50 protein-coding genes, 1 pseudogene and 1 riboswitch (1 of these 52 running past the window's edge) are annotated in these 57,113 nt (G+C 71.4%); of the genes and pseudogenes, 22 read left to right on the top strand and 29 right to left on the bottom strand.

The window, feature by feature from the left end; genetic code table 11:
- Positions 1-53: 53 nt before the first annotated feature.
- Complete coding sequence (locus tag ACIP5W_RS23000) at positions 54-1,304, top strand: hypothetical protein (protein ID WP_401476562.1); 1,251 nt, start codon at positions 54-56, stop codon at positions 1,302-1,304.
- Positions 1,305-1,599: 295 nt separating this feature from the next.
- On the opposite strand, the gene ACIP5W_RS23005 is transcribed toward ACIP5W_RS23000, so the two are convergent.
- On the bottom strand, positions 1,600-2,412 hold the full coding sequence (locus ACIP5W_RS23005; RefSeq protein ID WP_401476565.1) for an alpha/beta fold hydrolase: 813 nt from the start codon (positions 2,410-2,412) through the stop codon (positions 1,600-1,602).
- Between the two features lie 112 nt (positions 2,413-2,524).
- Here ACIP5W_RS23005 and ACIP5W_RS23010 point away from each other — a divergent pair, with 112 nt between their 5' ends.
- From ACIP5W_RS23010 to ACIP5W_RS23030, 5 genes are all read left to right on the top strand, one after another.
- Complete coding sequence (locus tag ACIP5W_RS23010; protein ID WP_401476568.1) at positions 2,525-3,352, top strand: helix-turn-helix domain-containing protein; 828 nt, start codon at positions 2,525-2,527, stop codon at positions 3,350-3,352.
- A gap of 291 nt (positions 3,353-3,643) precedes the next feature.
- Positions 3,644-3,862 (top strand): hypothetical protein, encoded by a 219-nt coding sequence (locus ACIP5W_RS23015; protein WP_401476571.1) that lies wholly within the window; start codon positions 3,644-3,646, stop codon positions 3,860-3,862.
- A gap of 3 nt (positions 3,863-3,865) precedes the next feature.
- Positions 3,866-4,717 carry a sensor histidine kinase gene (locus tag ACIP5W_RS23020; protein WP_401476574.1) on the top strand — a complete coding sequence of 284 codons (852 nt, stop codon included), beginning with the start codon at positions 3,866-3,868 and terminating at the stop codon, positions 4,715-4,717.
- Positions 4,704-5,375 (top strand): response regulator, encoded by a 672-nt coding sequence (locus tag ACIP5W_RS23025; RefSeq protein WP_401476577.1) that lies wholly within the window; start codon positions 4,704-4,706, stop codon positions 5,373-5,375. Before ACIP5W_RS23020 ends, ACIP5W_RS23025 begins: the two co-directional genes overlap by 14 nt.
- Before the next feature lie 272 nt (positions 5,376-5,647).
- Positions 5,648-6,886, top strand: coding sequence for a serine hydrolase domain-containing protein (locus tag ACIP5W_RS23030; RefSeq protein ID WP_401476580.1), 1,239 nt, complete (start codon positions 5,648-5,650; stop codon positions 6,884-6,886).
- Between the two features lie 339 nt (positions 6,887-7,225).
- Here ACIP5W_RS23030 and ACIP5W_RS23035 read toward each other — a convergent pair whose 3' ends face one another.
- The 3 genes from ACIP5W_RS23035 to ACIP5W_RS23045 form a co-directional block, all read right to left on the bottom strand.
- Positions 7,226-7,780, bottom strand: coding sequence for a TetR/AcrR family transcriptional regulator (locus ACIP5W_RS23035; RefSeq protein ID WP_401476583.1), 555 nt, complete (start codon positions 7,778-7,780; stop codon positions 7,226-7,228).
- Between the two features lie 283 nt (positions 7,781-8,063).
- Positions 8,064-9,476 (bottom strand): amidase, encoded by a 1,413-nt coding sequence (locus ACIP5W_RS23040; RefSeq protein WP_401476586.1) that lies wholly within the window; start codon positions 9,474-9,476, stop codon positions 8,064-8,066.
- Positions 9,463-9,672, bottom strand: a complete 210-nt coding sequence (locus ACIP5W_RS23045) for a hypothetical protein (RefSeq protein WP_401476589.1) — start codon at positions 9,670-9,672, stop codon at positions 9,463-9,465. Before ACIP5W_RS23045 ends, ACIP5W_RS23040 begins: the two co-directional genes overlap by 14 nt.
- Positions 9,673-9,899: 227 nt before the next feature.
- Between ACIP5W_RS23045 and ACIP5W_RS23050 the strand changes: the two genes are divergently transcribed.
- A complete protein-coding gene (locus tag ACIP5W_RS23050) occupies positions 9,900-11,066 on the top strand; it encodes an MFS transporter (RefSeq protein WP_401476910.1) in 1,167 nt (388 codons plus the stop codon).
- A gap of 22 nt (positions 11,067-11,088) precedes the next feature.
- On the top strand, positions 11,089-11,988 hold the full coding sequence (locus ACIP5W_RS23055; RefSeq protein ID WP_401476592.1) for an MBL fold metallo-hydrolase: 900 nt from the start codon (positions 11,089-11,091) through the stop codon (positions 11,986-11,988).
- Between the two features lie 672 nt (positions 11,989-12,660).
- Here ACIP5W_RS23055 and ACIP5W_RS23060 read toward each other — a convergent pair.
- Positions 12,661-13,266, bottom strand: a complete 606-nt coding sequence (locus tag ACIP5W_RS23060; protein WP_401476595.1) for a helix-turn-helix transcriptional regulator — start codon at positions 13,264-13,266, stop codon at positions 12,661-12,663.
- Positions 13,267-13,362: 96 nt separating this feature from the next.
- Here ACIP5W_RS23060 and ACIP5W_RS23065 point away from each other — a divergent pair, with 96 nt between their 5' ends.
- The 3 genes and pseudogenes from ACIP5W_RS23065 to ACIP5W_RS23075 all read left to right on the top strand — a co-directional run.
- Positions 13,363-14,067, top strand: coding sequence for an ABC transporter ATP-binding protein (locus tag ACIP5W_RS23065; protein ID WP_401476598.1), 705 nt, complete (start codon positions 13,363-13,365; stop codon positions 14,065-14,067).
- On the top strand, positions 14,067-16,898 hold the full coding sequence (locus ACIP5W_RS23070; protein WP_401476913.1) for an FtsX-like permease family protein: 2,832 nt from the start codon (positions 14,067-14,069) through the stop codon (positions 16,896-16,898). Before ACIP5W_RS23065 ends, ACIP5W_RS23070 begins: the two co-directional genes overlap by 1 nt.
- 272 nt (positions 16,899-17,170) lie before the next feature.
- A pseudogene (locus ACIP5W_RS23075) lies at positions 17,171-17,419 on the top strand (hypothetical protein); the annotation flags it as partial.
- A 215-nt stretch (positions 17,420-17,634) separates the two neighbouring features.
- Here ACIP5W_RS23075 and ACIP5W_RS23080 read toward each other — a convergent pair.
- Positions 17,635-18,975 (bottom strand): class I SAM-dependent RNA methyltransferase, encoded by a 1,341-nt coding sequence (locus ACIP5W_RS23080; RefSeq protein ID WP_401476601.1) that lies wholly within the window; start codon positions 18,973-18,975, stop codon positions 17,635-17,637.
- A 92-nt stretch (positions 18,976-19,067) separates the two neighbouring features.
- On the bottom strand, positions 19,068-21,170 hold the full coding sequence (locus tag ACIP5W_RS23085) for an APC family permease (protein ID WP_401476603.1): 2,103 nt from the start codon (positions 21,168-21,170) through the stop codon (positions 19,068-19,070).
- A gap of 414 nt (positions 21,171-21,584) precedes the next feature.
- Between ACIP5W_RS23085 and ACIP5W_RS23090 the strand changes: the two genes are divergently transcribed.
- Both ACIP5W_RS23090 and ACIP5W_RS23095 read left to right on the top strand, forming a co-directional pair.
- On the top strand, positions 21,585-22,253 hold the full coding sequence (locus ACIP5W_RS23090) for a TrkA family potassium uptake protein (RefSeq protein ID WP_366062551.1): 669 nt from the start codon (positions 21,585-21,587) through the stop codon (positions 22,251-22,253).
- Positions 22,253-22,930 carry a potassium channel family protein gene (locus ACIP5W_RS23095; protein WP_401476606.1) on the top strand — a complete coding sequence of 226 codons (678 nt, stop codon included), beginning with the start codon at positions 22,253-22,255 and terminating at the stop codon, positions 22,928-22,930. Before ACIP5W_RS23090 ends, ACIP5W_RS23095 begins: the two co-directional genes overlap by 1 nt.
- Before the next feature lie 259 nt (positions 22,931-23,189).
- Here the strand turns inward: ACIP5W_RS23095 and ACIP5W_RS23100 are convergent, their stop codons facing one another.
- The 7 genes from ACIP5W_RS23100 to ACIP5W_RS23130 all read right to left on the bottom strand — a co-directional run bounded on the left by ACIP5W_RS23100 (position 23,190) and on the right by ACIP5W_RS23130 (position 31,301).
- A complete protein-coding gene (locus tag ACIP5W_RS23100; RefSeq protein WP_401476609.1) occupies positions 23,190-23,945 on the bottom strand; it encodes a DUF3159 domain-containing protein in 756 nt (251 codons plus the stop codon).
- Between the two features lie 3 nt (positions 23,946-23,948).
- Positions 23,949-24,347 (bottom strand): OB-fold nucleic acid binding domain-containing protein, encoded by a 399-nt coding sequence (locus ACIP5W_RS23105; protein ID WP_363090172.1) that lies wholly within the window; start codon positions 24,345-24,347, stop codon positions 23,949-23,951.
- A 108-nt stretch (positions 24,348-24,455) separates the two neighbouring features.
- Positions 24,456-27,776: a response regulator gene (locus tag ACIP5W_RS23110; protein WP_401476612.1), complete on the bottom strand. Its 3,321-nt coding sequence runs from the start codon at positions 27,774-27,776 to the stop codon at positions 24,456-24,458.
- 278 nt (positions 27,777-28,054) lie between these two features.
- Positions 28,055-29,254 carry an alginate lyase family protein gene (locus ACIP5W_RS23115; RefSeq protein WP_401476615.1) on the bottom strand — a complete coding sequence of 400 codons (1,200 nt, stop codon included), beginning with the start codon at positions 29,252-29,254 and terminating at the stop codon, positions 28,055-28,057.
- A 148-nt stretch (positions 29,255-29,402) separates the two neighbouring features.
- Positions 29,403-30,167 carry a DUF3710 domain-containing protein gene (locus ACIP5W_RS23120; protein ID WP_366062557.1) on the bottom strand — a complete coding sequence of 255 codons (765 nt, stop codon included), beginning with the start codon at positions 30,165-30,167 and terminating at the stop codon, positions 29,403-29,405.
- A 1-nt stretch (position 30,168) separates the two neighbouring features.
- Positions 30,169-30,720 (bottom strand): dUTP diphosphatase, encoded by a 552-nt coding sequence (gene dut / locus ACIP5W_RS23125; RefSeq protein WP_401476619.1) that lies wholly within the window; start codon positions 30,718-30,720, stop codon positions 30,169-30,171.
- Positions 30,717-31,301: a PaaI family thioesterase gene (locus ACIP5W_RS23130; protein WP_401476622.1), complete on the bottom strand. Its 585-nt coding sequence runs from the start codon at positions 31,299-31,301 to the stop codon at positions 30,717-30,719. Before ACIP5W_RS23130 ends, dut begins: the two co-directional genes overlap by 4 nt.
- Before the next feature lie 194 nt (positions 31,302-31,495).
- Here ACIP5W_RS23130 and ACIP5W_RS23135 point away from each other — a divergent pair, with 194 nt between their 5' ends.
- Positions 31,496-31,960 (top strand): DUF3093 domain-containing protein, encoded by a 465-nt coding sequence (locus ACIP5W_RS23135; protein WP_401476625.1) that lies wholly within the window; start codon positions 31,496-31,498, stop codon positions 31,958-31,960.
- 88 nt (positions 31,961-32,048) lie between these two features.
- Here the strand turns inward: ACIP5W_RS23135 and ACIP5W_RS23140 are convergent, their stop codons facing one another.
- From ACIP5W_RS23140 to ACIP5W_RS23155, 4 genes are all read right to left on the bottom strand, one after another.
- Positions 32,049-32,987 carry a hypothetical protein gene (locus ACIP5W_RS23140; protein ID WP_401476628.1) on the bottom strand — a complete coding sequence of 313 codons (939 nt, stop codon included), beginning with the start codon at positions 32,985-32,987 and terminating at the stop codon, positions 32,049-32,051.
- A 13-nt stretch (positions 32,988-33,000) separates the two neighbouring features.
- Entirely contained in the window at positions 33,001-33,297 is a 297-nt protein-coding gene (locus ACIP5W_RS23145) for a DUF4193 domain-containing protein (protein ID WP_003993510.1), read from the bottom strand.
- A 395-nt stretch (positions 33,298-33,692) separates the two neighbouring features.
- The gene (locus ACIP5W_RS23150) at positions 33,693-34,925 is read right to left on the bottom strand and encodes a sensor histidine kinase (protein WP_401476631.1); all 1,233 of its coding nucleotides are present in this window, start codon (positions 34,923-34,925) and stop codon (positions 33,693-33,695) included.
- 4 nt (positions 34,926-34,929) lie between these two features.
- A complete protein-coding gene (locus ACIP5W_RS23155; RefSeq protein ID WP_020125132.1) occupies positions 34,930-35,583 on the bottom strand; it encodes a response regulator transcription factor in 654 nt (217 codons plus the stop codon).
- Positions 35,584-35,998: 415 nt separating this feature from the next.
- On the opposite strand from ACIP5W_RS23155, the gene ACIP5W_RS23160 reads away from it, so the two are divergent.
- Positions 35,999-36,172, top strand: coding sequence for a hypothetical protein (locus tag ACIP5W_RS23160; RefSeq protein ID WP_366061247.1), 174 nt, complete (start codon positions 35,999-36,001; stop codon positions 36,170-36,172).
- 122 nt (positions 36,173-36,294) lie between these two features.
- Here the strand turns inward: ACIP5W_RS23160 and ACIP5W_RS23165 are convergent, their stop codons facing one another.
- Both ACIP5W_RS23165 and ACIP5W_RS23170 read right to left on the bottom strand, forming a co-directional pair.
- Positions 36,295-37,110, bottom strand: a complete 816-nt coding sequence (locus ACIP5W_RS23165; RefSeq protein WP_401476636.1) for an inositol monophosphatase family protein — start codon at positions 37,108-37,110, stop codon at positions 36,295-36,297.
- Positions 37,111-37,118: 8 nt separating this feature from the next.
- A complete protein-coding gene (locus ACIP5W_RS23170; protein ID WP_401476639.1) occupies positions 37,119-38,246 on the bottom strand; it encodes a ferrochelatase in 1,128 nt (375 codons plus the stop codon).
- A gap of 247 nt (positions 38,247-38,493) precedes the next feature.
- On the opposite strand from ACIP5W_RS23170, the gene ACIP5W_RS23175 reads away from it, so the two are divergent.
- The 3 genes from ACIP5W_RS23175 to sepH all read left to right on the top strand — a co-directional run bounded on the left by ACIP5W_RS23175 (position 38,494) and on the right by sepH (position 42,542).
- Positions 38,494-39,732 (top strand): MFS transporter, encoded by a 1,239-nt coding sequence (locus tag ACIP5W_RS23175; protein ID WP_401476642.1) that lies wholly within the window; start codon positions 38,494-38,496, stop codon positions 39,730-39,732.
- On the top strand, positions 39,692-41,011 hold the full coding sequence (locus ACIP5W_RS23180; RefSeq protein WP_401476645.1) for a D-arabinono-1,4-lactone oxidase: 1,320 nt from the start codon (positions 39,692-39,694) through the stop codon (positions 41,009-41,011). Before ACIP5W_RS23175 ends, ACIP5W_RS23180 begins: the two co-directional genes overlap by 41 nt.
- Before the next feature lie 499 nt (positions 41,012-41,510).
- A complete protein-coding gene (gene sepH, locus ACIP5W_RS23185) occupies positions 41,511-42,542 on the top strand; it encodes a septation protein SepH (protein ID WP_401476648.1) in 1,032 nt (343 codons plus the stop codon).
- A gap of 169 nt (positions 42,543-42,711) precedes the next feature.
- Here sepH and ACIP5W_RS23190 read toward each other — a convergent pair whose 3' ends face one another.
- A complete protein-coding gene (locus ACIP5W_RS23190; protein WP_401476651.1) occupies positions 42,712-43,563 on the bottom strand; it encodes a sulfurtransferase in 852 nt (283 codons plus the stop codon).
- A 291-nt stretch (positions 43,564-43,854) separates the two neighbouring features.
- Between ACIP5W_RS23190 and ACIP5W_RS23195 the strand changes: the two genes are divergently transcribed.
- Together ACIP5W_RS23195 and ACIP5W_RS23200 are read left to right on the top strand one after the other, a co-directional pair.
- A complete protein-coding gene (locus ACIP5W_RS23195) occupies positions 43,855-44,658 on the top strand; it encodes a VOC family protein (RefSeq protein WP_401476654.1) in 804 nt (267 codons plus the stop codon).
- Positions 44,659-44,787: 129 nt separating this feature from the next.
- Positions 44,788-45,606, top strand: coding sequence for an SAM-dependent methyltransferase (locus ACIP5W_RS23200; protein WP_401476657.1), 819 nt, complete (start codon positions 44,788-44,790; stop codon positions 45,604-45,606).
- Positions 45,607-45,650: 44 nt separating this feature from the next.
- Here ACIP5W_RS23200 and ACIP5W_RS23205 read toward each other — a convergent pair whose 3' ends face one another.
- Genes ACIP5W_RS23205 through ACIP5W_RS23220 form a run of 4 tightly spaced genes read right to left on the bottom strand, consistent with a single transcriptional unit; the run spans position 45,651 to position 51,213 of the window.
- Entirely contained in the window at positions 45,651-46,298 is a 648-nt protein-coding gene (locus tag ACIP5W_RS23205) for a thymidine kinase (RefSeq protein ID WP_401476660.1), read from the bottom strand.
- Positions 46,299-46,353: 55 nt separating this feature from the next.
- Positions 46,354-47,544: an alkaline phosphatase family protein gene (locus ACIP5W_RS23210; RefSeq protein WP_401476663.1), complete on the bottom strand. Its 1,191-nt coding sequence runs from the start codon at positions 47,542-47,544 to the stop codon at positions 46,354-46,356.
- The gene (locus ACIP5W_RS23215) at positions 47,544-48,131 is read right to left on the bottom strand and encodes a DUF5998 family protein (protein ID WP_366061236.1); all 588 of its coding nucleotides are present in this window, start codon (positions 48,129-48,131) and stop codon (positions 47,544-47,546) included. The genes ACIP5W_RS23210 and ACIP5W_RS23215 overlap by 1 nt, the downstream gene beginning before the upstream one ends.
- Positions 48,132-48,183: 52 nt before the next feature.
- The gene (locus ACIP5W_RS23220) at positions 48,184-51,213 is read right to left on the bottom strand and encodes a GNAT family N-acetyltransferase (RefSeq protein WP_401476667.1); all 3,030 of its coding nucleotides are present in this window, start codon (positions 51,211-51,213) and stop codon (positions 48,184-48,186) included.
- 177 nt (positions 51,214-51,390) lie between these two features.
- On the opposite strand from ACIP5W_RS23220, the gene ACIP5W_RS23225 reads away from it, so the two are divergent.
- Positions 51,391-51,672 carry an HPr family phosphocarrier protein gene (locus ACIP5W_RS23225; RefSeq protein WP_189262368.1) on the top strand — a complete coding sequence of 94 codons (282 nt, stop codon included), beginning with the start codon at positions 51,391-51,393 and terminating at the stop codon, positions 51,670-51,672.
- 256 nt (positions 51,673-51,928) lie between these two features.
- On the opposite strand, the gene ACIP5W_RS23230 is transcribed toward ACIP5W_RS23225, so the two are convergent.
- From ACIP5W_RS23230 to ACIP5W_RS23245, 4 genes are all read right to left on the bottom strand, one after another.
- A complete protein-coding gene (locus tag ACIP5W_RS23230) occupies positions 51,929-52,621 on the bottom strand; it encodes a GntR family transcriptional regulator (RefSeq protein WP_401476671.1) in 693 nt (230 codons plus the stop codon).
- Positions 52,622-52,809: 188 nt separating this feature from the next.
- Positions 52,810-53,565 carry a M23 family metallopeptidase gene (locus tag ACIP5W_RS23235; protein WP_401476674.1) on the bottom strand — a complete coding sequence of 252 codons (756 nt, stop codon included), beginning with the start codon at positions 53,563-53,565 and terminating at the stop codon, positions 52,810-52,812.
- Between the two features lie 13 nt (positions 53,566-53,578).
- A riboswitch (cyclic di-AMP (ydaO/yuaA leader) is annotated at positions 53,579-53,746 on the bottom strand.
- Between the two features lie 210 nt (positions 53,747-53,956).
- A complete protein-coding gene (locus ACIP5W_RS23240) occupies positions 53,957-55,345 on the bottom strand; it encodes a M16 family metallopeptidase (RefSeq protein WP_401476677.1) in 1,389 nt (462 codons plus the stop codon).
- Positions 55,342-56,694, bottom strand: a complete 1,353-nt coding sequence (locus ACIP5W_RS23245) for a M16 family metallopeptidase (protein ID WP_401476680.1) — start codon at positions 56,692-56,694, stop codon at positions 55,342-55,344. The genes ACIP5W_RS23240 and ACIP5W_RS23245 overlap by 4 nt, the downstream gene beginning before the upstream one ends.
- A gap of 358 nt (positions 56,695-57,052) precedes the next feature.
- Here ACIP5W_RS23245 and ACIP5W_RS23250 point away from each other — a divergent pair, with 358 nt between their 5' ends.
- Positions 57,053-57,113, top strand: the 5' portion of a protein-coding gene (locus ACIP5W_RS23250) for a DNA topoisomerase (ATP-hydrolyzing) subunit A (protein ID WP_401476683.1). 2,396 nt of this gene lie beyond the right edge of the window; the window shows 61 of its 2,457 coding nt (coding positions 1-61); it begins with the start codon at positions 57,053-57,055; the stop codon falls past the right edge of the window.

Here is a 57,113-nt window from a genome sequence, read left to right on the forward strand (position 1 = left end):
GAGCGACGCGCTGATCTCCACCAGGGCCTGCTCGAACTGGCCTGCAGCCTCATATGCCTCCGCCGCCTGCGAACCTCATTCTGAAACGATCAGTTAGGGGGACCCTCGCCGACGGGGACCCGGGAGCGTATCCGTACACGCGGGACGGCCGGTTCGTCCTCACCGGCGAGGTGGTCGTCGGTTCCCTGCACAGCGTGCCGCACGTCTGGGACATGAAGGGGGCGGACACCGTGCGCGGGCGGTCGCCGAAGCTGCGGTTCACCGTGCCCGGGCCGTGGCAGGCGCAGTACTTCCTGCCCGGCCGCGACCGGCCGGTGCTGCTCGCGCACCGCTGGACCGAGGACACCGACGAGCACGCCTTCCGGGTCTGGGACCTCGGCGGCGACGGGCCGCCGGTGGCGGGCGCCGAGATCCCGGTGCGCTCCGCGCCGAGCGTGCGCACCGCCGTCTCCGGGGACGGCCGGCTGCTGGTCGTCGGGAACTCATCGGATCCGACGGCCGCGATCTGGGACCTGAGCGACCCGCTCCGGCCGGTGCGGCGCGCGGTGATCCCGGTGACGGCCTCGGCCGAGCCCGAGAGCATGGTCTTCATGGGCCCGAGAGCGCTTGCGACCGTGGAGGGCGAGGGCCGCGGCCGGGGCCTCGACCTGCGCCTGTGGGACCTGAGCGACCCCGCGCGCCCGTTCCGCGTACCCGAGCCGCTGAAGGGCGCGGCGACCGCCCGGGCGGCCTACGTCCACTCCCTGCGGCTGCTGCTCACCGACGGCGACGCCCAGACCGCCAGGCTGTACGACCTGCGGGACATTCGGCACCCGAAGTCCGTGGGGACGCTGCCGGCCGCCTCGGGCGGCTACACCCCGGTCGGCGGCGGTCTGCTCGCGACGACCCTCCAGGACGGCACCGTACGGTTCTACGACATCCGCGACCCGCGCCACCCGGTGCTCCGGCACGCCCAGCGCCTCGACCGGGAGGTCACCGCCATCACGCCCGACCTCGAGGGCGGCCGCGTGCTCACCGCCGAGCCGTACCGCGTCTGGGACGTCGCCGCGGACGGCAGCTGGCGCATGCCGGCCTTCGCCACCCTTCAGGGCGTGCGGAGCGTGGACCTGCTGCCGGGGCGGACGCCGTTCATGACGGTGGTGGCGGACGCCCGGTCGAGCGACCGCGGCCCGGAGTACACGTACCTCCTCGACCGCGATCCGCAAAAGGTCTACGACCGCCTCTGCGCGACCCACCCGCTGGGCGTCGAGCCGGACCAGTGGAAGGCCCTTTTCCCACAGCTCGACTACCGACCCTCCTGCTGACGAGGCTCGCGCGAAACCGAGGGAGCGGAGGTGGGAACGTCGAGCGCACCCCCGAGGCGGCAGCAGAGTCGGAGCCGCTGATGGAGCAGGAGCCCCGTTCGAGCGGGAGCCGGCCGTGGTCGAGCGGGACACCTCCCGGGCGGCGACAGCGCGACAGGCCACTACTCCCGCGGGACCGCCGCCCCTACCCACGACCAGCTCAAACGCAGACTCTGCTGTGCGGTCGGCGGACAAGCAGATCGGTCGGGTGCGGTGCGACGCGGCAGGGCCTGTCCCGGCCCCGTGGAGGGGATGATCAGGGGCGCGGCCCGTCGTCGGGCCGCGGGGACGGTCGGACCGCCGGCTCGAATGCGGTGATGGCGTCGACGAGTTCGGCCGGGGCTTCCAGCGGGATCAGGTGACCGGTGCGGGGGACCACCACGAAGTCGGGGCGGGAGAGGTAGGGCACCAGGTTGTCGCGGAGCACGCCGACCGGCTCCACCTGGTCGTGTTCTCCGGCGACGACCAGAGCGGGCACGCCGACCATGCGCGTGTATTCGGTGATGTCCTGCGCGATGCCGTGCAGCGGCCACTCGGTCCGGGCGGCATCGGTGACGGTCCGCGAGTCGGCCACGATCTGCGCCTTGACCGAAGCGGGCAGCTCGGTCGCAGTGAGGACGTGATCCCGTGCCCCGGCCACGGACTCGGCGGAGTCGTAGGCGTGCGACAGGGCTTGCTGGTACTCGGGAGTGACCTGTGCGGCAGGCTTCGCCGGGCCGGAGCCGACGAGAACGATGCCGCGCAGCCCGGCGGGCCGGGTGGCCGCGACCAGCTGCGCGACCTTTCCGCCCATCGAATGCCCCACCAGGACGTACTCGGTGACCCCCGCATCCGCGAGCACTGCGAGCGTGTCGTCGGCGAGCTGACCGAGCGTGTAGGGACCGGGCAGAGCGCTCGACCGGCTCCACCCGCGGAAGTCGACCGTGAGCACGTCACGGCCCGCCAGGAGGTCGACGACGAGGTCCCAGGTACGGGCGGAACCGCCCCAATAGTGCAGGAACACCAGAGTCGGTCCGGTCCCCCGCCGATGGTCGTAAGTGGGCAGTGGCGTCTGCTGCGTCGTGTTCATGATGGCTCTTCCGGTCGATGCTCCAGGCGATTGCCCTGTGCATCCATTGAATCTTTCGCACCACGGACGGGGCATTGGCGTGACAGGTCATCCGATGGTGAAAACTGGACACGTGAGCGTGATCCGGCACATGACCTACCAGCCCGCGGAACGCCGCGCCGCCTCGGTCGAGACGATGACGTTCGGCCGCCTCCGCGAGCTGAACGACGGCGGCACGCAGCGCGCCGACTTCCACGTCCTTGCCGTCGTCGACGCCGGACCCGGCTCAGTCACCGTCGATTTCCGCCGACATCCGCTCCGAGACCGGTCCGCGGTGTGGATCCCACCCGGCGCCGTGCACCGGTGGGACGACATCGCCGACGTGGCAGGGCACCTCGTGCTGTTCGTGCCGACCGCGCCGGTCACCCACGCCACCCGAGAACTGGTCGCCTCCCCGGACCCGGCCGCGCACTGGAGCATCCCCGACGCCGACTGGCCCTTCGTCGACATGGCGCGCAGCCATCTCCTCCTCGAAGCATCCGCCCCACCCGGTGACTCCCGGACGGAGTTGCCCGACATCCTGCTCTCCGCGCTCATCACCCGGCTGCACCCACCGCACGCCGAAGCACGGCTCACCCCTTCGGTGTTCCGGTTGTTCCGCACCAGCGTCGAAGCGCATTTCCGGCAACACCATGACGCCGGCTACTACGCCCGTACGCTGGGATACGCGCCCCGCACCCTCTCACGAGCGGTGCAGCAGGCCACCGGCCGCACCGCGAAGGCGTACATCGTCGAACGGATCACCCTGGAAGCCAAACGGCTCCTCGCACACGACCGCCTCACCGCAGCCCGCTGCGCCGACCTGCTCGGCTTCCCCGACGCATCCGCCTTCTCGGTGTTCTTCCACAAGGCAACAGGCAAACGCCCGGGCGCATGGCAGGCGACGGTGACTGCCGAGTGAGGAGGCACCCACAAGAACCGTCCTCGGACAACTCGACCGCCCGAACACGACACGCCTCCGCCAACTGAGGCCGTGGCAAACGCGAGAGGGTCGATGAGCCGCCCCGACAGCCTCCCGCCGGCCTGCCGCCCCCACCCCCGCCGGGCTTACGAAAAGATCAGTAGTCTCGGACGGATGAGAGTGATGGACGGCAGGTGGCACGGGTGGGGCACCGATGCCGGGTTGCTCGTACTGATATTTGTGCCCGCGCTTCTGTCGCAGCCGTACGTGGATACCTCTGGACCGGCTTGGGTGTCGCTCACGGTGTACGAGGCCGTCGGCGTAGTGGTCCTGCTGTTGCGGCGGCGGCTGCCGGCCACCACCTTCGTCGTAGGTTTCGGAGCTCTTCTGGCGGCACTGGTGTGGGGTGCGGGCGAGGGGGCCAAGCTGTCACCGCTGGTCTTCCTGCCGCTGGCGGTGCTGCTCTACAACCTGGGCCATCACGGTGCGAGCTGGAGGCGGACGGTGTAGGCGGTGCTGGGCGTCGCCGTGCTGGGCGGGGCGGGTCTGTGGCTGAACCGGATGACGACCGATTCCAGTGACTTCCGGGGCGGTCTGGACGTCCTCGCTGCGCTGGCCCCGATGCCGCTGGCCTGGGCGATGGGGTTCGCCGCACGGACGCGGCAGGCGCTGCTGGCCGCGGCGGAGCAGCAGGCGGCCGATGCACGCCGGGCGCAGGCTCTGGAGGCAGCGCAGGCCGCGCAGCGGGAGCGGGCGCGGATCGCCGGTGAGATGCACGATGTGGTCGCGCACTCGCTGACCCTGCTTGTCGTTCACGCGGAGACCTTGCGGGCCCGCGGTGGCGAGTTGCCCGACTGGGCTCGTGCCCAGGTCGACGGGCTGGCGGCGGCAGGCCGGCAGAGCAGCGGTGAGCTGCGGGATCTCCTGCGAATGCTGCGCGACCCCGCGGACGCGGTCCTGCTCCGGCCGGCGCCGGACCTTGCTGAATTGGACGCGTTGCTGGACGGCCACCGTGCCATGGGCGGAACAGTCGAGCTGACGATGGACCTCACGCCGGAGGCTGTGCCGGGAGCTGTGCAGCTAACGGGTTATCGTCTCGTGCAGGAGGCACTGGTCAACGCCCGTCGGCACGCGCCCGGGGCGCCGGTCCGGGTGACTGTCGCGTCAGTCGCGGGACGGTTGCGGTGCGAGGTCGTGAACGGTCCCGCCGCGCGGCGTGGCGCGGCCGATGCGGGCATCGGACTTGGTCTGGTCAGCTTGGAGGAACGCGTGGGCGCGCTGGGCGGCGACCTCACCGCCGGTCCGACCGGCGACGGCGGCTTCCGCGTGGTGGCCACGATGTCGTTGGAGTGTGCGGGTGACTGAGCAGATCAGTGTGCTCGTCGTGGACGACGAACCAGTCATCCGCGCCGGGCTGAGCGCCATTCTGGACAGCCAGGCGGACATCAGCGTGGCGGGCACCGCGGGCGACGGGGAAAGTGCCGTCGAGGCGTGCGCACGGCTGCGGCCGGATGTACTGCTGATGGACATCCGTATGCCGCGCCGCGACGGTCTGTGGGCACTGGTCGAGCTTCAGCGCCGTGGACTGACCGGGTCGGGGCGCAGCCGGGTGCTCATGCTGACGACGTTCGACCTGGACGAGTACGTCGACGACGCGCTCGCCGCGGGGGCGTCCGGCTTTCTCCTGAAGAACAGTTCGTACGAGGAGCTGACCGGAGCCGTGCGCGCCGCGGCGGCCGGGCACAGCACACTGAGTCCCGCGGTGACCCACCGGATCATCGAGGGCCATCTCCGTGGCCGGCGGCGCCCCAGCGACCAGGAGCTGGCGCGGCTGAGGGCCCTTACCGAGCGCGAGGCCGACGTACTGCGTCTGATCCGCGACGGCCTGAGCAACGCCGAGATCGCCGACCGGCTCGTGGTGAGCCTGCACACGGTGAAGACGCACGTCAGCCGTGTGCTCACGAAGACCGGCTGTCAGAGCAGGGCGCAGGCTGCGGTGCTGGCCAGGAACTCCTGGTCCTGACCCGTTCCCCGGTGGGCGGGACGGCGAGGCGCCTCCACCGCGGGGTCATTCCTTGGAGTGACCCCGCATCGGCGGGAAGCCCTCCATCGAGCGATGTGCCACGGGCGCGCCGCTGGCTGAATGGTCGCTGTGCGCGGAGCCCTCGAACGCCTTCAACGGGGTGAACGCCGGATCCCTCCACGTACGGAGCAACTGCCACGCGCCGAAGGGGAACTGCCATGTCCGCACACACGCCGTCTCGCCGTCACCGGGTTCTTCGAGGGGCGCTGACCGTGGCGTTGGCCACCTGCCTGGGCGCGGTGCTCGTCAGCTGCTCGGACGAGGGGCAAGGCGGGACCGAACTCGCGGCCGGGCGGGGTACGGCGCATACGGCAGCCGCCGGGCGCCTGAGCGTCCTCGCGCAGAAGGCGGCCGACACCGGCTCCCTGGGCGTCATCGTCCGGATCGACCGCGGCGACGGGAAGCCCGTCGAGATCGCCCGCCAGGCCGCCTGGACGAAGGACGACCACCGCCTCGCCGTCGGCGACCGGTTCCGGGTCGGGTCCAACACCAAGACGCTCACCGCGACGCTCGTCCTGCAACAGGTCGCCGAGAAGAGCATCGGCCTCGACGACACGGTCGAGAAGTGGCTGCCCGGACTGGTCAAGGGCGGTGAGCACATCACGGTACGGATGCTGCTCAACCACACCAGCGGCCTGGGAGACTTCCTGCTGACGTCCGAGTTCCTGCCCTCGCTCACCGGTCAGGAGCAGCGCACGTGGAAGCCGGAGGAACTTCTCGCCATCACTCCCGAGCAGGACCCGCCGACCGAGCCGGGCGGGAAATACTCCTACAGCAACGCCAACTACGAAGCTCTCGGGCTGATCCTGGAGAAGGCCACCGGGAGCAGCCTGGCAGAGCTGGTCGAACAGAAGATCACCAAGCCGCTCGGCATGAAGGACTCGTTCCTGGCCACGGACGCCGCCTGGCCCGCCGGGAAACCCCACGCGACCGGCTACGAACCGGACGCCGAGCGCCTGAAGGCCCTCCTTTCCGGGACCGTGGACCTGCCCGAGGGTGTCGGATTCGCCGGGCCCGAACGCCCCGGGGACAACATCGACACCGCTGCCATCGACCCGAGCTGGTCGTGGGCGGCAGGCGGTATGGTCTCCACCGCGCAGGACTGGCAGCGCTTCCTCACCGCGCTCATGTCAGGCCGGTTGCTGCCCGAGGCCCAGATGAAGCAGATGCGCACCACTGTGGACGCCCCCGAGGAGGGCGGAGGTTACGGTCTGGGCCTGATGAAGGTGGACACGCCCTGCGGCACGGTCTGGGGTCACACCGGCGGCCTGCCCGGCTACTCCAGCGAGATCTACACCGACGCCACCGGCACCCGTGGCGTCGCGGTCTTCACCCTCACGAACTTCGGCATCAAGGAAAAGAAGGCCGCGACCGCGAACAAGGCCCTCGTCGACGCGGCCACCTGTCAGGTGCTGGGCGACCCGCAGCCCTCGAACAGGACGACCGCATGACAGGCACCGCACCCTGGCCGGGAACGGGCGGTGCGGCACCACGGGCAGCGTCAATGCGGTCACACGCCCCCGAGGAGCATCCGCTGCCCGCGCCCGGCGGCCGGCCGACACTTCCAGCGCGTGGCGAGCCGACCGCCGACAACTGACCGCGTCGGCCCCACGGACCAGAGGACCGTGGGCGCCGCCGGCGCGTCCGCCCCGTGCCGGACCCCGCAATCCTCGTGCCCGTCTCACGGGGCGCCGGGCGAAGTCGCCGAAGCGTCCGTCAAGACGTGCGCCGCGCGGGTGCTTTCCGAGACGACGGAGACAGCCGCCCGGTCACTGCTCGCCCTTCCCGCGTCAGCCGAAGACCTCCGTCACCAGCCGACGAGCGTACGCGGCGTCGAGCCCGGCCGGACGGAAGAGGATGCGATACATCATGGGGGCGACAATGCGGTCCATGGCGGTCTCGACGTCGGGACCGTGTTCCTCGCGGTCGGCGGCTCGGGCGAGTATGACGTTGATCTGTTCGGCCGCATAGGCCGAGCACTGGCCGGCGTTGTTGCCGTCCGGGTCGCCGAGCAGGGCGTCGCGGATGTAGGCGCGTCCCGAGGCGGACGTCATTTCGTCGAGGAACTGTTCGGCCCACGCCGTCAGGTCGGACCGCAGGTCGCCGTGGTCCTCCGGTGCGGTGTCGGGTCGCAGCCGCTCCACCGCAACATCCGAGAGCAGTTCCTGCAGGTTGCCCCAGCGTCGGTAGATGGTCGACGGGGTGACTCCGGCGCGCTGGGCGACCAAGGGGACGGTCAGAGCCTCGCGGCCCCTTTCCTCCAGGAGTTCCCGTACGGCGGTGTGTACCGACGCCTGGACGCGTGCGCTGCGCCCGCCGGGACGAACCCTTTGCCTGGTGCTCATCCCACCAGCCTAAAGCACAGTCCTTGCGTTTAGCGGTTCCCTGCACCCCGGGCAGCGCATGCCCTGCGGTGGCACCGTGGCCCTGTCGCTGCCGACCCTCCGCGCGTTCCGGCACCCGCAGGTGACACCGACACCGCCTCTGCGGCAAAGGGCGAGCGCCTGCCCGACGGTTGTGCCGGGGGGCCTCGCCGATCCCGTCGTGGCGGGCATCCGGTCCTGATCCCGCCGGAGCCGAGCGGTGTGTGGGCCGGGCCGCAAATTTCCGGCCCGGCCCACACCGCCCTCAGGTGACGGGTGCGAGCGATCGGGCGGACTGCGTCCGCTCGTACGCGTGGCCCACCAGCAGCAGCGTCCGCTCGGCGAAGGGCCGCCCGAGCAACTGCATGCCGATGGGCATGCCTGCCGTGTCCTGGCCGACCGGCACGGAGAGTGCGGGCACTCCTGTGATGTTGGCCGGGGAGGAGAGGCGCACATAGGCGTCGGAGACGCTCTCGACCGTCCCGTCGGGCCAGGTGACGGTCTCCTGGCCCGACGGGACCGCGGTCATCGGGACCGCGGGGGCGGCGATCACGTCGACTTCCTTCAGGAGGCCGGCCCATTCGTCGCGCATCAGCGTCCGGGCGCGCTGCGCCCGCAGGTAATCGCCCGCGCCCATCAGCTCACCGGCCTCCAGGAGGATCCGGACATCCGCCTGGTACAGCTCAGGGACGGTACGCAGGGTGCTTTCGTGGTACGCGGTGGCTTCCGGCACCATCAGGCCCCACTGGGTGGCCTGGATGTAGCGGGTCATCGGTATCTCGACCTCGATGAGCCGGGCGCCGAGCGCCTCCAGTTGTGCGATGGCGCGGCGGACGGCGGCCGCGACTTCCGCGTCGACGTGCTCGAAGTAGTAGTTGCGAGGCACGCCGACGCGCACTCCCGTCAGGTCCGGATCGGGGCACGGCCGGTAGTCGACGCTGGGGACGGCCACCGAGGCGGGGTCACGGGGATCGTGCCCGGCGATGGCGGTCAGGACCAGGGCCGTGTCGTCGACGGTGCGGGTGATCGGGCCGACGTGGTCGAGCGACCAGGACAGGGACGTGACGCCGTGACGGGGCACGAGTCCGTACGTCGGCTTGAGTCCGACCACCCCGTTCAGGGCGGCGGGCACCCGGATCGATCCGCCGGTGTCGGTGCCGAGGGCGAATGTCGCCGCGCCGGAGGCCACGGCGACGGCGGAGCCGCCGCTGGAGCCACCGGCGACCCTGCCGCGGTCCCAGGCGTTGTTGGTCTGCGGGGTGGTCAGCCCGTAGGCGAACTCGTGGGTGTGCGTCTTGCCGATCAGAATCGCGCCGGCCGCCCGCAGACTCGCGGCGACCGTGCTGTCGGAGGCCGCGCGATGACCGGCCCGGGTCCTGGAGCTTGCCGTGGTGGACACGCCGACGACATCGATCAGGTCCTTGAGTCCCACCGGGATCCCGTGCAGAGGACCTCGGATCCCGTGCAGAGGACCTCGGCAGGAACCCCGTGCGGCTTCGCGTTCGGCCTCACGGGCGGTCCGGCGGGCCTGATCAGCGAAAACCTCGACGTAGGCCGCAACGTGCGGCTCCACCTGCTCGATGCGGTGGAGGACCGAGTCGACCAGCTCGACGGGGGACAGCCGTCGCTCCCGGATCTCCTGCGCGGCGGCGGTGAGGGACAACTCATACGGCTGCATCGTGCTTCTCCTTTTCCGCACGGAAGGCACCGGCGGGCGGGGTGTCACCGAAGTTCAGCTCGCGCAGGGCCGCGACGACGGAGTGGATGTGGTCGGCGGTGGCCGCAACCACCAAGTGGCGGTCATCGGGCAGTGGAAGCCCGGCACGGGCGGCCCAGCGGGCGGCCTCGGGCGGTGTGAGTTCGGCGGAGGGCATGGATTCTCCCCTGGTCGGGTGGTCGGGCCTGGAGCGACGAGGCGCACCACTCCAAAAGCTAACGATTTGCTTTAGCTCGACTGCAGGACCTACCGTGCCTTAAGGCAAACACGTTGCTTTAAGGGAGGGGTTTCATGTCCGGCCCACTCGCGCACTGCCCTGCCGGGGGCAGCCGCGCCCACGGGAGAAGCCGTGCCGCCTCCTTCGCTCTGAACGCGTCCGTACTCGTGGCCCTCTTGGCGGCATCCAGTGCCCCGACACCGCTGTACCCCCTCTACCAGGAGCAGTGGGGCCTTTCACCGCTCGCCGTCACGGTGGTCTTCAGCGCCTACTCCCTGGCGCTGCTGTCGGCCCTTCTCACCACCGGAGCGCTCTCCGACCGCCTGGGACGGCGTCCCGTCCTGGCAGGCGCCCTGGGCGCGCAGGCCGTCGCCATGGTTCTCCTCGCCTCAGCGGAAGGCACAGGCTCCCTGACAGCGGCCCGTCTCCTACAAGGAGTGGCCACCGGTGTGGCCACCAGCGCCGCAGGCGCGGCTCTCCTCGACCTGGAAAACCCGCGGCATCCCGGTCGGTCCGCCCTGACCAACACCATCGCCCCGGTCGCCGGCATGGCTGCGGGCGTTCTCGTCTCCACCCTCCTCGTCCGCTTCGCCCCGGCCCCCACGGTCACCGTCTACACGCTGATGGCAGCACTGTTCGCCGCCCAGGCGATCGGCGTCGCCTTCACCACGGAGACAGTCAACCGCCGGGCAGACGCGCTCCGATCGCTGCGCCCGCGGCTCGGTGTACCACCCGCGGTGCGCCGCACCCTGCTGACCACCGGCACCGCAATCGTCGCAATCTGGGCACTGGGCGGCTTCTACTCCTCCCTCGGGCCGGCCCTCGTGCGCCTGGTGGCCCCCAACACCCCGCAGGCGGCCCTCGGCATGGTCTTCTTCACCCTCAGCGCCGCAGCCGCACTCACCATGTGGATCCTGCGCCGCACCACCCCCCTCACCACCGCGATCGGCGGATGCTTCTCCGTCCTGCCCGCCGCGGTCCTGACCCTGAGCGGTTTGCACGGCGCCGGACTGCCGGCCGTCTACGGCGGCGCGGCCCTGGCCGGAGCAGCCTTCGGCGCCGTCTCCCAAGGCGTGCTTCGCATGCTTCTCACCTCGCTCGACGAGCAGTACCGCGCCGCGACGCTGGCCGCCTACTACGTTCTGAGCCACCTCTCCATGAGCCTGCCCGCCATCGCCGCGGGGGCCGCGGCCCAGCACTACGGGCTCAGGACCACCTCGCACGCCTACGCCGTCATCGCCGCACTCCTCGCTGCGGCGGCCCTCACAGCGCTCGCCGTGTCACGAAGCCGGACAGGGCCCTGCAGCAGTCCGCGCAACCGGCCTCTCCGCTGAAGAGCAAAGGAAAAGACAGATCATGCAGACTCCCCCGGACACCCCCGTCCCCTCCTGGGCCGTGGGCGACATCACCGTCCACCGCATCGACGAAATACCGCTGCCGCCCGCGACCGGACCCTGGCTGCTGCCCGACGCCACTCCTCAGGTGGTGGCCGGCCAGGACTGGCTGCGCCCCCACTTCGCCGGCGACGACGGCATCCTCCACATCGACAGCCACAGTTTCGCGTTCGCCGTGGACGGGCTGCGCGTACTCGTCGACACCGGCATCGGCAACGGCAAGCAACGGGCCAACCCGGCCTGGCACGACCTGCGCACCGACTTCCCCGAGCGCCTGGCCGCCGCCGGCTTCCCGCCCGGCTCCGTCGACCTGGTGGTCCTCACCCACCTGCACGCCGACCACGTCGGCTGGAACACCCGGATGGCGCACGGCGAGTGGGTCCCCACGTTCCCCGAGGCGCGCTACCTCACCGCACGCGTCGAAAGGGAGTTCTGGGCCGCGTACGACATGGAGGAGGCACGCCGCCAGATGTTCCGCGACTCGGTGATCCCGGTCGAGCAGGCCGGTCTGCTCGACCTGGTCGACGTCCCGACCGAGGGTGTGCAGATCACTCCGGGCCTGCGCCTGGTCCCCACCCCCGGCCACACCCCCGGCCATGTCGCGGTCGAACTGAGCAGCCGGGGTGAAACGGCGCTGATCACCGGTGACTGCATTCACCACCCGGTCCAACTCGCCCACCCCGCCATCGGCGCCTGCGTGGACATCGACCCACAGCAGTCCGAGACCACCCGCGGTGAACTGCTCGCTTCCCTCGCCGGCACGGACACCCTCCTGCTCGGCACCCACTTCGCCCCGCCCACAGCCGGCCGTGTCGTCGCGCACGGGGGCGCCTACCGGCTGCGGCCCGTTCCGGCGACCTGACCTGCAAGCCCGGCCGGTCCGCCGGGGCCCGACAGGCTCGGCGACGCCGCGGACCGACACCCCCGGCCGCTTCATCAGCCTCGACCTGTGGGCTGTGCAGGCCAGACCGGAACGACGCGCGAGTGGTCGGCGTGATCGTCTTTGTGTGTCAGAGGCGGGTTTCCCAGATGGCGCCGATCGTGGGCGCAGTCCGGTCCTGGTCGGGTGATCGGCGTACGTGTATCTGCCCCGCCGACCACAGCGCGCCCGGCAGGTCCGGAGCAGCCTCACCGACCTGCCGTCAGAACGAGCGTCAAGACCACGCGCCACAGACGCGAGGCCGGGCCGTCCGAGCCGGGTCGGCCACCTCCGTATGACGGGTAGAACACCAGGTCAGCGGCGGCCGGGGAGGTTGCGGTGAGTCTCCGCATCGTGCACTTCAAAGAACAGGCCGAGCACACTCGGCCAGACCTGAGCAGCACAGTAAAATCGCAGGTCAAATGCCCTTTGCAGCAGGCTCCAGGATCGCCACGCACTCCACGTGATGCGTCATCGGGAAGATGCCGGCTTGAGCGGGTCTCGGAAAAGGCCAGGTCAGAGGCCATTCATCGGCTCGCTGTCCCGCCTGCGGGAGACCAGAGCGTCAAACGGGCGTCACGGTCGACAATCCATCCCCGCGCGTACGGCCCCCTCTCATCCCGCCCTGCCCCTCGGAGCCTCGTCGGCGTCGCCCCGTACCTGTGAGGGTGAGCGCTCCGGCGCCTGCGCGCTCTGTGCCGTGGCGAGCGGGCCCAGATGCTGTGCGGCGCTGTCCAGCAGTCCGAGGTCGGCCTTGGTGTGCGCGATGGCGGCGTCGATCAGGACGGCGACCAGCGGCTCGTCGGCGTGGGCGCGGCGCTGCTGCGCCAGGCCCGCGAGCTCGGACAGGTACGTCTGCCGCTGCGACTCGATCAGCGTGGCCAGGGCCTGCGGGCCCAGCGCGACAGCGCCGAGGAGCTTCAGGAACAGCTCGTCGCGGAAGCCGCCGACGCGCACCCAGGCGGTGGTCGCCCACGAGCGCAGCTCGGCCTCGCCCGCTTCGGTGAGTGTGTAGAGGTTCTTGTCGGGCCGGTCGGTCTGCGTGACCTGCGAGCGCGAGACATAGCCGTCACGGACCAGCCGTTCGAGGATCTGATAGAGGTGGCCGATGTTCAGGCCGCCCCACTGCGGGCCGACGGCCTCCTCGAACCGGGCCTTGAGTTCGTATCCGTGATTCGGTCGCCGGGTCAGCAGCGCGAGCACGGCGTGGTGGAGCGGCATACACGTCCCTTCTACATTGTGACAACATACCCCTGAATTGTCGCAATGCAGGGGCGGCGATGTACGTGCGCGATGTACGAGGACGAGGCTGCATACATGGCTGTGAGCGTGACATTGCGCGGGGTGAGCCGCCGGTATCCCGGCCTGACCGCTCTGGACGAGATCGACCTGGAGGTCGCGGCCGGTGAGGTGGTGATGCTGACCGGCCCGTCCGGCGCCGGCAAATCCACCGTCCTGCATGTGACGGGCGGCATGGACCAGCCCGACGAGGGGCACGTCGAGATCGACGGCACACAACTGACACCCCGGGACCTGGACCGTCACCGGCGGCGTGTCGGCTTCGTCTTCCAGCGCTTCCACCTGCTGCCCTCGCTGACCGCGCTGGACAATGTGCTCGCCCCGGTCCTGCCGCGCAGAGTGGACTTCGACCGGCATGCGCGCGGCATGGAGCTGCTCGAAGCCGTCGGCCTGGGCCGGCGGGCCGACGCCCTGCCCTCGCAGTTGTCGGGCGGCCAGCAGCAACGCGTCGCCGTCGCACGGGCGTTGATCAACCGACCGGGACTGTTACTGGCCGACGAGCCCACGGGCAACCTGGACAGCGTCATCGGGCGGGAGATCATCGACCTGCTGATGTCGCTGCGCGAGCGCTACGGGATGACGATGCTGATCGCCACGCACGACGCCGAGGTCGCCGCGGGCGGCGACCGGGTGGTGCGGCTGCAGGACGGCAGGATCACCTCGGACCAGCGGATCACCCCGTCCGGCGACGTGCTGCACCGGCTGGGGGGCCTGCGCCCGTGATGGCGATGATTCTCGACCAGCTACGGCGGCGGCGCGGGCGCGCGCTGGCCCTGGCCGCCGGAATCCTGGTGGCGGCGACCAGTTTCACCCTGCTGACCGCGACGGTGAGCACGAGCCAGGCGACCACCGTGGGCACGGTACGGAAGAACGCACGCTCCGCGTACGACGTCCTGGTACGCCCGCCCGACTCGCAGACGGACGTGGAGCGGCGGAGCGGTCTGGTCACGCCGAACTTCCTGTCCGGCACGTTCGGCGGCATCACCATCGACCAGTACCGGCGCATCCGCGGCATGGCCGGGGTCGACGTGGCCGCACCGGTCGCCAACATCGGCTATCTCATGGTGGCGAGCACCGTCACGGTGGACGTGTCCCGCTTCCTGGACGGGAAGGCGTCCCGGCAGATCCTGCGCATCAGCCCTACGCTCACCTCCGGACTGGGCAGCTACCGCACCTCGGACGAGTACGTCTACCTCACCCGCTCCCCCCTGACGTCGGGATCGGAGTCGGACGGCCTCTTCGAGTCCGACACCCTGGAGACGGGTACGGCCGACAAGAGCACCCAGCGGTACCGGATCAAGGGGAAGTACGACGTCTGCTTCTACTTCAACCGGGACAAGACCGAGCAGACCGAGTTCAACCTGGATCTGCCGTTGAAGCCGAACATCATCGCCGAGGACCTCAGGGACAGGTCACCGTTCGACCCGGACCTGAGTTCGCGGATGAACTGCCAGTCCGGCCAGGACAAGGCCACGATCGACGTTCCGGTCAGTTACCCCGTGCTGCTGGCCGCCATCGACCCGGTGGCCGAGAACCGGCTGGTGGGCCTGGGCGACACCATCGTCTCGGGCCGGATGCTCACCGAGCAGGACAAGCCGTGGAGGGTGTCGGGCGCCAAGAGCGTCCACGGACAGTACGACTCCTACATCCCGGCGCTGCTCAGCGACACCCCGCTGACCACCGGCACGCTCGACGCCACGGTCGAGCGGCTCGACGTCGGCGACCCGGCCGAGCTGCCCTCGAAACTGGGCAACCCGACAGCCGCCGGCTTCGTCCGAAACCTGCACGGCACCACGGTGGGCACGACCCGCGTCGACCTGAGCAAGGGCTACCGGAAGGCACTGACCGAGGACTCGTTCGACACCGGCAGCTACTGGACGGTCGGCCCGGTCACCTACCGCCGGACCTCCGACGGCGACCTCGCCGCGCAGCTGCAGCCCCCGCAGAAGCCCAGCCTGTGGATCACCAACTCGAACCGGCAGCCGTTTCCCAACGTCCCCGAGGAGAACCACCAGGGCACCCAGTACCGGAAGGTGACCAGTCACGCCGCCACGAACTGCATCGGACTGGGTAGGTGCGACGGCGTGGACTCCGGACGCCTGCCCAATCCCTTCGTCCACCTGGTCGGCCGCTATGACACCGGCAGACTGCCCGGCTTCTCACCACTGTCCGACACCCCGCTGGAGACCTACCAGACACCGCAGGTCACCGGTGCGGACAGCGCGACCCGAGCGAAGCTTCACGGCAAGCCCCTGCAGCCCGACCGCAACCTGGGCGGCTACGTCAGCCCGCCGCCCACCATGCTGACGACGATGGACTCCATCACCGCGCTCACCAAAAGCCGTCGGGTCCCGAGCCTCCAGGACAAGGCGCCGGTCAGCGCGATCAGGATCCGGGTGGCAGGAGTGACCGGCGTCGACACCGCCTCCCGGGCGCGGGTGAACGCGGTGGCCGGGAAGATTCGGGCCGTCTACCCCCGGCTCCAGGTCGATGTCACCGTCGGCAGCTCGCCCGCACCGCAGACGGTGGCACTGGGCGACTCGGCACAGGTGACGGAGCGTTGGGTCGCCAAGGGCGTGGCACTGCGCATTCTCCGGGCGGTGGACACCAAGAGCGCGGTGCTCTTCGTGCTGGTCCTCGTCGTGTGCGCACTCTTCCTAGGCCAGGCCGCGCTGGCCTCGGTGCGCTCACGTCGCACCGAGATCGGCACGCTGCGCTGCCTCGGCTGGAGCGGTGGCGAAGTGCTCCGCCTGGTCCTCGGCGAACTGGCGCTGATCGGCCTCGCCGCCGGAGCCGTGGGCACGGTGCTCGCGTACGTGCTGGGCCGGGTGCTGGGCCAGCCCGAAGCCGGCGCCAAGTCACTCCTCGTGCTCCCGGTGGCGCTCCTCCTGGCCACGGCGGCGGGTCTGATCCCCGCCTGGCTCGCCACCCGGCTGGGACCGATGGAAGCCGTCCGGCCCCCGGTGACGGCGGCCCGCCGCGCGCACCCGGTGCGTTCGGTGGCCGGACTGGCCATGCTCAACCTGCTGCGGGTGCGGGGCCGCACGCTGCTGGGTGCGACAGGGCTGGCGCTGGGAGTGGCCGCCTTCACCGTGCTGCTCGCCCTGACGCTGGCCTTCCGGGGCGAGGTGGCCGGGTCGCTGCTCGGCAGCGCCGTGGTGGCGCAGGCGCGCGAGGCCGACTACCTCAGCGTCGCCCTCTCCCTGCTCCTGGGTGCCGCCGGCGCCATCGACGTCCTGGTCATCTCGCAGCGCGAACGCGCCGCCGATCTCGCGGTGCTGCGGGCGACCGGCTGGACCAACCGCGACCTGGCGAAGCTGACCCTCTACGAGGGGATCGGACTGGCTCTGCTGGGCGGCCTGTCCGGTGCGGTGGCCGGTCTGGCCGGGGTGCTGACTCTCGGCCGGGGCGTGCTGCACGGTCACCTGTTCCCGGTCGCCGGCGCCGCGCTACTGGCCACGCTCGCGGCGACCGCCCTGGTGGTGGCGGCTCTGACGGTGCCGATCCGGAGGCTGTCCCGGATCGCCCCCGCCCACCTGCTCGCCGCCGACTGAGCCGAGCCGCCGCCACCGCAGGCGGCTTCGCACAGCGGAGGACCCCGGCCCGTGTTCACGGGCCGGGGTCCTCCGCTGTCGACGGACGTCCGCGGTCGTGCCCTCCCCTGTCAGCGACAGCCCTCGGTATCGGCTCACGTCGCCGGACATTCATCGGTGGATCCGTTGCCGAGGGGGGGCCGCCGGCCGACAGACGCCCACCCGCACGGCATTTCGGACCGGGGTGAACGAGCCGCCCGCGGGCTCGGACCTGTCGCCCGCTACGCGCCGGGTACGGCCGGGAGCCCATGGCCCCGACGCAGGCGCCGCACCGCGGGCACGAAGATCCGGTCGTCGGCGAACTGGTCCTGGACCGGGACACGCTCACCGCCGACACCGATCCCGACCAGTACCTGACCGTCTGGACCGCCGCCCCGGGCTCCCCCACCCACGAGCGGCTGCGCATCCTGGCTTCCGTACCGTACACACGCCTCCCTCCGGCGCCTTGGCGTGGAGACGATCGAATCAGGACGCACACATAACTTGACGCCTCATCAGATAGAGCGTCACATGAGCGTCACTGCTGCTCTGCGCGAACCCGGCGAAGCTCGGGGGCACCCCGTGCCGGCCATTCCGGCGATGAGCGAAACCCCAGGTCAGGGGCGTTCGCCGACGCGTGTCGTGCTCCACCTCCTGCACTTCGGGAAACAGATCGAGCACACCCGACCGCACCGGAGCAGACCAGGAAAACCGCAGCTCAGAGCCCCTTTACGGCAGGCTCCAGAATCGCCACGCACTCCACGTGATGCGTCATCGGAAACAGATCGAACGCCCGCAGGGTCCGCACCCGGTACCCCCCGTCCCGGAAGTACGCCAGGTCGCGTGCCAGCGCGGCCGGGTCGCAGGCCACGTAGGCGATCCTCCGTGCGCCCAGGGAGGAGAGGTGCTGGACCGTCCTGCGTCCGGCGCCCGCCCGCGGCGGGTCGAGGACCACGAGGTCGACCTCGCTGATGCCCGTCCGCGGGAGCACGCTCTCCACCTTGCCCTGCTCGATCCGCACCCGGTCGAAGCCGGCGAGGTTGTGGCGGGCGTCCTCGACGGCGCGCTTGCCGGACTCGATGCCGAGGACCGCGCCCTTGTCGCCGATGCGGTCGGCGAGGGCGCCCGCGAAGAGGCCGACGCCGCAGTACAGGTCGAGCGCCATGTCGCCCTTGCGTGGCAGCAGACCCTGCATGACCGCCTTGACGAGGGTGTCGGCGGCCTGCGGGTGGACCTGCCAGAAGCCGCCGCTGCCGACGCGGTGGGTCCGGCCGTCGGCACGCTCGCGCACGAACGCGCGGCCGTGGACGCGGTGGATGCCGCCGTCGTGCTCCTCGACGCGCATGACGGAGACGGGCCTGTCGAGCTCGACGAGGGGGAGGCGGGCGCCCGGCCGGGGTTCGAGGATCACCATGCGGTCCTGGGAGCCGGTCGCGGCGATGGCGTCGACGGACGCCATCCCGGACCAGTCGCGGTTCTCGATGCCCAGTTCGCTGATGCCGGGCGCCGCGATCATGCAGTGCTCGATGGGCTCGACCTCGTGGGAGCGGTGGCGCCGCAGTCCGGCGTTGCCGTCGGCGTCGACCGCGTACTGCACGCGCGTCCGCCACTGCGGCACCTGGCCGGCGGGCAGCTTGTCGCCCTCGGCCGGCATCACGGTGCCGTCCCAGCCGGCCTCCTCGGGCGTGAGGCCCGCGAGCCGCTTCAGCTGCTCGGCGATCACCTCGCCCTTGAGGCGGCGCTGGGCGCCCGGCTTGGCGTGCTGCCAGTCGCAGCCGCCGCAGCGGCCGGGTCCGGCGTACGGGCAGGGCGCCTCGACGCGGTCCTTGGACGCCTCCAGCACCCGCACCGCGTCCGCGCGCAGGAACCGGGCTCCCTCCTCGCCGTCGGTCACCCGGGCCACGACCCGCTCGCCGGGAAGCGTGTGCCGGACGAACAGCACCTGTCCCCCGTCGGTACGGGCGATGCAGTGCCCGCCGTGCGCGACGGGGCCGACCTCGACCTCGTACTCCTCGCCGACCAGCGACCTCGCCTGCGACTTCTTCGTTTCTGCCTGCATGGCGGGATGACTCCACTACGTCGAACGAGGTACGGCCGGACAACAGCCCACCAGTCTACGTGGCTGTCGTCCGGCCGCTCACCATGAGCAGGTCAGGCCTGCGGACCCGCGGAGCCCTCGCCCGGCGCGTCCGGGGAGCCGGTGGAACCCGTGCCCGACGGCTCCTTCGCGCGCCCCTCGTGGACCGGACCGCGCCGCACGGAACCGGGAGCGTTCCACTCCTGCCGCCTGCGGGCCCGCTTCTTGGCCACCTCGGAGGACTGGAGCTGGTAGGGCACCGAGGTCACCATCACGCCGGGCGTGAACAGCAGCCGGCCCTTGAGCCGGAGCGCGCTCTGGTTGTGCAGCAGCTGCTCGTACCAGTGACCGACCACGTACTCGGGGATGATCACCGACACGGCGTCCCGCGGCGACTCCCGGCGCAGGCTCTTGACGTACTCGATGACCGGCCGCGTGACCTCGCGGTAGGGCGAGTCCAGGACCTTCAGCGGTACGTCGATGCCGCGCCGTTCCCACTCCTCGCGCAGCGCCTTCGTCTCGGCCGGGTCGACGTTGACGGTGAGCGCCTCGAGGGTGTCGGAGCGCATCAGCTTGGCGTAGGCCAGGGCGCGCAGCGTCGGACGGTGGATCTTGGAGATGAGCAGCAGCGAGTGGACGCGCGAGGGGCGGACGCTGTCGTCGCTGGGTCCCTCGGGTGCGGCGAGTTCCTCGGAGACGCCGTCGTAGTGGCGGCGGATCACGGTCATCGTGCCGTAGAAGATCACCATGCCGAGCAGGGCGACCCAGGCACCGTGGGTGAACTTCGTGAGCAGGACGACCACCAGGACGAGGCCGGTGAAGAACGCGCCGAAGGTGTTGATCGCCCGGGAGCGGACCATGTGGCGGCGCTTGGCCGGGTCGGTCTCGGTCGCCAGGTGGCGGTTCCAGTGCCGGACCATGCCGGTCTGGCTGAGCGTGAAGGACACGAACACCCCGACGATGTACAGCTGGATCAGCCGCGTGGAGTCGGCGCCGTACAGGATGATCAGGAAGGTCGCCGCGCCCGCGAGGAGAACGATGCCGTTGGAGAACGCCAGGCGGTCGCCGCGGGTGTGCAGCTGACGGGGCAGGTAGCGGTCCTGGGCGAGGATCGAGCCGAGCACCGGGAAACCGTTGTAGGCGGTGTTGGCCGCCAGGAACAGCACCAGCGCGGTCGCCGCGGCGAGCACGACGAAGAGGAAGCTGCCCTTGCCGAAGACGGCCTCGGCGACCTGGGTGATCACCGGGTTCTGGACGTAGTCGGCACCGACCGCGACACCGTTGTTCAGCAGGTCGACGGCCGGGTTCTCGGCCATGCGGACGTCGGTGAACAGGGCCAGCACGATGATCCCGCAGAACATCGTGACGGCGAGCAGGCCCATCGCGGCCAGGGTGGTCGCGGCGTTCCTGGACTTGGGCTTGCGGAAGGCGGGCACGCCGTTGGAGATCGCCTCCACGCCGGTGAGCGCCGCACACCCGGAGGAGAACGCCCGCAGCATGAGGAAGAACAGGGCGAAGCCGGCGAGGCCCTGGTGCTCGGGCTTGATCGTGTAGTCGGCGGTGGGCGCGCGCATGGTGTCGCCCAGGACCAGTCCCCGGAACGCGCCCCACGCGATCATGATGAAGACGCCCGCGACGAACACGTACGTCGGAATGGCGAAGAGCTTGCCGGACTCCTTGACGCCGCGCAGGTTCATCAGCGTCAGCAGCACGACGACGGCGACCGCGCAGGCCACCTTGTGCTCGACGACGAACGGGATCGCGGAGCCGAGGTTCTCGATGCCCGAGGTGATGGACACGGCGACGGTCAGGACGTAGTCGACGAGCAGGGCGCTCGCGACGGTCAGTCCGGCCCTGGCGCCGAGGTTGGTGGTGGCCACCTCGTAGTCGCCGCCGCCGCTGGGGTAGGCGTGGACGTTCTGCCGGTAGGAGGCGACCACCGTGAACATCAGCACGACGACCGCGAGCGCGATCCAGGGGCTGAGGTGGTACGCCGACACGCCCGCGATGGACAGGACCAGCAGGACCTCCCCGGGCGCGTAGGCCACGGAGGACAGCGGGTCGGAAGCGAAGACGGGCAGGGCGATGCGCTTCGGCAGGAGCGTTTCTCCGAGCCGATCACTGCGCAGTGCGCGCCCGATCAGAATCCGTTTGGGCACGTCGGTCAGTTTGGACACAACTGAGCATCGTAGGCCTTCGAACAGGGGACCGCCCACCCTCCCCCCGGGGGCAGCCGGGTGATACCGCGCCCGGCCACTTCACGGACACCCTCCGTCTGCCTCACGGGTGAAATCGGCCACGGCGCGGCTGCGGATTCCGCGGCCGTACCGATCCCCGTGCCTATATGACAATTCCCGTCCCCTGCCGCCCTCTGGAGGTTCCATGCACACGACCGCGGAGCTGATCGGCGCCGCCGGCACCCTCGTCGGCCTCGGAATCCTCACCCTGCTCAGCCTGTGGAGCATCAGCCGTCGCTGACGCCGGGAACGGTGCACGGGGTGCCCCCCGCGGACCGCGCGTGTGTAGCTTGGTCGGCGGTCTGAGACCCTGTTACAGCCAAGTCAGCAACATTTGACCTCGGAAGGACGGTCGTGCACATCGTCATCATGGGCTGCGGCAGAGTGGGTTCCGCTCTCGCCCAGACCCTGGAGCAGCAGGGGCACACGGTCGCCGTGATCGACCATGACCCCACCGCCTTCCGACGTCTTGGCTCCTCGTTCGGCGGCCGCCGGGTCACCGGGGTCGGCTTCGACCAGGACACCCTGCGCGAAGCGGGCATCGAGGAGGCCGGGGCCTTCGCCGCCGTGTCCAGCGGCGACAACTCCAACATCATCGCGGCCCGCGTGGCCCGCGAGATGTTCGGCATCGAGAACGTCGCCGCCCGCATCTACGACCCCCGCCGCGCCGAGGTCTACCAGCGCCTGGGCATCCCGACGGTGGCCACGGTCCGCTGGACGGCCGACCAGATGCTGCGCCGGCTGCTTCCCTCGGGTTCCGAGCCGCTGTGGCGCGATCCCACCGGCGGCGTCCAGCTGGCCGAGGTGCACGCCTCCACCGCCTGGGTCGGACACAAGATCAGCAAGCTTCAGGAGGAGACGGGCGTGCGCGTGGCGTTCCTCACCCGCCTCGGCGAAGCGATTCTGCCCACCTCGCAGACGGTTCTGCAGGAGGGCGATCTGGTGCACGTGATGATGCGCACCGACGACGTGGAGAAGGTCGAAGCCGCGTTCGCCGAGGGCCCGAAGGAGGACGGTCACTGATGAGGGTCGCCATTGCCGGAGCCGGCGCAGTCGGCCGCTCGATCGCGGGCGAGCTGCTGGAGAACGGCCACGAGGTCCTGCTGGTCGACAAGGCGCCGACCGCCATCTCGGTCGAGCGCGTCCCGCAGGCGGAGTGGCTGCTGGCCGACGCCTGCGAGATCACCTCCCTCGACGAGGCGGCCCTCCAGCGCTGCAACGTCGTGATCGCCGCGACGGGCGACGACAAGGTCAACCTGGTCGTCTCCCTGCTCGCGAAGACGGAGTACGGCGTCCCGCGTGTCGTCGCCCGCGTGAACAACCCGAAGAACGAGTGGCTCTTCAACGAGTCCTGGGGCGTGGACGTCGCCGTCTCCACCCCGCGCCTGATGTCCGCCCTGGTGGAGGAGGCGGTCAGTGTCGGCGACCTGGTCCGCCTGCTCCGCTTCAGCCACGGCGACGCCAACCTCGTCGAACTGACCCTCCCCGAGGAGTCGGCCCTGGCCGGCACCCAGGTCGGCGACGTGGAGTGGCCCGAGGACACCTCCCTGGTCACGATCATCCGCGGCACCCGCGTCCTCACCCCGTCCCGCGAGGACTCCCTGGAAGCAGGCGACGAACTCCTGTTCGTGGCAGCCCAGGCCCGAGAGGAACAGTTGGAAGACCTGCTGTCGGTCCGCCGCGAGGACATCAACGGCTGACCCTCCCGTCCCGTCCGGGAGCAACGCCGGCCCTGCCGGGTCCTCGGGGAGGAGCTGGAGACCGCAACCGTTCCCCACCCGAGCGACCGCCGGTGAACAGCAGCCTTCGGAAACGGGGACGGAAGCGGAGGTCGGGGGGCAACCCTCGGAGACGGAGGCGGAGGTCCGGGGTCAGCCCTCGGAGACGGAGGCGGAGGTCCGGGGTCAGCAGCCTCAGGGAGGGGAAAGGGCGGCGGGGGCGAGAAGACCCCCGCCGGAACTACCCGTCCCGCCGGTGCCGCGGACCGGCCTCCGCCGACTCGTGCGACGTCCCGGCCGCTCTCGCCTCCGCCGCCTTCTCCTCCGCCTCCATCTCGGCGAAGACATCGATCGGCGCGGGCGCCTTCGCCAGGAAGACCCAGGTCAGCCAGACGGCCAGCAGGAACGGCGGGATCTTCAGCGCGATCAGCACCCAGCCCAGCTGCGTGGTGTCGGCCCACCAGTACAGCGGGAAGAGGATCGCGCACTTGGCGAGAAGAATCAGGCCCCAGGCGTAACTGGCCTTCGCATAAGCCTTCTTGCGGCCGGGATTGCGGGTACGCCAGGAGAGGTTCTCCTTGAACACCGGCCCGAGGATCAGCCCGAGCAGCGGCATCCCGCACAGGGTCGAGACGATGTACGCCAGCGACAGCCCCAGCGTGTAGAGCATGCCGGGCAGGTAGAAGTCCTTCGCGTTGCCCGTCATCATCGCGAACACGACACCGAAGGCGACGCCGAAGACACCGCTGAAGGCGTGCTTCACGGTGTCCTTCATGGCCAGGCGGACCACGACCAGGACCAACGACACCGCCAGCGCGGCGATCGCCGACATGTGCAGATCTTTGTTGATCGTGTAGATCGTGACGAACAGCAGGCCGGGCACCACCGTCTCGACCATGCCCCGCACCCCGCCGAACGCCTCGAACAGCGCGGCTTCCGTCACCGCCCGGGCGTCGTCCTGCTGAGTGTCTTCGGTCGGCTTGTCGAGCGACGTCACCGGCTACTCCCTACCAAGGGGTCTCAGTTCGTACTTGGGGTTGAACAGCACCCGGCGGCCCCGGCTCATCGAGATCCGGCCCGATGCTATGAGCTTGCGCCCCGGCTCTATACCCACGATGGAGCGTCTGCCCAGCCACACCACGTCCAGCGCGGCGGAGCCGTCGAACAGCTCGGCCTCCAGGGCCGGGACTCCGGCCCGCGGTCGCAGGGTGACCGTGCGCAAGGTACCAGTAACCGTGACTATCTGGCGGTCCTGGCAGTCTCCGATCCGCGTGCAGCCGGCGGTCTCGGCATCCTCCCGCAACTCCTCGGACTCCAGGTCCTCCTGCGAGGAGGAGAGCCGATCGAGCATGCGCCGGAACCGGCCCACCGGCTTCTCGGAACGAGGAACAGCACTCATATCTGAAGGGTACCGGGAGGCACCACCGGGCCCGTACCCGCGTTCCGGCGCCCGCCTACGCCCACGCACGCCCGCCCCCTCTCGCCCCGCCCCTGGACCTGCCGTGGCTCACTTCTCGAACCGGTATCCCATCCCCGGCTCCGTGATGAAGTGCCGGGGGTGCGACGGATCTGCCTCCAGCTTCCTGCGCAGCTGCGCCATGTAGACCCGCAGGTAGTTCGTCTCCGTCCCGTACGACGGGCCCCACACCTCCTGGAGCAGTTGCTTCTGGCTGACCAGGCGGCCGGTGTTGCGCACCAGCACCTCCAGCAGATGCCACTCGGTGGGCGTGAGCCGTACATCCTTGCCGTCCCGGTTGACCTTCTTGGCGCCCAGGTCGACCGTGAATCCGTCGGTCTCGACCAGGACCTGCGACTCTGCTCCGCCCGCGGGTTCGGCACGGCGGACGGCGGCCCGCAGCCGAGCCAGCAGCTCGTCCATGCCGAAGGGCTTGGTGACGTAGTCGTCGGCACCCGCGTCGAGTGCCTCGACCTTCTCGTCCGAGGAGTGCCGGGCGGACAGCACCAGGATCGGCACCCGGGTCCAGCCCCGCAGGCCCCTGATCACCTCGACTCCGTCCATGTCGGGCAGCCCCAGGTCGAGCACGATCACGTCCGGATGGCGGGCGGCGGCGAGCCGGAGGGCGGTGGTCCCGTCATGAGCCGCGTCGACCTCGTACTTGCGGGCCTTGAGGTTGATCACGAGGGCACGCACGATCTGGGGTTCGTCATCGATCACGAGCACCCTCGTGGGGCTCTGGGCGGTGCCCCCGGTCGAGCTCATGGCGCCTGCCTTTCGGTTGGTGCGGGACGGTCCGGGGAGGGGCCGGCGGTGAGGGGGGCGAGGTCCGGGGCCCGGACCGGCCGGGCCGGCCGGTCCGGGCCCCGGACCTCGGACCTCGGCCGCACGCACGGTGAGCACCATGGTCAGTCCCCCGCCCGGTGTGTCCTCGGCGTGGAGCGTCCCGCCCATCGCCTCGGCGAAGCCGCGCGCGACCGCGAGGCCCAGGCCCACCCCTGCCCCGCGCGGAGCGTCACCGTACCGCTGGAAGGGTTCGAAGATCCCTTCCTTGGCCTCGTCCGGGACACCCGGCCCACGGTCCACGACCCGGACCTCGACCCGGTCGGCGAGCGCGCTGGCGGCGACCAGCACGGGGACTCCGTCCGCGCTGTACTTCACCGCGTTCTCGACCAGGTTGGCGACCGACCGCTCCAGCAGCCCGGCGTCCACGGCGACCATCGGCAGCGTCTCCGGGACGTCCAGCGCCACGCTGTCCTCCGGAACACCGCCGAGCGCCATCGGCACCACTTCGTCCAGGTCGGTCTCCCGGATGATCGGCGTGACCGTGCCGGTCTGGAGGCGGGACATGTCCAGGAGGTTCCCGACCAGGTGGTCGAGCCGGTCGGCGCCGTCCTCGATGCCCTCGAGCAGCTCCGCCCGGTCCTCCTCGGACCAGGCCACGTCGTCGGATCTGAGACTGGACACCGCCGCCTTGATCCCGGCCAGCGGGGTGCGCAGGTCGTGGCTGACGGCGGCCAGCAGCGCCGTGCGGATCCGGTTTCCCTCGGCGAGCGTGCGGGCTCGGTCGGCCTCCTCCTGGAGGCGCCGCCGGTCCAGTACGACGACCGCCTGCGCGGCGAAGGCGGCCAGCACCCGCCGGTCCTCCGCGGGCAGCAGCCGTCCGGTGAGCGCCAGCGCCAGACGGTCCCCGACGGGCACGTCCACATCGGCGTCCTCGGGCCGCCCCACGGGCCGCCCCGCACCGGCCCGGCCCGCGCAGATCCAGGGCGCCGTGTCGTCCCCGCGTTCCAGCAGGGCCGCGGACTCCATGCCGAAGGTCTCCCGGACCCGTTCGAGCAGCGCCTCCAGACTGGTCTCGCCGCGCAGCACATTGCCCGCCAGATAGGAGAGGATCTCCGACTCCGCTCGCAGCCTGGCTGCCTGATGGGTGCGCCGGGCGGCCAGGTCGACCACCGACGCCACGGACACCGCGACCCCGACGAAGATCACGATGGCGACGATGTTCTTCGGGTCGGCGATGGTCCAGTGGTGCAGGGGCGGTGTGCAGAAGTAGTTCAGCAGCAGGGAGCCCAGGGCCGCCGAGGCCAGCGCCGGCAGCAGGCCACCGAGCAGCGCCGCCGCCACGGTCACCGTCAGGAACAGCAGCATGTCGTTGGCGAGGCCGAGGTGGACCGCACTGAGCAGCACCGTCATCAGCGGAGGACCGGCCAGCCCGACCGCCCAGCCCCAGATGATCCGGGCCCGCCCGAGCCGGGCACCCCGGGTCACCGGCAGCCCTCGCCCCTTGGCCGCCTCCTCGTGGGTGACGATGTGCACGTCGAGGTCGGGTCCCGACTCGCGGGCGACGGTGGCACCGACGCCGGGTCCGAGCACGTACTGCCAGGCCTTGCGGCGGGAGGAGCCGAGGACGATCTGGGTGGCGTTGGCGCCCCGGGCGAAGTCGAGCAGCGCGGCCGGGATGTCGTCGCCGACGACGTGGTGGAAGGTGCCGCCGAGGTCCTCCACGAGCGTGCGCTGGACCGCCAGCTCCTTGGGCGAGGCGGAGGTCAGGCCGTCGCTGCCGGCGATGTAGACGGCCAGCACCTCTCCTCCGGCGCCCTTCTCCGCGAGCCGGGCCGCGCGCCGGATCAGCGTCCGCCCCTCCGGACCGCCGGTCAGCCCGACCACGATCCGCTCCCGCGACCCCCAGATCGCCGACACCCGGTGCTCGCTGCGGTACTGCTTCAGGTACTCGTCGACCCGGTCGGCGACCCACAGCAGGGCCAGCTCGCGCAGGGCGGTGAGGTTGCCCGGCCGGAAGTAGTTCGACAGGGCCGCGTCGACCTTGTCCGGTGAGTAGATGTTGCCGTGCGCCATACGGCGGCGAAGGGCCTGTGGCGACATGTCGACCAGCTCGATCTGATCGGCGCGGCGCACGAACTCGTCCGGGACCGTCTCCTGCTGCCGCACCCCGGTGATCGACTCCACGACGTCGCCGAGGGACTCCAGGTGCTGGATGTTGACCGTGGAGATCACGTCGACGCCCGCGGCCAGCAGTTCCTCCACGTCCTGCCAGCGTTTGGTGTTGCGCGAACCCGGAACGTTGGTGTGGGCCAGCTCGTCCACCAGGGCGACCCGGGGGCTGCGGGCGAGCACCGCGTCCACGTCCATCTCGGAAAAGGCGCCGCCCCGGTACTCCAGCCGTCGGCGGGTGATCTCCTCCAGGCCGTGCAGCATCACCTCGGTGCGCGGCCGGCCGTGGTGCTCGACGAAGGCCACCACGCAGTCCGTGCCCCGCTCCACGCGGCGGTGGGCTTCGGACAGCATCGCGTAGGTCTTGCCCACGCCCGGTGCCGCGCCGAGGTAGATCCGAAGCTTCCCGCGTGCCATGGCCTCATTGTCTTCCGGTGTCTCCTGCGTGCACAGCGTCGACCTTACGACCAACGAAACGGACAAAGGGGGCGAGGAGGAGGGTGCGGGACCGCCTTGACGCAACCCTGACGCGGTGGACTCTCCGCAGGTCGACCCGGCCATACGTCCTCCCCTCGCTCCCTCTCCGTTCCCCCTCACCGCTACATCGGATGAGACCCCCCGATCGGTTCACGTCCGGCGGCCCCGGTTCCGCGCGCCGTGCGGAGGCCGTCCACCACGCCGTGCGGAGGCCGCCCTCACGCCGTGCTGTCCCCGTGCGTGAGCGTCTCCCAGGCCACGAAGAGGTTGTTGCTGCCCGCCGGCCGGTTCTGCAAGGTCAGCGTCCGGGTGTTCGTCATCGCGATGCCGAGCCGGTTGTGCAGCGCGTTGTAGCCGACCTCGGTGACCGGGCCGAGGCCCGGCTTCAGGGAGCCGCCGCACAGCCAGCTCGGCGCGGCCGTGCCGAGCTGGTATTTGGCGTGGAGGCCGAGGGCGTGCCGCAGCCGTTCGCCGACGTCGGTGCCGTACAGGTCCTGGCCCTGGATGCGGCTGGTCTCGGCGACGTGCGAGATCGCCGAGATGCCGTACCCGGTGTGGGTGAAGTCGCGGCAGGTCTCCTGGCTGAGGCCGTCGACGAAGGTGGTCTGGCCCTGCCAGTAGGCGATGATCTTCTCCCGGCTGTCGAGGTTCTGGCCCGGCACAGTCTTGGGCAGGGTGCCGTCGGAGGCGAGGTAGACGTAGGCGGCGGTGCGGGTGCGGAACCTCGCCATGGCCTTGTCGTAGGACGCCCTGTCCTCCAGGAAGACGGAGATGCCGACGGCGGCCTCCATCATCGACAGTTCCCAGTTGCCGTTGGAGTGGGAGCCGTTGACGACCTTGGGGAGGTAGACGTCGCGCAGCATGGCGGCGAAGCGGCCGGAGCCGGCCCAGGTTCCTGAGTACGTGTACTTGATGATCTCGGCCGCCTTGGGCCAGGACGAGCCCACCCAGCCGGTCTGGAGGGGTGCGTTGCTGTTGGTGTGGTCCCTGATCACCGCGGACCAGGCGTCCATCAGCTCGATCGCCTTCCTCGCGTGGCGCTCGTCCCGCGTGACGTACCAGGCGAGGGCCTGGGTGTAGGCGGCGATCGCGTCCTCGCGCTCGTCCGTACAGCCGTTGTCGGGGTTGGAGTACGAGCCGCACTCGACGATCGCGCGCGGCTCGGGGACCCGGTCCAGGTCGGCGTACCTGCTCGCGAGCATCTTGTCGTAGGCGCCCTTCCACGGCTGGGCGCCGGCGTCGACCTGCCGGCGGGCGAAGTCGAGCTGGGCCCGGGAGACGGTGACGCCGGGGTGGGCGAAGGCGGCGGGGGCCGCCTCGGCGCGGGTGACGGCGGGCGTGGCGAGGGTGCCCAGGAGGAGGGCGGTGACAGTCACGAGGAATGCGGGTCTACGCACAACGACTCCGTTCTCATGCATGAACGCAGAGTGCCCTTATGAACCAGGCGTTGAGCGGAGACCGTAGGTACGGACCAATGAGTCGTCAAGGGTGCGCGCGCACGGGACAGGGCCGCACCCCGGGAAGGATGCGGCCCTGTTCCGTACGACCGGTGACGCGGTGCGTCTGCTAGCGGACTTCCGTGATCTCGGGTCCCCGCTGCAGCTGGCCCATGCCCCCGGAGAAACGGGACCCCGCGTCCTCCTGCTGGACGCTCTCCGGAACCATCTGGGCGTCGTTGGGCAGCTTCAGGACGATCGGGTCGCGGGGCGCCATCGGGCCCTCGCCGCGGACCACGACCGTGTCCCGGAAGATCTGCTCCAGCAGACCGGCGGCCTGCGGCTGCACCGCGCCCTGGCCGGAGATCACGCCGCGCAGGAACCAGCGGGGACCGTCCACACCGACGAACCGCACGACGTGGAAACCGCTCGTGCCGTCCGGCAGCTGCACCGGCACCTGCGCCCGCAGCTCCCAGCCCAGCGGGCCTTCGACCTCGTCGATGATGCCGCCCTGCTGGGTGATGCCGGAGGCGATCTCCTCGCGCACCTCGCCCCAGATGCCCTCACGCTTGGGGGCGGCGAAGGCCTGGAGCTGGATGGCACTGTCGCGCAGGACGACGGTCGCCGCGACGATCGCGTCGCCCGCGACCTCCACCCGCAGCTCCATGCCGTCGACTCCGGGCACGAAGAGGCCGCCCAGGTCCACGCGGCCCTCGGCGGGGTCGCGCACCTCCGAGCTGTCCCAGGGACCGTCGGGCCTCGGCTCCGGCTCCAGCCTCACACGCTCGCGCCCGCCCTCAGCCTCGTCCGCCTCAGTGTCGACACTGTCGACGACCTGCTCGGCCTCGCCGGCCGCGTCCTCGGCGGCACCCTTCTTCTTGCGACGTCCGAACACGTCACTGTCCTTCCCGGTCGGATACGACCGAAGCGTATCGATTCCCACCCGTCGCGCCGCCCACGGCGGCCTGACCGTCTGTGCCACTTCCGCCGTCCACGGCGGCGTGGCCACCGGTGGACCCGAAGCCCCCCTCGGCCCGCGCCGAGTCGGGAAGTTCCGCGACCTCCTGGAAGCGGACCCTCTCGACCTGCTGGACAACCAGTTGGGCAATCCGGTCGAAGCGCTCGAACCGCACGGACTCGCGCGGGTCGAGATTCACCACGATCACCTTGATCTCCCCACGGTACCCGGCATCAACCGTCCCCGGGGCATTCACGAGAGCGACGCCGCATCGGGCGGCGAGCCCCGACCGGGGGTGCACGAAGGCCGCGTACCCCTCGGGCAGCGCGATGGACACCCCCGTGGACAGTACGGCCCGCTCCCCCGGCGCCAGTTCGCGGCTCTCGGTGGTCCGCAGGTCGGCCCCCGCGTCACCGGGATGCGCGTATGCCGGAAGCGGTACGTCGGGATCGACGCGCCGGATCAGCACGGGCACGGGTTCACGGGTCACGGGTTCACCTCGAAGGCGCGGCTGCGCCGGAGCTGGTCCGGATCGCTCATGGCGGCGTCGATCTCCTCCCGGCGGCCGTGCTGGACGAAGTGCTTGACCTGGACCTCGACGAAGAGCGCGTCGGCACGGACGGCGACGGGCCCTTCGGGGCCGCCGATACGGCCGGTGGCCGTGGAGTAGATCTTCCGTCCGGCCACGGCCGTCACCTCGGCCTCCAGGTACAACGTCGTACCGACGGGGACGGGCCGCACGAAGTCGGTCTCCAGCCGCCCGGTCACGGCGATCGTCCGCAGCAGCCAGTTCAACGAACCGAGCGTCTCGTCGAGGGCGGTGGCCAGCACCCCGCCGTGCGCCAGACCCGGTGCACCCTGATGAGCGGGCTGCACGGTGAACTCCGCGGTGACGGTCACTCCCTCACCGGCCCGCGCCTCCAGGTGCAGCCCGTGCGACTGCCCGCCGCCACATCCGAAACACTGTTCGTAGTGTGCGCCGAGAAGCTCGCCGGGCGCGGGCGCGTCGGGGTGCCGGACCGGCTTCACGGCATCGGCCGGAGGCTCAAGAGCTGCGGAAGTACCACTCACAGCCGCAGACCTTACCCGCCCTCCCGCCACCCACCACCACCCCGACCGACAGCACCACTCACCGACCCCCTCATCCCTGCCGCCACCCACCACCACCCCGACCGACAGCACCACTCACCGACCCCCTCGTCCCTCCCGTCGCACGCCGCCACCCTGGGCCGGGCACGGACCGGACACCGTGCCAAGCTTGGTTCATGCAGCTCTCCGCCACCCCGTACGACGAACGCCTCACCGCCCCCCGCTCCTGGTGGGCCATCTCGTTCCTGGTGGGCGTCGCCCTCGCCCTGATCCTGCTGCCGTTCGGCACCCTGCCGCTGCTCGGCGGCCTGGCCGGCGGCACCGCGGTCGCCGCCGTCGCGGCCAGTTCGTACGGCTCGCTCCGCATCCGCGTGGTGGGTGACTCCCTGATCGCGGGCGAGGCGAAGATCCCGGTCGCGGCGCTGGGCGAGGCGCAGGTGCTGGACGCGGAGGAAGCACGGGCCTGGCGCACGTACAAGGCGGACACCCGGGCGTTCCTGCTGCTGCGCGCCTACATCCCCACGGCCCTGCGCGTGGAGGTCACCGACCCGGCCGACCCGACGCCCTACCTGTACCTGTCGACCCGTGACCCGCAGCGGCTGGCCGAGGCACTGCGCGCGGCACGGCAACCGGCGGTTTAGGTGTGTCGACCTGTGAGGCCGCCGGGCCCGGCGGGCGGGAGGCCGCGGCGCGGGCAAAGGTTTCGCCTCCGCCGCGCAAAGACTTCGCTCAGGCGCCGAGCTCCCCGGGTCTGTCCACGAGCGGGAGCGGGTTCTCCGGCTGCTCCAGAGACGGCAGGTCGGGCAGCACGTCCCACGGCACCTGCATCCTGCGCAGGTCGGCCCGGACCTTGGCGGCCAGTTTCTTGGTGTCCCGGCGGTTCATGAGCGCGCCCACGGCGGCACCCACCAGGAAGGGCATGAGGTTCGGCAGGTTGCGGACCGTGCGTTTCATTACCTGCTGCCGCAGCTCGCGCCTCATGTGACCGCCGAGCGCCGAGTTGAACGAGCTGGGCTTGAGCACGTCCACACCGCGCTCGCCCGACCAGGAACGCAGATACGCGGTGCTGCGGTCCACGAGGTTCCCGGCGGGGCGCACCCCGTAGACCTCGTGCAGTTCGGCGATCAGCTTCAGCTCGATCGCCGCCACGCCGCTGATCTCCGCGGCGATCTCGGCCGGCATCGCCGGCGGTACGGGGAGCATGGCCGCCGCGCCGACACCGGCGCCCACGGTGGACGTGGCCTTCGCCGCGCCCGCCACGAGCTTGTCGGCGATCTGCTCCGGCCCGAGTCCGGGGAACTGCCGGCGCAGCGTCCGAAGATCCCGTACGGGGATCCGCGGGGCCATCTCGATGATCCGGTCGGCGAGATGGGCGATGCCCGCCCTGGCGCGGTCGCCGCCCCTGCGGGCGCCTTCCCTGGCCAGGTCCACCGCCTTGTGCCGGATCGCCGCAGCCCGTCGCCGGGCGACGGGCGCGGCGCCCTGGGCCGGCGCCGGGAGATCACCCCGGCCGCCCGCCGCATCGAGCGAGGCCGGTCCCGCAGGGAGAACTCCCTTGCCGGACGGGCCTCGCTCGTCGTCACGCACGCCGTGAGGGCCGCCGGACGGCCCCTTGTCCGCTCCCGACAGAGGGAAGCGGCGCTTCCGAGGAGGGGTCGAGCCAGTCACGGCCGACCCGCCCTCAGTCGCAGTCGCGGCAGATCGGCTGGCCGTTCTTCTCGCGGGCCAGCTGGCTGCGGTGGTGCACCAGGAAGCAGCTCATGCAAGTGAACTCGTCCTGCTGCTTGGGCAGTACCCGGACAGCCAGCTCCTCGTTGGAGAGGTCTGCACCGGGCAGTTCGAGGCCTTCCGCGGCCTCGAACTCGTCGACGTCGACCGCGGAGGCGGACTTGTCGTTCCGCCGGGCCTTCAGTTCTTCAAGGCTGTCGGAGTCAACGTCGTCGTCGGTCTTGCGTGGGGTGTCGTAATCGGTTGCCATTTCGCCTCTCCCCCTCTGGGTGTCTGCGGTGTCTCCAGCGCACGTAACGCGTGAGAGGCCGGACTTGTGCCCGCCTCGAGGCGGAGATTTTGCCTCACATCAAGGTCTGTTACTCAATCGACACCCAACCGGACTCCTCACGAGTGATCGGCTTGGATGGCGATCGGGACCGTACACGGTCCGAATGCCGCACCACAAAGGCGCCTCACCGTGTACTTCCCGTGATCAGGACCCCTGAAAACCCGGATTTTCCGGGCTTTCCGACAGCATCCATGATCACGGAGAGTAGATGACCGGAAAATCGTCCTTGTGATCGATCACACATGGGAAAGCCTGATCGGGGCCCAAAAAATTCCGCGCAAAGCGAACAAGCCCATGTGTGTCGCGGCCTGGTCTCACAGCGGCAGACTGACTCGCATCACGAGCCCTCCTCCCTCGCGCGGCTGGGCCGCGATATGGCCGCCGTGCGCCCGTGCCACGGAGCGCGCGATCGACAGGCCGAGCCCGACGCCCTTGTCGCTGCCCGTACGCTCCGTGCGCAGCCGCCGGAAGGGCTCGAAAAGATTGTCGATCTCGTAGGCGGGGACCACCGGGCCCGTGTTGGACACGACGAGCACCGCCTGGCCGTGCAGGACCTCGGTGGTCACCTCGACCCAGCCGTCTTCGGGGACGTTGTAGCGCACGGCGTTCTGCACCAGGTTAAGCGCGATCCGCTCCAGCAGTACGCCATTGCCCTGAACGACCGCGGAGTCCCGCTTCCCGCGGATCCGTACGCCCTTCGCCTCCGCCTCGCCGTGCACCTGGTCGATGGCCTGCCCGGCGACCTCGGCGAGGTCGACCGGTTTGCGCTCGACGATCTGGTTGTCGCTGCGGGCGAGCAGCAGCAGACCCTCCACGAGCTGCTCGCTGCGCTCGTTGGTGGCCAGCAGCGTCTTGCCGAGCTGCTGGAGTTCCACCGGCGCGTTCGGGTCGGAGAGGTGGACCTCGAGGAGCGTGCGGTTGATGGCGAGCGGCGTTCTCAGCTCGTGCGAGGCGTTGCCCACGAAACGCTGCTGGGCGGTGAAGGCCCGCTGCAGCCGCTCCAGCATGTCGTCGAAGGTGTCGGCCAGCTCCTTCAGCTCGTCGTCCGGCCCGTCCAGCTCGATACGGCGGGAGAGGTCCGAGCCCGCCACGGAGCGCGCGGTGCGCAGGATCCGGCCGAGCGGGGCCAGCACCCGGCCGGCCATGGCGTAGCCGAACGCGAAGGCGATCACCGCGAGTCCGAGGAGGGCCAGCAGCGAGCGGCTGAGCAGATCGTCCAGGGCGTGCTGGCGCTGCTGGTTGGCGCACTCGTTCATCGCGCGGTTGAGTTCGCTGGCGGTCGGCTGGTTGGGGAAGTTGCAGATGTCGCTGGCGACCTGGCCGGTGAGGATCTTGAAGGGCAGCTCGCTGCCCACGTTGAGCGCGTTCGCCGCCAGCAGGTAGATGATCGACAGCAGCAGGATGCCGGCGATCAGGAACATCCCGCCGTAGAGCAGCGTGAGCCGTATCCGGATGGTCGGGCGCAGCCAGGGGAAGGGCGCCTGCGGCCTCCTGGGGTCCCAGGTGGGCTTCGGGGGCGCCTGGGGATGCGCCGGAGTCGTGGCCATGGGATCAGATCCGGTAGCCGGAGCCGGGGACGGTGACGATCACCGGCGGTTCACCGAGCTTGCGACGCAGGGTCATGACGGTCACGCGCACGACGTTGGTGAAGGGGTCCGTGTTCTCGTCCCAGGCCTTCTCCAGGAGCTGCTCCGCGGAGACGACGGCGCCCTCGCTGCGCATCAGCACCTCCAGGACGGCGAACTCCTTGGGGGCGAGCTGCACCTCCTTGCCGTCCCGGAAGACCTCGCGGCGGTTCGGGTCGAGCTTGATGCCCGCGCGCTCCAGCACGGGCGGCAGCGGCAGGCTGGTGCGCCGGCCCAGGGCCCGCACGCGTGCGATCAGCTCGCTGAAGGCGAAGGGCTTCGGGAGGTAGTCGTCGGCGCCGATCTCCAGGCCCTCGACGCGATCGCTGACGTCACCGGAGGCCGTGAGCATGAGCACGCGGGTGGGCATGCCCAGCTCCACGATCTTCCGGCAGACGTCGTCGCCGTGCACGAGCGGGAGGTCACGGTCGAGGACGACCACGTCGTAGTCGTTGACGCCGATGCGCTCCAGGGCGGCCGCACCGTCGTACACGACGTCGACGGCCATGGCCTCCCGGCGCAGTCCGGTGGCCACCGCATCGGCGAGCAGCTGCTCGTCCTCGACGACGAGTACGCGCACGTCGCTTGTCCTTCCTGTGTCCACCCGCGTAGCGCGTTGTGGGCGCACGCGGGCAGGGGGTCCGGTGAGTGTGGGCTTCCATCCTGCCCTTTTCGGCCATAAGTCGGCGGTAAGGCGGGTGCGGGGCCATGAGGGGCAGGTGTGAAGCCCGGGAATGCCGGATTTTCTCGCCGGGTTCAGGTTTCTGCGGGAGGGAGCGGGGGGAGGACGGCTTTACACCCCGCGATCACGCTCTGCATGTGCCGCAGCACCATGCGGCACTCCGCGATCCGCTTTCCGCAGAGTGGGCGTGGGTGTCCGGCACCGTCGCCGCCCGGCCGGGCAGCGCTGGGCACCTACTGGAGACGTGATCGCCCCTTCCCAATCGGCACACCCCCGTGCCACAGACCCACGACCAAGGACGAGGGGGCGCAGCATGGACGCATTCACCGCAGGACTTCTGCAGCGCATAAGGGCGACCGAGTCCGACCTGACGCGGGCTCGAAGCGAGGGCGACGACTTCCTCGTGGAGGTCGAACAAGGCGAGCTCGACGACCTGCGCCGTCTCGCCGCCGAGCACGGTGTGCAGGTCGGCGCGACAAGCGTCTGAGCAGTTCGCACGCACGACGGAGGGGCCCCGGCGAATCCAGCGCCGGGGCCCCTTCGTGCGCCCGCGTCGGGCGTCCGGCCGGGAATGCGGCCGGACGGCCCCGCGGACGCGTCGTCGTGCGTTCAGTCGTGCCAGGCGCCGAAAGCCTCCAGGAGCCTCTGGAGAGGTTCGAAGACACCCGGCGTCGCGGCGATCGCCAACTCGCGCGAGGGGCGCTCTCCGGGGCGTCCACCGGTCAGGGCGCCCGCCTCCCGGGCGATCAGGTCGCCCGCCGCGAGGTCCCACGGGTGCAGACCGCGCTCGTAGTACCCGTCGAGCCGGCCGGCGGCCACGTCGCACAGGTCGACGGCCGCGGAGCCGCCGCGCCGGATGTCGCGCAGCAGCGGGATCAGCTGCCGGGCGACGTCGGCCTGGTGGGTGCGGACCTCGGTGACGTAGTTGAAGCCGGTGGAGACCAGCGCCTGTTCGAGCGGGGCCGGCGGCCGGCAGGCGATGCGGCGTTCGCCCTCCCAGGCTCCGGTCGCCCACGCGCCGCCTCCGCGCACCGCACGGTAGGTCTCGCCGCGCATCGGGATCGCCACGACGCCTGCGACGGTCTCGCCGTCCTGTTCGGCGGCGATGGAGACGGCCCAGGTGGGCAGGCCGTACAGGTAGTTCACGGTGCCGTCGAGGGGGTCGATCACCCAGCGGATGCCGCTGCTGCCCTCGCTGGAGGCACCCTCCTCGCCGAGGAAGCCGTCGTCGGAGCGGTGTCCGGAGATCAGGTCGGTGATCAGCTTCTCGGCCGCGATGTCCATCTCGGTGACGACGTCGATGGGGCTCGACTTGGTGGCGGCGACCGCGAGGTCGGCCGGCCGGCCGTCCCTCAGCAGCTCACCGGCCCGGCGGGCGGCCTCCTCCGCGAGTTCGAGCAGTTCCCGGTGCAGGGGGTCGGTCACGGCGCTCCTCACGCGTACGGGCTGTCGGCGCCCGCCGCGGCGGGCCTGGGGGCGCGGGACGGGCAGCAGCCGACGGGGCAGACGTCGTGGCTCGCCCCGAGGGCGCCCAGGGCGCACGGGGTGACGTCCCGGCCGCTCTCGGCCGCGGCGCGCTCCAGGACGAGGTCGCGGACGGCGGCGGCGAAGCGCGGATCGGCGCCGACGGTGGCCGAGCGGCGCACCGGCAGGCCCAGTTCCCCGGCCTTGGCCGTGGCCTCGGTGTCGAGGTCGTACAGGACCTCCATGTGGTCGGAGACGAAGCCGATGGGGGCCATCACGACGGCCGGTGCCCCGGCGGCGTGCCGCTCCTCCAGGTGGTCGCAGATGTCGGGCTCCAGCCATGGGATGTGGGGGGCGCCGGAGCGGGACTGGTAGACGAGCTGCCAGGGGTGGTCGACGCCGGTGCGCTCACGGACGGCGTCGGCGACGAGCCGGGCCACGTCCAGGTGCTGCGCGACGTACGCACCGCCGTCGCCGTGGCCCTCCTCGGGGCCGGAGGTGTCGGCGGCGGCCGTCGGGATGGAGTGGGTCGTGAAAGCGATGTGGGCGCCGTGGCGGACGTCCTGGGGGAGGTCGGCGAGGGACCGGACCACGCCGTCGACCATGGGCTCCACGAAGCCCGGGTGGTTGAAGTAGTGCCGCAGCTTGTCGATCTTCGGGAGCTCCAGGCCCTCGGCCTCCAGCGTGGCCAGCGCGTCGGCGAGGTTCTCGCGGTACTGGCGGCAGCCCGAGTACGAGGCGTAGGCGCTGGTGGCGAGGACGAGGAAGCGGCGGCGGCCGTCGGCGACCATCTCGCGCAGCGTGTCCGTGAGGTACGGGGCCCAGTTGCGGTTGCCCCAGTAGACCGGCAGGTCGAGTCCGTGGTCCGCGAAGTCCCGGCGCAGGGCGTCCAGCAGGGTGCGGTTCTGGTCGTTGATGGGGCTGACCCCGCCGAACAGGAAGTAGTGCCGGCCGACTTCCTTGAGGCGTTCCTTGGGGATGCCGCGCCCGCGTGTCACGTTCTCCAGGAACGGGACCACGTCGTCCGGGCCTTCAGGTCCGCCGAAGGAGAGCAGGAGCAGGGCGTCGTAGGGGGTGGCATCGAGCGCGTCTGGCATGTCTCGATCCTGCCATCCGCCGCCGGCGGCCCGGAGACTCCGGGTGCCGTGGCGGGCGGCTCCCCGGCGGAGGAACGCGCGCGGGGGTGCGTTAGGGTTACCTAACTCGTAAGCTGTATCAGCTGCATACGCGCCTTACCGGGCGGGCAGCGCACTCCCGCATGTCCTGCCGAGCCCCGCAGCACCACCTTTCCTCGCGCCGTGCCGAGCCGCCACGCACGCGTGACCGGACCCGACGGAGACCTCCGTGCCCAGCTCCTACCGCGCCCTGTTCGCCGCCCCAGGCTCGAGGGGTTTCTCCGCCGCGGGGTTCCTCGGCCGGATGCCGCTGTCGATGATGGGCATCGGCGTGGTCACGATGGTCTCCCAGCTCACCGGGCGCTACGGCCTCGCGGGCGCCCTCTCGGCGACCATCGCGCTGTCGGCGGCGGCGATCGGGCCGCAGATCTCGCGCCTGGTGGACCGGCACGGGCAGCGCAAGGTGCTGCGGCCCGCCACGCTGGTCGCGCTCGCCGCCGCGGCGGGGCTGCTGCTGGCGGCGCACTTCGCATGGCCGGACTGGGTGCTGTTCGCGTGCGCCGCCGCGATCGGTGCGGTGCCCTCTCTCGGCGCGATGATCCGGGCCCGCTGGGCGGCCCTGTACCGGGGCACCCCGCAGCTGCACACCGCGTACTCCTTCGAGTCCGTGGTGGACGAGGTCTGCTTCATCTTCGGCCCGATCATCTCCATCGGCCTGTCCACGGCCTGGTTCCCGGAGGCCGGCCCGCTGCTGGCGGCCTGCTTCCTCGCCGTCGGCGTCTTCTGGCTGACCGCGCAACGGGCCACCGAGCCCGAGCCCCACCCGCGCGAGCACAAGGGCGGCGGTACGGCGATGCGCTCGCCCGGCCTGCAGGTGCTGGTGGCGACGTTCGTGGCGACGGGGACGATCTTCGGGGCGGTCGACGTGGTCACCGTCGCGTTCGCCGACGAGCAGGGGCACAAGGCCGCCGCGAGCATCGTCCTGGCGCTGTACGCGGCCGGTTCCTGTGCGGCGGGCCTGGTCTTCGGTCTGCTGCATCCCCAGGGAGCCCCGGAGAGGCGCTGGTTGCTGGGCGTGTTCATGATGGGCGTGAGTATGATCCCCCTCCTACTGGTCGGGAACTTGCCGTTTCTGGCCGTGGCGCTCTTCGTCGCGGGCCTCGCCATCGCTCCCACGATGATCACGACGATGTCCCTCATCGAAGAGCACGTACCACGCGCGCAGCTGACCGAGGGCATGACCTGGGTGAGTACCGGGCTTGCGGTCGGGGTCGCGCTGGGCTCCTCGATCGCCGGCTGGGTCATCGACACGGCGGGCGCGCGGGCCGGGTACGGGGTTCCGGCGGTGTCCGGGGCCGTCGCGGTCGCGGTCGGTTTCCTCGGGTACCGTCGGCTCAGCAGGCCGGCGCCGGGTCGTGGAGGCACCGTTGAGCAGCACAGCGAGCGGGAAGAGCGGCACGTGGCGTAACTGGGGCGGCAATGTCGTCTGCCGTCCCGCGCGGGAGGTCACGCCCGCCTCCGTCGACGAGCTGGCCGCGGCCGTGCGCCGGGCGGCCGAGGACGGGCTGCCGGTCAAGGCGGTCGGCACGGGCCATTCCTTCACGTCGATCGCCGCGACGGACGGCGTGTTGATCCGCCCTCAGCTGTTGACCGGTATCCGCGACATCGATCGCGAAGCGATGACCGTCACGGTCGAGGCGGGCACCCCGCTCAAGAGACTCAACCTGGCGCTGGCGCGCGAGGGGCTGTCGCTCACCAACATGGGCGACATCATGGAGCAGACCGTCTCGGGGGCCACCGCTACGGGCACCCACGGCACGGGCCGCGAGTCGGCCTCCATCGCCGCGCAGATCAGGGGCCTGGAGCTGGTCACGGCCGACGGCTCGGTGCTGACCTGCTCGGAGAAGGAGAACCCGGACGTCTTCGCGGCGGCCCGCATCGGCCTCGGCGCCCTCGGCGTCGTCACCGCGATCACCTTCGCCGTGGAGCCGGTCTTCCTGCTCACCGCGCGCGAGGAACCGATGCCGTTCGACAAGGTCCTCACCGACTTCGACGAACTGTGGGCCGAGAACGAGCACTTCGAGTTCTACTGGTTCCCGCACACCGGCAACACCAACACCAAGCGCAACAACCGCAGCGCGGGCCCGCGCAGGCCGGTGGGGCGACTGACCGGCTGGTTCGAGGACGAGTTCCTCTCCAACGGCGTCTTCCAGGCGGCCCAGTGGGTGGGCCGGGCGGTGCCGGCCACCGTCCCGGCCATCGCCGAGGTGTCCAGCAGGGCGCTCTCCGCACGCAGCTACACGGACATCCCGTACAAGGTCTTCACGTCGCCGCGCCGGGTCCGGTTCGTGGAGATGGAGTACGCCGTGCCGCGCGAGGCGGTGACCGAGACGCTGCGCGAGCTGAGGGCCATGATCGAACGCTCTCCGCTGCGGATCAGCTTCCCCGTGGAGGTGCGCACCGCGCCGGCCGACGACATCACCCTGTCCACCGCCTCCGGCCGCGACAGCGCGTACATCGCCGTCCACATGGCCAAGGGCTCGCCGTACCGGGGGTACTTCACCGCCGCCGAGCGCATTTTCACCGCGCACGGAGGCCGGCCGCACTGGGGGAAGATCCACACGCGGGACGCGGAGTACTTCGCCGAGGTCTACCCGCGGTTCGGCGAGTTCACGGCGCTGCGGGATCGGCTGGATCCCGACCGGCGCTTCCAGAACGACTACCTGCGGAGGGTTCTGGGGCAGTAGCGGACCCGCCGGCACGCGGGGGGGCGGTGACCGTCGGTTCCGCCCCCGCGGTGCCCGCGACCCGAGGGGCGCTCAGGTCGTTCCGCCCCCTCGCTCGCCGCCTTCCCGACCTCCGGCGGCTGCGTGACGTACGCCACGCCCGAGATCGCAGAAAGCGCTTGCCGAACCAACAAGTCGCACTCCTTGCCAGAAGTTGGGCGGCGCGCCAATCCACGCACGTGGCCCGAATGGAGTACTGTTGCGAACCCTGGGTCCGGTCTCCCACCAGGATGTCCGGAGCCTTGACGGACAGCCAGGAGGGGGCCAGTTGCACAGGGTTACGGAGTTGATCACTTAGCGTGGCGAATTGATAACCGTGCCATAACGGCGATCAAGGGCCCGCGCGCGACACGCCGGGCAACTCGGCAAGGTTGTGGCAGGCTGCACCCGGGCAGGCCACACTCGACTAGCGGAAGCAGCGACGCACGTGACGTCGGCAGGCACCACCCGGGAGGTCCCCATGCCCGAACTGCGTGTCGTGGCCGTCTCGAATGACGGCACACGGCTGGTGCTGAAGGCTGCGGACAGCACGGAGTACACGCTTCCGATTGACGAGCGTCTGCGCGCCGCCGTCCGCGGCGACCGTCCCCGCCTCGGCCAGATCGAGATCGAGGTGGAGAGCCATCTCCGCCCCCGCGACATCCAGGCGCGTATACGTGCCGGTGCGACCGCGGAAGAAGTCGCGCAGATGGCGGGCATCCCCGTGGACCGCGTACGCCGCTTCGAGGGCCCCGTGCTGGCCGAGCGCGCGTTCATGGCCGAGCGCGCCCGCAAGACCCCGGTCCGCCGGCCCGGTGAGAACGCCGGACCGCAGCTCGGCGAGTCCGTGCAGGAGCGGCTGACGCTGCGCGGCGCCGACAAGGACACCGTCCAGTGGGACTCCTGGCGCCGCGACGACGGCACCTGGGAGGTCCTGCTCGTCTACCTGGTGGCGGGCGAACCGCACTCGGCGAGCTGGACGTACGACCCGCCGAGGCGGCTCGTCCAGGCCGTCGACGACGAGGCGCGCTCGCTGATCGGCGAGTCCGACGACCTCGCCGCGCCGGAGCCCAGCTTCCCGTTCGTCCCGCGCATCGCCCGGCTGCCCCGCGACCGCACGATGGACCGCGCTCTCGACCGGGCGAGCCTGCCCGCACAGCCCTCCGAGCCCGCCGAGGAGAGCACCGGCGAGCGCGAACGGGACTCCCTGACCAGCCTGTTGGAAGCGGTACCGAGTTTCCGGGGCGACATGGTCGTCCCGGAGATCCCCTCCGAGGAACCGGAGGAGCCCGCCGAGGAAGCGGACCTCGAGGAGCCTCCGGCGCCCGCCGCGTCCGCCGGTTCCGCCTACGCGGACGTCCTCATGCCCCGCTCCGTGGGCAGCCACCGCGATCGTCTCATCGGTTCCACGGACCGTCAGGCCGAGGCCGACGGCGTCCGCCCCGGCCGCCGCGCGGCGGTGCCCAGCTGGGACGAGATCGTGTTCGGCACCCGGCGCAAGAAGCAGGAGTAAGCAGGAGCAAGGGACCGGGCCGCCGTGCGGCGGCCCGGTGGTGGCCGGCACTTCGCCGGAGTGTGTTCTCACACGGGTTCATACGTACGGAGGGGGCGCACCTGTTCGGTGCGGACCCTCCTTCCTTGTCGCGCTTCCTCGTCGCGTTTCCTTGCCGCGTGCGACGGTCCTACCGGGGGTCAGGTCCGACGGCGACCGGGCGGGACGGGTCCGAGGACCACTCCGACCAGGAGCCGACGTACAGCGCAGCCGGAATCCCCGCGACCGCGAGCGCCAGCACCTCGTGGGCGCCGGAGACGCCGGAGCCGCAGTACACGCCCACCTCGCTGCCGTCGGTCGCCCCGAGCGACTTGAAGCGGTCCCTGAGGTCCTCGACGGGCAGGAAACGACCGTCCGGGCCGACGTTGTCCGTGGTCGGCGCCGAGACGGCGCCCGGAATGTGTCCGCCGACCCGGTCGATCGGCTCCACCTCGCCCCGGTACCGCTCGCCCGCGCGCGCGTCGAACAGCACGCCGGAGCGGGCCAGTGCCGCCGCCGCGTCCGCGTCGAGCAGTCCCGCGGCGGCCGGCCGCGGCTCGAAGTCGCCCCCTCCGGGCGCGGGGACGTCGACCGACAGCTCTCCCTGCCACGCCGTCAACCCGCCGTCGAGGACCCGCACGTCCGGGTGACCTGTCCAGCGCAGCAGCCACCACGCGCGGGCCGCCGCCCAGCCCTGTCCGCCGTCGTACACGACCACCGGCCGGGCGGCCGACACACCCGCTCGGCGCATGGCGGCGCCGAACTCCGCCAGGTCCGGCAGCGGATGGCGGCCGCCCGCGCCGGGCGCCCCGGCCAGCTCCCGGTCCAGGTCGACGTGGACGGCGCCCGGCACGTGCCCGGACGCGTAGGCGGCGCGGCCGTCGAACGGCGGCTCTCCGGCCGCCTTCGCCACGCTGAGCTGCCAGCGGACGTCCAGCACGACCGGCGGGTCCTCCCCCGTCAGGGCGGTCGCGAGTTCGGATGCGGAGATGATGGCGTTCATGGCCCCATCCTCGCGCACGGGGTGGCCCCGCCGTCCAGGTCCGGCTACTCTGCTCGGCCGGACGGGCCCGATCACCCGGCGTACGGGACCGGGCACATGCCGTACAGCCGATCGACGTCCTTCGGCAATCGCACGAAGACGGATGAGTAACCGCACACCGGGCGTCCTCCCGACACGCCCGCCGCACCACGGCGGCGCGCCCGGAGCGTTCGGCACCGTGGGTGGTGCGAACATCGGCCCCGGGGTGCGGAAGCGACGCGGCCACCGCGAGTGGCCGAGGAGAGAGTGACGATGCCCGAGGCACCTGGGCCGGCCGGCCTGAACGGCGAAGCACACACTCGGTACGCACCCGGCACACCCTGCTGGGTGAGCCTGATGGTGCACGGGTTGACGGCCACGCAGGAGTTCTACGGCGAGCTGTTCGGTTGGACGTTCCAACCCGGACCGCATCAGCCCGGCCCGTGCGTACGTGCCCTGCTCGACGGTCGTGAGGTGGCCGGCGTCGGCCAACTCCCCCCGGACCGCCACCTCCCCGTGGCCTGGACGCCCTACCTCGCCTCCGACGACGTGGACACCACCGCCGAAACGGTACGCCTGAGCGGCGGCACGATCGGGGTCGGCCCGCTGGGCGCAGCCGACGCCGGACGCCTGGCCATCGGCTCCGACCCGGTCGGCGCGGTCTTCGGTATCTGGCAGGCGACGGCCCGCCTCGGCACCGGCGTCACGGGCGTGCACGGCACCCCCGCCTGGAACGAGTTGCTGACCCTCGAATCGGCGAGCGTCGTCAAGTTCTACGAGACGGTGTTCGGCTACCGCCGGGAAGCCGCGGTGGCCGACGACTTCGACTACGTCACCCTGAACGTCGCGGAACGTCCGGTCGCCGGCGTCCACGGCCTGGGCAACGCCCTGCCCCGGGACCGCGGACCGCACTGGATGACGTACTTCCAGGTGGACGACGTGGAGGAGGCGGTCGCGCGGGCCGTCGGCCTCGGCGGCCGGCTCCTCGCGCCGGCCCGGGACAGCACGCACGGGCGCGTGGCGACGGTCGACGATCCGGAGGGGGCCCGCTTCGCGCTGGTCCAGGAGCCTCACTGAGGCCGGCGCGCTGCCCGGCCGGGGCCAACGCTGCTGCCCGGCAATCAGCCTGACGAGCCGTGAGATCCGCCGGGCCGCCGCTCGCGAAACGGTGGTCGGCGGCCGGGGCCGCGGGAGAAGATGGCCGGTATGACGGTTGAAGGCTTACCGATCGACCCCACCAGGCCGAGCATCGCCCGTGTCTACGACTACCTGCTCGGCGGCAAGGACAACTACGCCGTGGACCGACAGGTCGGCGACGTGTTCAAGCGTGATCTCCCCGGTTCGCTGGCGATCGCCTTCGCCAACCGCGCGGCTCTGACCCGGGCGGTCCGGGAGATCGCGACGACCACCGGCGTACGGCAGTTCATCGATCTCGGGAGTGGTCTTCCGACCGCGGACAACGTCCACCAGGTCGCGCAGCGGCATGCCCCGGAGTCCCGGGTCGTGTACGTCGACATCGACCCCCAGGTACTGGTCCACGGGCGCGCCCTGCTGGAGGAGAACGACCGGACACGGGTGGTCCCGGCCGACGTACGCGACCCCGAGGCGATACGCACGCACCCGGAGACCGTGGGGCTGATCGACTTCGGCCGGCCCGTCGCCGTGATGTTCAGCGCCATCCTCCACCACGTCAACGACGAGGAGGACCCGGCCGGGATCGTCCGCTACTGGCGCGACCAGGTGCCCTCCGGCAGCTACTTCTTCGTCAGCCACTTCCGTTCCGGCAACAACCCGGAGACGGCGGAGGCCGAGCGGGTCCTCCAGGAGACGTTCGGCCGCGGCCGGTGGCGCACCGACAAGGAGATCGCATCCCTCCTGGACGGCCTGGAGATCCTCGCCCCCGGCATAGTGCCCGCGTCGCACTGGCGGCCCGAGGTGGTGGACAGCCCGTGGAGCGGCGACGGCGAACGGGAACTCACCGTCTGGGAGCGCCTCATCGCCGCCGGACTGGCCCGTAAGCCATAGGGAGGTGCCCGCCCGTCCGCCTGGTGGCGGCCGCGGGTGCGCGGTCAGCCGGAGTTGACCGGCAGCACGTCCGGGGACAGGACCGCCGCGCGGGCCGACGCGGCCGTCATGCGGCGGCGGTGATGGCGCCGGCACAGGACCTCGTAGCCGACGGTGTCCGCCTGGTCCACGTCGCCGATCACGACCTGCGCGCCCTCGACGACCATCACTCCGCCGACCGTGCGGGCGTTGTGCGTGGCGCGGGCGCCGCACCAGCACAGGGCCTCGACCTGGAGGACCTCCACGCGGTCGGCCAGCTCGACGAGCCGCTGGGAGCCGGGGAACAGCTTGGAGCGGAAGTCGGTGGTGATGCCGAAGGCGTAGACGTCGATCTCCAGGTCGTCGACGACGCGCGCGAGCTGGTCGATCTGCTCCTCCGCGAGGAACTGCGCCTCGTCCGCGATCACATAGTCGGCGCGGCCGCCCTGCGAGAGGTGGTCGACGAGGTGTCCGTACAGGTCCTGGCCGTCCTCGACCTCCACCGCGTCGGTGACCAGGCCGAGGCGGGAGGACAGTTTGCCCTCACCCGCACGGTCGTCACGGGTGAAGATGATGCCCTGGAGCCCGCGCGCGGAGCGGTTGTGCTCTATCTGGAGAGCCAGCGTGGACTTCCCGCAGTCCATGGTTCCGGAGAAGAACACCAGCTCGGGCATGGGGAGTCGAGCACCTTTCGGTGGGATGTCGGTGGCGTGGTCGGGGCGACGGGCGTCAGGAGCGTACTTCGAGCAGCGGGACGAACTGCTCGGCCGGGGTCATGGAGCCGTGGTTGCCGACCATGGCCGACTCCTTCGGTTCGCGCTCCGAGGCGATGAGCAGGACGTCGTCCCGGGCGGCCGCGACCACGTCGCCGAGGCGGGCGTACACCCGCTCGTCGATGTGCGGGCCGAACCATCCTGCGGCGATCGCCTCGTCCCTCGAGGCCACCCAGAACTGCTCGCCGAGCACCTCGCGCCAGCAGGTCAGGACGTCGTCCTCGGCGCCCGGCACGGCGTACACGTGGCGGGCGCGGCCCTCGCCGCCCAGCAGGGCGACCCCGGCGCGCAGCTCCCAGTCCGCGTCGAAGTCGATGCGGTGGTCCTCGTCGAAGGGCACGTCGACCATGCCGTGGTCCGCGGTGACGTAGAGCGCGCTGCGCGGTGGGAGCTGCTCGGCGAGGCGCTGCACGAGCCGGTCGACGTACATGAGCTGGCCGCGCCAGGTGTCGGACGCGACACCGTAGCGGTGACCGGCGCCGTCGAGTTCGGCGTAGTACGTGTAGACCAGGGAGCGGTCGCCGGCCGCGAGCTGCTCGGCCGCGAAGTCCATGCGCTCCTCGCCGGTGAGGCGCCCGTGGAACGTGCCGCCGCTGAGGGCGACCTTGGTGAGCGGGGTGCTCTGGAAGTGGGGCGAGGACACCTGTGCGGCGTGCACGCCGGCCGCGTCGGCCAGCTGGAAGACCGTGGGGTACGGCTGCCAGGCGTGCGGCGGGGTCCACGGCTGCCAGCGGAGCTGGTTCATCAGCTCGCCGGTGGCGGGGTCGCGGACGGTGTAGCCGGGCAGGCCGTGCGCGCCCGGCGGGAGGCCGGTGCCGACGGAGGCGAGCGACGTCGCGGTGGTCGCCGGGTAGCCGGCGGTGAGCGGGCGCCCGGTGCCGCCCCGCGAGCCGGCGAGGAGGCTGTGCAGGTAGGGTGCCTCGTCACGGTGGGCCTTGAGCTGCTCCCAGCCGAGGCCGTCGATCAGGAAGACGCAGTTGCGGTCGGCCGGCGTGAGTTCCGTGATGGCCGCGGTCGTGCCCGGGACGCCCATGCCGGCGGCCAGCGTGGGCAGCAGGTCGGCGAGGGAGCCGGAGCCGTACTGGGGGACGGGTGCGGAGGAGACGGCGAGGGGTTCCGGGTCGTCCCAGACTGCGGGCTGGGCCATTACGCGGTCTGGTCCGCGGTCGCCTCGGAGAGGGACTGTGCGAAGGCGAGGGTCTGGCGCACCGTCTCCGGGCCGTCCCCGGCCTCGCTGACGCGCAGGCTGAGGTCGTCCGCCGTCGAGCTTCCGGTGTAGCCGTGATCGGCGTCGCAGTTCGGGTCGCCGCAGGCGGCGGGCTCGAGGTCGATGCGGGAGACCGCGCCCCAGCCGATCGTCAGCACGACCTCGCGCGGCAGGCTGCCCGGCGTGTACGACTCCGGGTTGGCGACCACACGGCTCAGCACGACCGACGAGATCCGGCCGAGCTTCACGGACTCGGTGGACGTGGTGGCGTACGGCGTCGGGGAGGTGGAGTCGGCGGCCTGCTCGTCGGTGTGGCTGACGATGAAGCGGTTGCCGGTGAGGACCAGCACGGTCACGTGCCGGCGGACTTCGTTCTGGTCGAACGTGGTTTCCTGGTGGACCAGGTACGACCGGATGGGCTCGCCGCCCACGGCGGCCTCCACCGCCTCGGCCACGAGGGCCGGGTAGTAGCCGCTGCGCTCGATCGCCGCACGCAGCCCCTGGGTCGTCGTACTGGTCTTGGCCATGTCCTCCATCCTACGGGGACCCACTGACTGCGAGGGACCGGTCACGGCCGTCTCAGTAGACGGGGAGCGTCCGCGGGCCGAGGTCGTCGCGGGCGGGCGGGGGCGCGAGGCGGACGGAGGCGCCGAGAACGCTCAGGCCGTGCGGGGCCACGACGACCGGCTCCAGCGTCACCGCGACGACCTCCGGGTGGTCGTCGACCAGGCGGGACACCCTCAGCAGCAGCTCCTCCAGGGCGGGGGTGTCGACGGGCGTCGAACCGCGCCAGCCGAACAGCAGGGGTGCCGTCCGGATCGACCGGACCAGGGAGGTGGCGTCCCGGTCGGTGACCGGGATCAGGCGGTGCGCCATGTCGCCGAGCAGCTGCGAGGCGGCGCCGGCGAGTCCGAACGACAGGACGGCTCCGGCCGCCGGGTCGATGACCGCCCGGACGACGGTGTCCACCCCGCGCGGGGCCATCGACTGGACCACCGGGCGCAGCTGCTGCGGGTCCCCGAACAGCTCGGTCAGCTCGGCGTACGCCCTCCGGAGCTGCTCTTCGCCGGCGAGGTCGAGGCGGACGCCGCCCAGGTCGGCGCGGTGGCGCAGGTGGGGTGCGGTGGCTTTGAGGGCGACGGGGTAGCCGAGGGCGTCGGCGGCCTGTGCGGCCTCGTCGGGGGTGGGTGCGGGGATGGCCCGGCGGACCGGGATGCCGTACCGGCCGAGCAGCTCGCAGGTCTCGTCGGTGCCTGGGGTGAGGCCCTGTCCGCGCGCGAGGAGCCTGCCGATCAGCGCGGCGGCGCCCTTCTCGTCGATGTCCTCGTGCTCGGGCACCTTGCCGGGTTCGGCGGCCTCGCGTCGCCACTGCGCGTACTTCACGGCCTCGGCGAGGGCGCGGACCGCGCGTTCCGCGGCGGGGTAGGCGGGGATGAGGTGGGCGCCCTCGGGGGCCTGGGAGCGCTCGGCGGGTTCGCCGGGCACGGCGGCGGGAGCGGGGGGTGTGCCGGTCGGCGTCGCCGACACGGCCGCCGCCGCGCCGGGGCGGGTCGTCCCGGTCGTCCCGGTTCCCGACGCCCCGGTCGTCGTCGTCGCGGTCGCCACCGAGCCGGGGCCGGTAGCCCCGGCCGGTGTCGTCCCCGCCTCGGTCGGCCCGGTCTCCGTCGGCCCGGTCTCCGTCGGCCCGGCCTTCGTCGGCCCGGTCTCGGCCGCTGCCGGGACCGGGGTCGCCGTACGCGTGCGTGGGGCGGTGCTCGTCGCGGCGGACAGGGCCTCCGCGAGGCCGCCCAGTTCCACGTGCACCACGAGCACCGGCTTGGCGGGACCGGCGGCCGCGGCCGAGCGCAGCGCCTGCGCCAGTTCCGCGTCGTCGGGGGACGCCTCGCCGATGGCGGGGATCGCGGTCACCACGACCGCGTCGCACGTCTCGTCGGCCAGAGCGTGCGCCAGCGCGGTGTGGAACTCCTCCGCCGACGCCTGTGTGGTGAGGTCCAGCGGCGGCTGCGGGCGCAGGCCCTCGGAGAGGCACGCGTCGTACGTGAGCAGCCCCAGGGACTCCGAGTTGCCGAGGATGGCCACGCGCGGGCCCCGTGGCAGCGGCTGGCGTGCCAGCAGCAGGCCCGCGTCGACCAGTTCGGTGATGGTGTCGACGCGGATCACCCCGGCCTGGCGGAGCAGGGCGGAGACCGTGGCGCGGGGCAGCCGCGTGGCCCGTACGGCGTGGCCCTGGGGGGCCGAGCCTGCGCCCTGGACCACCACCAGCGGCTTGGCCGCGGCCGTGCGCCGCGCGAGCCGGGTGAACTTGCGCGGGTTGCCGATGGACTCCAGGTACATGAGAGCGACGTCGGTGTCGGGATCGTCGTACCAGTACTGGAGGACGTCGTTGCCGGACACGTCCGCGCGGTTGCCGGAGGAGACGAACGTCGACACGCCGGTGATCCCGGTGACGCCTCCGCCGCGCCGGTGCAGCCGGGAGAGCAGGGCCACGCCGATGGCGCCGGACTGGGCGAACAGACCGATCCGGCCGGGGCGCGGCATCTGCGGGGCCAGTGACGCGTTCAGCCGTACCTGCGGGGAGGTATTGATGATCCCGAAGGCGTTGGGACCGATGATCCGCATCCCGTACGCGCGCGCGTGCCGGACCAGTTCGCGCTGGCGCTCCAGCCCGTCGGGGCCGCTCTCGGCGTACCCGGCGGCCAGGACGACGAGTCCCTGCACGCCGTGCGCGCCGCACTCGGCGACGACTTCGGGCACGTGGTCGGCCGGTACGGCCACGACCGCGAGGTCGACGTGCCCGTCGATGTCGCGGACCGAGCGGTGGGCGGGCACGCCGTCGAGTTCCTCGATGTCCTCGGGGAAGGCCTTGTTCACGGCGTACAGGTCGCCGGTGAAGCCGGCCTCCCGGAGGTTGCCGAGGACGCTGCGGCCGACGCCGCCGGGGGTGCGGCCGGTGCCGATGACGGCGACCGAGCCGGGCACCAGCAACCGCCGTACGGAGCGGGCCTCGGCGCGCTGTTCCCGCGCGCGCTGCACCGCGAGGGAGCGCTCGGTGGGTTCGAGGCCGAACTCCAGGTGCACGACGCCGTCCTCGAAGCTGCGCTTCTGGGTGTAGCCGGCGTCCGTGAACACCTTGATCATCTTGGTGTTGGCCGGGAGCACCTCGGCGGCGAACCGCCGGATGCCGCGCTCGCGCGCGACGGCCGCGATGTGCTCGAGGAGGGCGGAGGCGACGCCGCGGCCCTGGTGGGCGTCCTGCACGAGGAAGGCGACCTCGGCCTCGTCGGCCGGCGCCGAGGCGGCCGCCCCGTCGGCACCAATGCGGTCGTAGCGTACGGTGGCGATGAACTCGCCGCCGACCGTGGCCGCGAGTCCCACCCGGTCCACAAAGTCGTGGTGCGTGAAGCGGTGGACGTCCTTGGCGGACAGGCGCGGGTAGGGCGCGAAGAAGCGGTAGTACTTCGACTCGTCCGACACCTGCTCGTAGAAGCTGACCAGGCGCTCGGCGTCATCGACGGTGATGGGGCGGATGCGCGCGGTGCCGCCGTCGCGCAGCACCACGTCGGCTTCCCAGTGGGCGGGGTACTCGTGGCGGTCCGACGCGCTCTGCATGGGGCCCAGAGTACGGCTCGCGTACGACAACGGCGCGAGGCAGTCTGTGGAGGACGGATGTCGGATCGAGGCCGCGATCCGACGACCACGCCGGGAGGGGGCCGCACGGCCCTCTCCCCCACGCTTCACGTGTGGAACACTGGTCTAGACAACCTGAACACCGAAGGGCAGCATCACATGGCTGAGCGCCGCGTCAACGTCGGCTGGGCCGAGGGCCTTCACGCCCGCCCCGCTTCCATCTTCGTCCGGGCCGCCACGGCCGCAGGCATCCCGGTGACGATCGCCAAGGCCGACGGCAACCCCGTCAACGCGGCCTCCATGCTGGCCGTTCTCGGCCTGGGCGCCCAGGGCGGCGAGGAGATCGTCCTCGCCTCCGAGGCCGAGGGTGCGGACGCAGCCCTCGACCGCCTGGCCAAGCTGGTCGCCGAGGGTCTCGAGGAGCTTCCCGAGACCGTCTGAGCCGGCTGCCACACGCAGCAGGCAGGAGCCGCGCCGCCCGGTCCGGGCGGCGCGGCTCCGCTGCTTCCGGAGCCGGGCGGGCCCGGCGAAAATCTCCGGCCGCGCGTCACGGATATTCCGCGGGCCCGCGGAGGGCACGCGAAGAACATACGACGGGCACGCGAAGGGCGCACCACCGTAAATGCGGAGGCACGCCGGAAAAAGGCAGCGGAAATACCTCTCCGCCGAATTACCTTCTTTGTATACGGCCCTCGTGTTAATGCCGGAGGCCGGACATGTTGACGACGTGTTGCGAAGTCCTCACACGGTCCTGGCGGTCACCGCCCGGAAAGCGCAGCCGGTGCGCGGAGGTCGCGCGCTCGGCGTGCAGCGCCGTCACCGCCCGCGCGCGTTCTCCGTCGCCGCGTGCCACCGCGTCCACGATCGCGCCGTGTTCCGCCCAGGACTCCACCGGGGTGGCCGACGCGTCCACCGTGTACATCCAGGAGATCTTGTGGCGCAGCTGGGTGAGCGTCGAGGTGAGGGTGTGACTGCCGGAGGCCTGTGCGAGGGTCTCGTGGAACCAGCCCCCCAGGGAGCGCAGATCCTCGCTGTTGCCGCGCCTGGCGCGCTCCTGGCCCAGCCGGACGAGGCCGCGCAGCACCTTGAGGTGGGCCTCGGTGCGCCGCTGGGCGGCGCGGGCGGCGCCGAGCGGCTCCAGGAGCATGCGCATGTCCAGCAGGTCGGCGGCCTCCTGCTCGGTCGGTTCGGCGACGCACGCGCCCGCGTGCCGCCGCGTCACGACGAATCCCTCCGCCTCCAGCGTGCGCAGCGCTTCCCGGACGGGGACGCGCGAGACGCCGTAGCGGCGCGCGAGGAGTTCCTCGGTGAGGCGGCTGCCGCGCTCGTAGACACCCGCGACGATGTCGTCCCGGATGGCCGTGCACACCGAGTGTGCCGGAATACGCATGACCGACCTCCGCCTTAATCCCCGTGAAACGTCGACGATTGACGTGTGTTCCGTGACTCTATTGCAATCAGCGGGAATTTCCGATGGCGGGCCGGAATCCAGGGATATTTTTTGGACAGTAAGGTCCCGGAAACGACGAAAGCCCCGGCCGTGCGGGCCGGGGCCGTACGATCTGTCGCCGTACGTCGTCAGATGTTCACGCCGTGCTTGCGGAGGTAGGCGACCGGATCGATGTCCGAGCCGTACTCCACGCCGGTGCGGGCCTCGAAGTGCAGATGCGGGCCGGTGACGTTGCCGGTGGCGCCGGACAGGGCGATGCGCTGCCCCGGGGCCACCTTCTGGCCCACCGAGACGCTGATGGACGACAGGTGGCCGTACTGGGTGTACGTGCCGTCGTTCATCCGGATCACGACCTGGTTGCCGTAGGCGCCGCCCCAGCCGGCCTCGACGACGGTGCCGAGGCCCACCGCGTGCACGGGGGTGCCGCTGGCGGCGTGGAAGTCGATGCCGGTGTGGCTGCCGGAGGACCACAGCGAGCCGCCGGACCGGTAGCCGGTGGAGACGTAGGAGCCGCTGATCGGTGAGACGAAGGTGCTCAGGCGCTCGCGCTCGGCCGCGCGGGCGGCGCGGACCCGGGCCTCGCGCTCCGCCTCGACCTTCGCCGCGGCCTGGGCGGCGGCCTCCTTGCGCGCGGCTTCCGCCACGGCGGCCTGCTTCTGCGCGGCGGCCTGGTCGTCGATCCGCTCGGCGACCGTGTCACCGATGGTGACGACCGGAATGAGGCCGGTCTGCTCGACGGCCTTCTCCGCGGCGAGGGCGGGGCCGGAGGCGACGGTGCCAATGACGCCGGTGGTGGTGAGCGCCGCGATGCCCGCGGCGCGGGCGGTGGTGCGCTTCATCCTGCTGGGACGACGGTGCTTCCCGGTGGCGCAAGTGGACGCCATGAAGTTGAGCGGTCCTTTCCTTCCCTCTCGCCTACCGGGTTAGCTGACGGGTTCGGAGCAGGAAGGTCTCCTACGGACCCCCTCGCGGCTCGCGCGGGCGTCCGATTCACCCCAGGGACTGTCTGGTTGGGTCCCCGGCTCCCCTGGCTCGCGCCGTGCGGGGACTCGGCGATGACTGTCCGGTGCCGCGGACGCGGCGCACTGCCTGACGAACAGCCCGGTTGAAACTAGACGCGACGGCCGTCGATCCCCAAACGGAACGCGGCTTTTGTAGCGCATGCCACAGGGCAGACAGGCAGCCTTTCCCTCAATTCGGGCATCAGGGAGCCCTGGTGACACATCAGTCCACCAGGGCTCCTGCGCGCGGCCTCACGGCCGCCGGTCCGCGTTCCTACTCCGCGGAGACGACCTTCACCTCACCGATACCGAGGGCCTCGACCGGCGCCTTGATCGCCGCCGCGTCGCCGACGAGGACCGTCACCAGGCGGTCCACCGGGAAGGCGCTCACGACCGCTGCCGTGGCCTCCACGGTGCCGGTCGCGGCGAGCTGCTGGTACAGCGTGGCCTGGTAGTCGTCCGGCAGGTGCTGCTCGACCTGGTCGGCCAGCGTGCCCGCCACGGCGGCGGCCGTCTCGTACTTCAGGGGCGCCACTCCGACGAGGTTCTGCACGGCGACGTCCCGCTCGGCGTCGGTCAGCCCGCCCTCGGCGAGGGTGCGCAGCACCTTCCACAGGTCCTCCAGCGCGGGACCGGTGTTGGGGGTGTCGACCGAGCCGCTGATGGCGAGCATCGCGGCGCCCGAGCCGTCCGGCGCGGACCTGAGGACCTGGCCGAAGGCACGCACGCCGTAGGTGTATCCCTTCTCCTCGCGCAGGACGCGGTCCAGCCGGGAGGTGAGGGTGCCGCCCAGGCAGTACGTGCCGAGCACCTGCGCGGGCCACACGCGCGCGTGCCGGTCGGCGCCGACGCGGCCGATCAGCAGCTGCGTCTGGACGGCGCCAGGGCGGTCCACGATGACGACCCGTCCGGTGTCGTCGGCGGTCACCGGCGGCACCGGACGCGGCTGGGCCGCGGAACCGGTCCAGGCTCCCAGGGTGTCGCCCAGGAGCGCGTCGAGGTCGACTCCGGTGAGATCGCCGACGACCACGGCGGTGGCCGTGGCGGGGCGGACGTGCTTCTCGTAGAAGGCGCGTACGGCGGCGGAGTCGATCTTCTCGACGGTCTCCGCGGTGCCCTGGCGCGGGCGCGACATGCGCGCGGTCGCCGGGAACAGCTCCTTGGAGAGCTCCTTGGCGGCGCGCCGGGAGGGGTTGGCCAGCTCGTGCGGGATCTCGTCCAGGCGGTTGCGGACGAGGCGCTCGACCTCGCTGTCGGCGAACGCGGGCGCCCGCAGGGCGTCGGCCACGAGGCCGAGGGCCTTGGCCAGGCGGGAGGCCGGGACCTCCAGGCTGAGGCGGACGCCGGGGTGGTCGGCGTGCGCGTCGAGGGTGGCGCCGCAGCGCTCCAGCTCGGCGGCGAACTCCTCGGCGGAGTGCTTGTCGGTGCCCTCGGAGAAGGCCCGCGCCATGATCGTGGCGACGCCGTCGAGGCCGGCCGGTTCGGCGTCCAGGGGCGCGTCGAGGACGACCTCGACGGCGACGACCTGCTGTCCGGGGCGGTGGCAGTGCAGGACGGTCAGGCCGTTGTCGAGCGTCCCGCGCTCAGGAGCGGGGAACGCCCAGGGCCTGGCCTCGCCCGCACGGGGCTGGGGGTGGAAGTCCATCGCGGCGAGCTCGGTCACTGGGCCGCCTCCTCGTTCTCGTCCTCGTCGGCGGTGTTCTCGGCGGGCTCGGTGGGCTCGTAGACCAGTACGGCGCGGTTGTCCGGGCGCAGGCGGGCCTGGGCGATCTCCCGGACCTCCTCCGCGGTGATGTCCAGCACGCGCCGGACGGCGGTCAGGGCGAGCTGCGGGTCGCCGAACAGCACCGCGTACCGGCACAGTTCGTCGGCGCGGCCGGCGACCGTGCCGAGACGGTCCAGCCACTCGCGCTCCAACTGGGCCTGGGCGCGCTCCATCTCCTCGTCGGTGGGGCCCTCCTCGGCGAACCGGGCGAGCTCCTCGTCGATGGCCGTCTCGATGACGGGCACCTCGACGTCGCCGGACGTCTTGACGTCCAGCCAGCCCAGGGAGGGCGCGCCGGCCAGGCGCAGCAGGCCGAAGCCGGCGGCCACGGCCGTACGGTCGCGGCGGACCAGGCGGTTGTAGAGGCGGGAGGACTCGCCGCCGCCGAGCACGGTGAGCGCCAGGTCGACCGCGTCGCACGCGCGTGTGCCGTCCTGCGGCAGACGGTAGGCGGCCATCAGGGCGCGGGCCGGGACCTCCTCCTCGACGACCTCGCGCAGCTGCTCGCCGATGATGTCGGGCAGGGAGCCGTCACGGGGCCGGGGCTTGCCGTCGTGGGCGGGGATGGAGCCGAAGTACTTCTCGATCCAGGCGAGCGTCTGCTCCGGGTCGATGTCGCCGACGACCGACAGCACGGCGTTGTTGGGCGCGTAGTACGTGCGGAAGAACGCGCGCGCGTCCTCCAGGGTCGCCGCGTCCAGGTCGGCCATCGAGCCGATCGGCGTGTGGTGGTAGGGATGGCCCTCGGGGTAGGCGAGGGCGGTCAGCTTCTCGAACGCCGTGCCGTAGGGGACGTTGTCGTAGCGCTGGCGGCGCTCGTTCTTGACGACGTCGCGCTGGTTCTCCATGGACTCGTCGTCCAGCGCGGCCAGCAGCGAGCCCATGCGGTCCGCCTCCAGCCAGAGGGCGAGCTCCAGCTGGTGCGTGGGCATGGTCTCGAAGTAGTTGGTGCGCTCGAAACTGGTCGTGCCGTTGAGCGAGCCGCCCGCGCCCTGGACCAGCTCGAAGTGACCGTTGCCCTTGACCTGCGCGGAGCCCTGGAACATCAGGTGCTCGAAGAGGTGAGCAAGGCCGGTGCGGCCCTTGACTTCGTGGCGCGAGCCCACGTCGTACCAGAGGCACACCGCCGCGACGGGGGTCAGGTGATCCTCGGAGAGCACCACGCGCAGGCCGTTGGCCAGGCGGTGCTCGGTCGCTGTCAGGCCCCCGGAGCCTGCCTGGGCTGTGGCCGTGTGACCCATGGGCATGTACGTCCTTCCGATCGCGGGCGCGGTCGTCGAAACCGCGTTTTTCCTGCCGGTCCTGCCAGTTTTTCCTGCCGGTCCTGCCACTGTATGCAAGCGTGCGGAGCGGCGGTGGAGTTCCCGGGCGGCGTACGCCGAGAGCGAGATCGCGTAGCCTGCGGACAGCCGTGGACGAGGTGCCTCTCCGGCCGGTCCGGTCGCCGACGCCCGGGCCCCGGGACGCACTGTCGGTGCCACGGTCCACAATGGTCCGCGGAGATCCCGTCACACGCCTCAGCAAGAGTGAGCCGAAGGACGCGCGTCGACACCGACGTGAGCGCCCCGCAGGCGAGCGACCAGGAAACAGGAGGAGCCGGCAGCGATGGCCCGCCGCAGCACGAAGACCCCGCCGCCCGACGACTCGTACGAGGAGCGGATCCTCG

The organism is Streptomyces sp. NPDC088766 (assembly GCF_044750845.1).
GTDB lineage: Bacteria > Actinomycetota > Actinomycetes > Streptomycetales > Streptomycetaceae > Streptomyces.

Bases quoted from the DNA above. Each gene is read 5' to 3' on its own strand.
- ACIP5W_RS23000 (WP_401476562.1), top strand. From the start codon at position 54: ATGCCTCCGCCGCCTGCGAACCTCATTCTGAAACGATCAGTTAGGGGG.
- ACIP5W_RS23005 (WP_401476565.1), bottom strand. From the start codon at position 2,412: ATGAACACGACGCAGCAGACGCCACTGCCCACTTACGACCATCGGCGG.
- ACIP5W_RS23035 (WP_401476583.1), bottom strand. From the start codon at position 7,780: ATGAGCACCAGGCAAAGGGTTCGTCCCGGCGGGCGCAGCGCACGCGTC.
- ACIP5W_RS23040 (WP_401476586.1), bottom strand. From the start codon at position 9,476: ATGCAGCCGTATGAGTTGTCCCTCACCGCCGCCGCGCAGGAGATCCGG.
- ACIP5W_RS23045 (WP_401476589.1), bottom strand. From the start codon at position 9,672: ATGCCCTCCGCCGAACTCACACCGCCCGAGGCCGCCCGCTGGGCCGCC.
- ACIP5W_RS23055 (WP_401476592.1), top strand. From the start codon at position 11,089: ATGCAGACTCCCCCGGACACCCCCGTCCCCTCCTGGGCCGTGGGCGAC.
- ACIP5W_RS23060 (WP_401476595.1), bottom strand. From the start codon at position 13,266: ATGCCGCTCCACCACGCCGTGCTCGCGCTGCTGACCCGGCGACCGAAT.
- ACIP5W_RS23065 (WP_401476598.1), top strand. From the start codon at position 13,363: ATGGCTGTGAGCGTGACATTGCGCGGGGTGAGCCGCCGGTATCCCGGC.
- ACIP5W_RS23070 (WP_401476913.1), top strand. From the start codon at position 14,067: ATGGCGATGATTCTCGACCAGCTACGGCGGCGGCGCGGGCGCGCGCTG.
- ACIP5W_RS23080 (WP_401476601.1), bottom strand. From the start codon at position 18,975: ATGCAGGCAGAAACGAAGAAGTCGCAGGCGAGGTCGCTGGTCGGCGAG.
- ACIP5W_RS23095 (WP_401476606.1), top strand. From the start codon at position 22,253: ATGAGGGTCGCCATTGCCGGAGCCGGCGCAGTCGGCCGCTCGATCGCG.
- ACIP5W_RS23105 (WP_363090172.1), bottom strand. From the start codon at position 24,347: ATGAGTGCTGTTCCTCGTTCCGAGAAGCCGGTGGGCCGGTTCCGGCGC.
- ACIP5W_RS23110 (WP_401476612.1), bottom strand. From the start codon at position 27,776: ATGGCACGCGGGAAGCTTCGGATCTACCTCGGCGCGGCACCGGGCGTG.
- ACIP5W_RS23115 (WP_401476615.1), bottom strand. From the start codon at position 29,254: ATGCATGAGAACGGAGTCGTTGTGCGTAGACCCGCATTCCTCGTGACT.
- ACIP5W_RS23135 (WP_401476625.1), top strand. From the start codon at position 31,496: ATGCAGCTCTCCGCCACCCCGTACGACGAACGCCTCACCGCCCCCCGC.
- ACIP5W_RS23145 (WP_003993510.1), bottom strand. From the start codon at position 33,297: ATGGCAACCGATTACGACACCCCACGCAAGACCGACGACGACGTTGAC.
- ACIP5W_RS23150 (WP_401476631.1), bottom strand. From the start codon at position 34,925: ATGGCCACGACTCCGGCGCATCCCCAGGCGCCCCCGAAGCCCACCTGG.
- ACIP5W_RS23160 (WP_366061247.1), top strand. From the start codon at position 35,999: ATGGACGCATTCACCGCAGGACTTCTGCAGCGCATAAGGGCGACCGAG.
- ACIP5W_RS23170 (WP_401476639.1), bottom strand. From the start codon at position 38,246: ATGCCAGACGCGCTCGATGCCACCCCCTACGACGCCCTGCTCCTGCTC.
- sepH (WP_401476648.1), top strand. From the start codon at position 41,511: ATGCCCGAACTGCGTGTCGTGGCCGTCTCGAATGACGGCACACGGCTG.
- ACIP5W_RS23190 (WP_401476651.1), bottom strand. From the start codon at position 43,563: ATGAACGCCATCATCTCCGCATCCGAACTCGCGACCGCCCTGACGGGG.
- ACIP5W_RS23195 (WP_401476654.1), top strand. From the start codon at position 43,855: ATGCCCGAGGCACCTGGGCCGGCCGGCCTGAACGGCGAAGCACACACT.
- ACIP5W_RS23200 (WP_401476657.1), top strand. From the start codon at position 44,788: ATGACGGTTGAAGGCTTACCGATCGACCCCACCAGGCCGAGCATCGCC.
- ACIP5W_RS23205 (WP_401476660.1), bottom strand. From the start codon at position 46,298: ATGCCCGAGCTGGTGTTCTTCTCCGGAACCATGGACTGCGGGAAGTCC.
- ACIP5W_RS23210 (WP_401476663.1), bottom strand. From the start codon at position 47,544: ATGGCCCAGCCCGCAGTCTGGGACGACCCGGAACCCCTCGCCGTCTCC.
- ACIP5W_RS23215 (WP_366061236.1), bottom strand. From the start codon at position 48,131: ATGGCCAAGACCAGTACGACGACCCAGGGGCTGCGTGCGGCGATCGAG.
- ACIP5W_RS23220 (WP_401476667.1), bottom strand. From the start codon at position 51,213: ATGCAGAGCGCGTCGGACCGCCACGAGTACCCCGCCCACTGGGAAGCC.
- ACIP5W_RS23225 (WP_189262368.1), top strand. From the start codon at position 51,391: ATGGCTGAGCGCCGCGTCAACGTCGGCTGGGCCGAGGGCCTTCACGCC.
- ACIP5W_RS23230 (WP_401476671.1), bottom strand. From the start codon at position 52,621: ATGCGTATTCCGGCACACTCGGTGTGCACGGCCATCCGGGACGACATC.
- ACIP5W_RS23235 (WP_401476674.1), bottom strand. From the start codon at position 53,565: ATGGCGTCCACTTGCGCCACCGGGAAGCACCGTCGTCCCAGCAGGATG.
- ACIP5W_RS23245 (WP_401476680.1), bottom strand. From the start codon at position 56,694: ATGCCCATGGGTCACACGGCCACAGCCCAGGCAGGCTCCGGGGGCCTG.